Here is a 57,671-nt window from a genome sequence, read left to right as displayed (position 1 = left end):
CAGAAAGAGGGATTATCCGTGTTGGTCGTTGTTCTTCTCCATCTTTAAACGTTTGGAAAGCTTGATCATACGGTTGTTTTGTTTCTGCTCCTACTATTTTGGCCCATTTTTCTGGATTCTCTCTTTGCCATTTGTATGCTTGATTTACTCGGTCAAGCAAATCGACTATGGCGGCGTGTTTTCCTGGATCACTTATAGCCTCTGTTAAGGCATTGACTTGGAAATCTCCTGATAAAATATCTTTTGCACTATCAAGCGTAGTTGCTCCCTTTTGATGTGCAGATATAATGGCATTCCCATAACTTGCTAAAGCATCCACATTCCCCCCAAGAAGCGCAGCTAATCCATCAGAAGTAGTCAATTGAACAGGCTTAATATCATTCCAAGTTAAACCCGCATCCTCCAACATTTTGATTAGAAAATAATGAGCTGTTGTATTTTGTACATATGCTACCTTTTTTCCTTTTAAATCTGCTACACTTTTGATATGGGATCCTTTTGCAACTACTAATTCCTGTTGAAGAGTATTAGATTGTTGAATTGCAATAACTTTCGAATGCTCCCCATTTTGTGCCAAAGATGAAAAAAGAGGAGGAATTTCACTAGTAATCCCAAAATCAACATGACCAGCCGTCATTGCCTCTAAAATTAAATTACCGCCTTGAAACACACTGTATTCTACTTTATAAGGAGTGTCCTCAAGACCTGCTACCTTAAGGGCTTCCTGGATTGTTCCCCAACCCGTTTGGCCAACGCGCAAAGTAACTTTACTTAAATCTACTGATTCTTTTTTCGTTACTTCCTTAGCGCCTGTTTGTTCACTTTCTTTATTAAATGAACAGCCAGTTAACACGATAGATATTAAAAGTCCTAAGAGTACGAAAAACACACTCATCTTTTTCATTCCCATTACCTCACGCTTATTCAGATTAATAATTATTATCTTTTAATTTACCTGCTCTTTTAACGGTGCAAAAAACGATTCACCCGAAATTCGTTGTAAGAATCGACGAGTTCTTTCTTCCTTAGGTGCATGGAATATCTCCAATGGAGTTCCTTCCTCCACGATGACTCCCCCATCCATAAACAGAACACGATCAGACACTTCTTTAGCAAAACTCATTTCATGCGTAACAACCACCATCGTAATTCCTTCTTGTGCTATTTCTTTTATAACGGATAGAACTTCTCCAACTAATTCAGGATCTAATGCCGACGTTGGCTCATCAAAAAGAATAACCTCTGGATTTAATGCTAATGCCCTTGCAATTCCTACTCTCTGCTGCTGCCCGCCCGATAATTGAGAAGGATAGAAATGTAATTTATCACTAAGACCCACTTTTTCAAGCACTTTCTCACTAATTATTCTGGCATCCTTTTTCTTTACTTTTTTTGCAACCACCAAACCTTCCATTACGTTTTCCACCACTGTCTTATGAGCAAATAAATTATAGTGCTGAAAAACCATTGCCGATTGTTTTCTTACCGACAACATATCCTTTTTCGTAGCGTTCTTTGCATTAACCTGGATATTTCCGATTTGTACAATACCAGCCTCAGGTCTTTCTAAAAAATTTAGGCATCGTAGTAAAGTGGTTTTCCCTGAACCACTTGGCCCAAGTATGGTAACCACTTCACCACGGTTTATTTTTAGATTAATACCTCGTAACACCTGCGATTTGTTAAATGATTTCTTTATGTCTTTTAAAATAATCATGACATGCCTCCTCGACTATACGATGTTACTCGTTTTTCTAATAAAAAAGAAATTCCCTCAACAATAATCGTAAGTCCCCAATAAATTAGTCCAGCAGCAATAAAAGCCTCTAAAAATTTCAAGTTAGTTGAAGCGACAATATTAGCAGCACCCGTCAATTCTTTTTCAGATACGAGAAATGCTATAGACGATGTGTGTAAGAAACCAACGAAAATATTTGTAAAATTTGGAACAGACTGTGCTAATGCCTGTGGAAGAACAATCCGGAACATCGCTTGAAGCTTCGTCATCCCCACTGAATAAGCAGCTTCCAATTGACCCGTCGACACACTGATAATCCCTGAGCGGATAATTTCTGATAAATAGGCACCTGCTGCTAGTGACAACGCGGTTAAAACAAACAAAATAATGGGAATTTTGCTAGATTGGATATTTAAATTAAACTTTAACGATACTTGGTCCACTAATAAGGGGATTCCGTAATAAATGACCATAATATGCATGATAATGGGAGTTCCTCTAAAAAAGGAAACATACCCATTAGCTGCCTGGTATACAAATCTTGTTTTATAGATCCTTACGAGTGCAACAATTATTCCAATTAAGAATCCCACCAATAAGGGGACAATGGTTAAAATGAGAGTAGTGGGAAGAGATTTAATAATTTCTTTAAAAGCGATCCATATAAAAGGAAGATCGATTGTCATGTATACCCCTCCTTTTTAAGCAGCAACTGATATATCAGCACTCTGATAACGATTGAAATGTTTTTCTAATTTATTAAAAATCTTTTCAAACAATAGAACAACAGCATAATAGATGATAGAAAGGGATATATACACTTCCAATGCATGAGCGGTTGCTGAAATAAGCGTATCTCCTCTGCCTACCATATCCATCACGCCAATGCTGAAAGCAAGGGATGTATCCTTTAAAGATCCAACAACGGAGTTTGCCATATTTGGAAAAGCAATCCGTAAGGCCTGTGGTAAAACAATCCGAAAGAAGTTTTGTGTGCTTGTCATTCCAACTGAATAGGCTGCTTCCGTCTGCCCTTTATCAACAGCGCGTATGGCTCCGCGAAAAATTTCTGAAAAGCTTGCGCCATTACTAATTGCATAAGTAATAATCACAAAATAAATAGCCTCTAGCTTAGAAATATCAATATCGAAAATCATTAGAATTGCGGGTAGGCCATAAAATACTAGGAATAACTGGATTAAAATCGGTGTCCCGCGAATAAATGAAACATATAAAATGACCAGTTGATTTAAGAAAGGGATTTTAAACAACCTCGGTATAGCGGCTGCTACACCGAGGATTAGTCCTAGAAAAATAGATGCTGCTAAAATCTCAAGGGTTACCCCCAGATAATGCAGTAGTGTTGGTAAAAACTCAATAATTAATAAAGGATCAAACGCTTTGCCCATTTTTAAACAACCTCCAAACACTAACGAGCTACGATTTAAAAGTTGACGGTATAGTCAGCTCCTAACCATTTTTTACTTAATTCGCCAACGACTCCTTCTTTTTTCAACTCTACGAGTGCTTCGTCAATTCTCTTTTGTAGTGGTGTTTCATCTTTTCTTAGAAGGAAATAAACTTTTGAATTTAAGAGTGGTTCACCGACTACTTTTTCTTGAGCATCCACTTGCTTATTAAGGAAATCCACTGAAAACGGTGTGGTAATGGTGGCATCTGCTCTGCCTGTTTTTATTTGATTAATAGTAGAATCTGGTCCATTACCTGCATAAACAATTTGTATACCTGCGTTATGTTCCTTGTTATACTTTTCGATAAATACAGCTGAGTTACTGGTCGCACTTACGATTACCTTTTTCCCTTTTAAATCTTTAATGGAATTAATTTCATTGTTATCTTGTTTCACTGTTACATGAAGAGGAAAAATATTATACGGTTCGCTATTAAAAAGAAACTTCTTTTGTCGTTCTTCATTGACTTCCATCTGGTGGGCAATAAAATCGATCTTATTTGTTTCTAAGCTAATTAACAGGTTGGAAAACTCCATTGTTTTAAACTCAAATTTGTACTCTGGCAGTTTTTCATCTATTTTTCTAACTAGTTCCACATCATAACCGGTTAACTTTCCATTTTTATCGATAAAGCAAACATTCGGAAACTGTGTCCCAGTTCCCACTATTATTTTTTGTACTTTTGTTTCTCCTTTCGCTGTATTCGAACTTGCTTTGAAAGTTTTGCTAGTTTCTTGTGATGAGCATGCCCCCGCCACTATTGCGGTCAATAGCGTCAATGTTAATAGAAATGATTTTTTAAATTTCATAATGATCCACCCTTTATTCACATTTTTCCCCAACTCTTTATACAAAGTTACTAGCGTTGCTGTATTATGTAGTGCATACTAACACCTTCTTTAAACTAGTAAACATATGAATTTAGTCGGAATTATTTTAAAATACTACTCTTATTAATTTTCTCCAGTACTGCTTCAATATGTTCGATCCCTACTTTTGTCACACCCTCATATAAATCCCCTTGACCAATTTCAACGACAGGTACATGACGAACACCATACTTGATCTCCAAAATATCTCTGCGCTCATCATGATGAGTAACATCAACAGTTTTATATTTAATTCCTTTATCTTCTAAATATTGTTTTACTTCCCCGCAATAATGACATCCTTCTTTAGCCCAAACCACAACTGATAATTCTTTACTCATCTTAAATTCCTCCATTAATTTTTTATTTTAACAAAATAGGCTCCCCATTTAAGATTTATCATCTTAATATAGAGAGCCTCTAGTTGACTAGCCGGCATATAGACTGATTGTATTTACTATTCAATGGGTTACCACCTTATTTGTATAACGGTTTTCTGGATAAGGAATTCCTAGATTACCACGTAATGTGTCAGCCTCGTAATCTGTTCTAAAAATTCCTCGTTTTTGAAGAATCGGCACAACATAGTCTACAAAATCATTTAACCCATTGGGTACAGCAGAAACAATTATAAACCCATCAGCGCCACCTGCTTCAAACCATTCCTGAATGAGATCGGCTACTTTTTCCGGCGTTCCAAGAAAAGCAGGTTTTGGCGTTGTCTCTCGCAAGGCGACTTGGCGAAGCGTTAAATTCTCTTCTTTTGCTTGCCGTTTAATTCGATCTGTATGACTTCGGAAGCTATTCTTACCTAAATTACCAAGTTCAGGGAACGGTTCATCGAGAGGATATTGTGAAAAATCATGATGCTCGAAATAACGTCCCAGATAATCTAAGGCTTTATCGATGGAAACTAGATTGGCAATTTCTTGGTATTTCCTTTCAGCCTCTTCCTCTGTTACAGCAACAATTGGCGCGATCCCTGGCAGGATCACGAGCTCATCTGGATTCCGTCCGTAGGCTTTTGCACTCTCTTTGACATCCAGATAAAATGCTTGTGCGGCTTTTAATGTTGGATGTCCTGTAAAAATGGCGTCTGCTTCTTTTGCTGCAAGATTTTTGCCTGTCTCGGAAGATCCAGCTTGAAATATGACTGGTCTGCCTTGCTTCGATCTACCGATATTTAGCGGACCTTGTATAGAGAAAAATTCCCCTCTATGATTTAAATGATGCAATTTATCTGGATCAAAAAATACTCCTGTTTCTTTGTCGCGAACAAATGCATCATCTTCCCATGAATCCCAAAGTCCTTTCGCTACCTAGAGATATTCAGCTGCAATTCGATACCTTTTGGCATGATCAGGATGTTCCTCAATCGTTTTACTATAGTTTAGAGCCGTTTTTTCTAATGGTGATGTAACCACATTCCAGCCCGCACGGCCATGACTGATATGGTCAAGGGAAGCAAACTGCCTGGCAACATTAAACGGTTCACTATAAGACGTTGAAAGTGTTCCCACAAGACCAATTCTTGAGGTAACTGCAGCAAGGGCTGATAAAATCGTCAGTGGTTCAAACCTATTTAAAAAGTGTGGAATGGATTTCTCATTGATATGCAGACCATCAGCAATAAAAACCAAGTCAAATTTACCTTCTTCAGCCTTCTTAGCTTGACTGGTGTAAAAATCTAAACTGACACTGGCATCAGCTTGGATATTGGGATGCCTCCATCCAGCAATATTGCCGCCAACACCATGAATAATAGCCCCAAATTTCAACTTTCTTTTATTAGACATTTACGCTCCTCCTTTTTCGTTTTATCCCGAGTTATTTGATAGGAATACTTTTTTAATTCTTGTGCTTTATCCTATCACGTAAGGATCCGATTTTCTATACTTTATCTGATAGAAAAAATTATTGTTTATATTCAAAAAAACTATCAATTACCCTAAGTAAAATACTAAGCTTATGTAATTAAGGATGACGCCAGGAGGCCTGAAGATATCCAAGGTTATATAGAAATAAATTTAGATGCATAGTACGGATCTGATTGCTCATTGAATCCCCCTTTCCGCCAGTAATCATATAAGGCAAATAGTTTAGGAATCGACTGCTGATTTTTCTATTTCCCAAATAGTACTAGGGATCTCACGTCTGAGCACTGGAATAACCTCCATAGCGAATCTCTCTAGCTGCTCATATTGTTCTTCCTGACTTATCCCCCCCACACTTATACTTTGTACTTGGTGTCCGAATGCTTGATGGTATTTAAGTATCTTTTCTACAACATAATCAGGACTTCCTATTAAAGGTGAACCGTTTTGTACATGGTCCTCAAGACTCTTAAATGGAGATTGGTTATGTTTTGATGCATCTGTATTCATATAAGTGTCATAATATGGCCGGTACCGGTTAATGGCCTCTTCCTTTGTGTTGGCCAAATATAAACTGCCAGCTCCAGCACCGAGGACAGCGTTTTTTGAATCAAACCCATAGAATTCTAAACGTTCACGATAATGGTCAATCAATTCTTTGTATTTTGCCATGGGATGAAAAGCATTTGATGAAAAAATCGGTTCCCCATTTTTTGCTGCAAGCTCAGTAGAAAGTGGGCTAGATGCACTGCCATGCCAAATCCGTATCTTCCTCTGATAGGGTCTAGGTTCTGTTGTCACATTTTTTATTGGAGGACGATATGTCCCTTCCCATGAGACATTTTCTTCAGACCATAACCGTTTAAGAAGATCATACCGCTCAGCTAGTGCTATCCATTGCTCTTCCTCTTTGATTCCGAATAAGGGGTAGTGGCGCGGATCGTTACCTTTTCCAATCATCATCTCCAATCTTCCTCCAGATAGATGATCGAGTGTGGCATAATCCTCTGCTACTCGCACTGGGTCAAGGACGCTCAAAACTGATATGGTAGGCATCAAGCGTATTTTTGAGGTTCGTGCTGCAATGGCCGTTAACATTAGGGCTGGTGAAGAAGATAGAAATGGAGCACCATGCCTCTCACCTACTCCATATCCATCAAACCCAAGCGTTTCTGCGAAAACGGCTTGAGCAATGACTTGTTGAATTCGTTCTTGCTCCGTTAATATCTCTCCTGTCACACCATTTGGATGATTACTCATCAAATCAAACACAACAAATTTCATCCTTGTTTCCTCCTATTTAAATCCCTAGCCCTCTATGAAGGACACTTTTCGTTATGATTTATACAATTTCGTCCTTCACCCCGCCCATTTAAACTGGATGATGGCATGCAGCCCAATGACCTTTACTCACTTCACTAAATAAAGGCTGTTCTTCACGACAACGGGCAGTTGCTGCCGGGCAGCGGGTATGAAATCTACATCCAGATGGCGGGTTTGCTGGTGATGGAATTTCCCCACTAAGGGTTATCCGTTCCCTTAAGCACGTGGGATCGGCTACTGGGATTGATTCAATAAGACCTTTTGTATAATGATGGGCAGGATGTAAAAACAACTCTTCACTATTGGACAATTCCACCAATTGACCTAAATACATCACACCGATCCGATCGGAAATATGCCGAACAATATTTAAACCATGGCCGATGAATAAATAAGTTAAATTCCGTTCCCTCTGTACATCCTTCAATAAATTAATGATTTGGGCCTGAACGGAAACATCTAAAGCTGATACCGCTTCATCGGCTAAAATAAACTTGGAATTTAGCGCAATCGCTCTAGCAATCGCAATACGCTGACGCTGGCCGCCAGAAAATTCATGTGGATAACGATCATAACTGTTTTTATTTAACCCAACAATCTCTAATAATTCTTGAACTCTATCAATCTTGTCTTTCACACTAATTGTTTCATGAACTTGAAGAGGTTCTCCGATAATATCCCCAATCTTCCAGCGGGGATTAACAGAACCATAAGGGTCTTGATAGATTACTTGCATATCCCTTCTCATTTCACGTAATTCTCTTGCTGACAATTCTGACAACTCCTGGCCCTGAAAGAAGACCTCTCCACTGGTAGGTTTCTCTAATTGCAAGAGAACTCGGCCCAATGTCGATTTTCCACTGCCTGATTCTCCAACCAGACCAAATGTTTCACCTACATTGATATGGAAGGACACGTTATCAACAGCGCTAATATAGGATGGCTGTCGAGAGAATAGTTTCTTCCCTATTGGATAATATTTACTTAACTCTTGAACCTCAAACAATGGTTCACCAATAACCACGGGAATCGCTTGAGCCATTTCTTTTTGAGGCTGTACGTCAACTTTCGTCTCCAAATCTTTATTAAAGAGTTTTTCTGATACCTCTTCCGCATGCCAACAAGCCGTCTGACGATGATTAACCTCCATAAATGGAGGCGATTCGCTCTTACAGAGATCCGTTGCAAATGGGCATCGCGGATGAAAATGACATCCAGAAGGTAAATCATCTAAGCCTGGAATTGATCCTTTAATAGAGTATAGTTTTTTGCTCCTATCACCATCCACAGTCGTGATTGATTGTAATAATCCATATGTATATGGATGAAAAGGCCGTTCAAATAATTGTTTCACATCAGCTTGCTCAACGATCTTGCCGGCATACATCACTATAATTCGGTCCGCCATTTCTGCTGCAACGCCCATATCATGGGTTATTAAGAGAATGGACATGCCAAGTTCTTCTTTCAATTCCTGTAGAAGTTGCAATATCTGAGCTTGAATGGTCACATCAAGTGCGGTAGTCGGTTCATCTGCAATAAGTAAATCTGGATCACAAGCAAGCGCCATGGCGATCATCGCCCTTTGAAGCATACCTCCGGACATCTCATTTGGATACTGGTTCAAACGAATTTCAGCATCCGAGATACCTACTCGCCTTAGTAAATAAATGGCCCTCGCTTTAGCTTCTAACTTATTTGAATGCTTATGTTCAAGGATGGTCTCAATGATTTGTTTCCCAATGGTAAAGACAGGATCAAACGCGGCCATCGGTTCTTGAAAAATCATCGCTATTTTTTCCCCGCGAAGAGAACGGAGTTTTTTTTGTGAAAGTTTTGTAAGGTCGATTCCATCGATTACGATACTTCCCTCGGATATTTTTCCATTCTCGTAATCTATAAGCCTCATAATCGTTTTAGAAGTTACCGTTTTGCCGCTTCCTGACTCCCCAACGATACAGACCGTTTCTCCTTTTTTAATGTCTAATGTGACATTTTTAATCGCAGTTAACACATGATTGCTACTGGTAAAATCAACCTGTAAGTCCTTTATTTTAAGTAATTTCTCCATTTTTTCTCTCCCCTACCTCGTTTTTGGGTCAAAGGAATCGCGAAGCTTATCGCCAATAATATTGATTGAGAGGACGAAAAGAGTAATGGCTAATCCTGGAAAGGTGGAAATCCACCATGCCACTGTTAAATATCCTCTTCCTTGTGATAGTAAGGCTCCCCAATCAGGAATTTCCTTTATGGTCCCAAGACCCAGGAAACTTAACCCTGAACCAATTAAAATCGAAGTACCAAGTCCTATCGTCCCCAAAACAAGAAGCGGTGACCAGGAATTAGGTAAGATATGCCATAGGAATATCCTCCAACTAGGTGTTCCAATTGAACGTGATGCAGCGACGAACTTTCTTTTTTTAATACTCATCACTTGTCCTCTCATTACACGTGCATAGCCCGGAATTGCCGAAGCCGCTACAGCCAATACAATATTAAATAAACTAGGACCAAGAGCAGCAGCTATGGCTAAGGCAAGTAGTATTCCTGGGATAGTCATTAAAATTTCGATGACCCTCATTAAGATTACATCAACAAAACCGCCAATATATCCTGCCAATGCTCCAATACTCCCACCTATAATTCCACCTATAAGTACGGATGTTACACCAATAATAAGCGAATCTTGACTTCCATAAATGACGAGACTAAATACGTCCCGGCCAAAATAATCCGTCCCAAACCAATGATTGGCACTTGGCTTACTTAGGATATACTCTGCATTCATATAGGTTGGTGAAAAGGGCGCAATCCACTTAGGAAAAATGGCACAGGCAATAATAAAGAGTACAACAACTGTTGATGTGTATAAAAAAAGGTTGGATATGGAGAAGTTCGTTTTCCTTTTCTTTAAAGTCCATTTCGGAACTCGCAGTGTTGTTTCAACATTAACGATTTCTTTCATTTATACTGCCTCCTTTACCTTTGATCAGATCTCCGAACCCTGGGATCAATTAATGAATAGGATAGGTCAACTAGTAGATTGACAATCACATAAACGATCGCACTAAAAAACACAACCCCCTGAATTACAGGTAAATCTTTAGCCATGATAGCATCCGCAACAATTCTGCCAACCCCCTGCCTGGAAAAGACGGTTTCGATGACAACAGTACCAGCCATTAATTCACCAATATTAATACCAATAATTGTTATCGCAGGAATTAATGCGTTTCTAAGAGCATGTTGGTACATAATTACCCGTTCGGAAAGACCCTTCGCACGAAGCGTCACAATAAACTGCTCATTTACTACTTCGAGCATGCTCGTTTTTACCATCCGAATGATTAATCCTGCACCTACAAATCCTAGAGAAAGTGATGGAAGGACAAGTGTCTTCCAGCCATCTGATCCCATAGCAGGAAACCAGTTTAAAAAGACAGAAAAAATGAGAATTAATAAAATGCCTGACCAAAATGTTGGCATTGAAATTCCAAATAAACCTATTAACCTAGCAATAAAATCAATCCATTTATTCCTGTATATTGCCGAGAGCACTCCAAATAGTAGTCCAATTACTATAGAAAATATGGCACTCGTAAGTGTAAGAGCAAGTGTAGCCGGAAAATGTTCTAAGACTTTAGGCAAGACTGGTTCGCTATTGATAATAGATTGACCAAAATCCCCATGTAAAACGTTCAAAAAATAATCAGCAAATTGAATATAAATTGGTTGATCAAGCCCAAGTTCCTTGCGTAAATTGGCTATCGTTTCAGCTGTTGCCGTAGAAGGATCCAGCATGGACAGTACTGGATCACCTGGCAGCAAATAGATGATTAAAAATACAAGGATGAGGGAGCCAAAAATGGATACTATTGCAGAAGAGATTTTTAAAAGAATCTTATTGGCTAGTGCCACATTTCCCAGCTCCATTCCATTATTTCTTAATATTTGTATCATTAAATAGCGGATAACCTAATGAATCGAACTTAATCCCGTTAACAGTCTTAGATGCTGCTACGGTATAAGGAAATACATAAATAGGAAGAATCCATGCTTGATCAATGATTTTCTGTTGGACTTTTTTGTAGAGCTCTTCTCTTTTTGCTAAGTCAGTTTCTACTGTACCAGCTTCTAACCATTGATCTATTTCTGGATCGGAACCCCCACCCAGTCTCTTAACCGTTGCCTCTACTTCTGGGGTGGTTGAGTGATAAAAGGCTAGTAATGCGTTGGGGTCAGAATTGACTTGGCTATTTCCATATAGATCATAATCCGCTTTCTGTTGAACCACTGAAGCAATGTCCTTTGTAATATTGATTTCTACCTTGATTCCAATCTTTTTTAATTGCTGTTGGACCATCACGGCGATATCATTTCTCTTCTCACGGTTTGGAGTTCCATCGACATATGTTAATATCAGTTTCTTTCCATCCTTTTCACGAATACCATCCGCCCCTTTTACATAGCCAAGTTTATCAAGGAGCTGATTAGCTTTCTTTACATCAACCTTGCTGCTATTTTCAAGAGATTGATCATAACCAAAAATACCTGGTGAAAGTGGAGACCATGCTCGTGAATAGGTATTTAAGTAAAGGGTTTTTACAATTGCATCCACATCAACCGCCAGCTGAACTGCTTTACGTGCTTTCACATCATTCCACGGAGCCCTTCTTTGATTAAAAAAGAGGGTATATGGTAAACCAATTGTGTTTACTTGAAGCAATTGAGTGTTCGGATCATTTTTTAATGAAAGAATATTTTGCGGCGGTACTGTTTCTGCCGCAAGGACTTGCCCGCTTTGGACACTGCCAATACGAGTTGCCTCCTCTGGAATGATTTTAAAGGTTATTTTATCAAGATAAGGTGCATCTTTGTTTTCTACGATGGAAGGTCCCCAATGATAATCTTTATTTTTTTCAACCACAATGTCTGCATTATCCGTCCAACTGACAAACTTATATGGTCCAGTTCCTACGGGGTGTTTGCCAAACTGATCACCATACTTTTCTGCCGCAGTCGGGGAAACAATTCCCAGCATTGCCTGGCTTAGGTTACTTAAAAACGCCGTTGAAGGTGTTGCAAGATTGATTTTGATTGTGTAATCATCCATCACTTCTGACGATTGATAGGGTTTTAGAAGGGCAACCGCATTTTTTGCTTGGGTTTTTGGATCTAAAATCCGGTCAAAACTATATTTAACAGCCTCCGCATTAAAAGGGGTTCCATCCTGAAACTTGACATCCTTACGCAGCTTAAAAGTATAATCTTTTCCATCATCTGAAATTGTCCATTCTGTAGCAAGCCACGGTTTTATAGTATTATCTGGCGCCTGAACGACTAAGCTGTCAAAAATGGTTCTGAATGCACGAACAGCAACCGCTAAACCACTCCGTGCCGGATCAAGTGAATCAGGAGAGGTTGCAAGTGCATAGGTTAAATCACCCCCAGAGTCAGGCTGTGATTCAACCTTACCGTTTGTTCCTTGTGAACTACTATTTTTTGTACTAGTACTACTTGCACAGCCTGATAATAAGAGTAAAATTGCTAATGAAATAGGTAATAATTTTTTCCAATATACTCGTTTCACATGAACCACCCCTTAACCATTTTTCACTATATTTTTTAAATAACGGTTTTCTGGGTACGGGAGTCCTAGATTGCCTCGTAAGGTATCTGCTTCATACTCCGTTCGAAAAAGACCACGTTCTTGCAGAACTGGTACTACATGCTCAATAAAACTTGTTAAATTACTAGGAACATTAAAGTGAATAATGAATCCATCGGCTCCATATCCCTCAAACCATTCCTGCATGCAATCTGCTACTTTTTCTGGCGTACCAATAAACGGAGTTCTTGGAGTCGCAGCCCTTAAGGCAACCTGGCGAAGAGTTAAATTTTGTTCTCTCGCATCCTGTTTTATTCGATCTGTTCCACTTTTGAAGCTATTTGACCCCAAATCGCCGATTTCTGGAAAAGGTTCATCAAGTGGATACTGTGAAAAGTCATGATGTTCAAAAAAGCGGCCTAAATAGTTTAATGCTTGTTCAATGGATACTAAATTAGCAATCTCTTGATATTTCTGGTCAGCTTCCTTGTCTGTTTTCCCAACAATTGGCTCGATGCCTGGCAAGACGAGAATGTGATTAGGATTTCTGCCATATTCAGCAGTCCTGCGTTTAACATCTTGATAAAATTTTTGTGCCTCCTCCAATGTCGCATGACCAGTGAAAATAGCATCAGCATCTTTAGCTGCAAGGTTTTTCCCATCTTCAGATGATCCAGCTTGAAAGATAATCGGCCGCCCTTGCTTTGACCTGCCAATATTTAACGGACCTTGTACAGAGAAAAATTCTCCTTTGTGATTTAATGGATGTAATTTCTCAGGATCGAAGAATACTCCTGATTCTTTATTGCGGATAAATGCATCTTCTTCCCATGAATCCCATAATCCTTTGGCAACATCTAAATATTCAGAGGCAATTCGATATCTTTTTGGATGGTTAGGATGCTCCTCAATCGTTTTGCTAAAGTTTAATGCTGTTTTCTCTAAAGGGGAAGTAACGACATTCCATCCTGCCCGGCCATGACTAATATGATCCAATGAGGAAAATTGCCGTGCAACATTAAATGGTTCACTATAGGAAGTGGATACGGTTCCCGCAAGACCGATTCGTGAAGTGACAGCACAAAGTGCCGATAAAATCGTAAGCGGCTCAAACCGATTTAGAAAGTGGGGCAAAGATTTTTCATTAATATGCAGGCCATCTGCAATAAAAACAAAGTCAAATTTAGCCTTTTCAGATTTTTGCGCTTGCTCCTTATAAAAATCAAAATTAACACTGGCATCTGTTAATACCTCTGGATGCCTCCAAGCGGCAATATTTCCCCCCACGCCATGAATAATCGTCCCTAGTTTTAATTGTCTTTTATTTGACATCACAATTTCCGTCCCTTCACTCAATGGATTGTTTATAATCCTTACCCGAATAGTTGGTTTTAGCGTTAAAAAAATAATGAAACTCTTCATTCCGAATCTTATCTATTTAAAGGTTGAATAGTTAAATTTGCCGTTTTTAAAGGGCTTAACAATTGAAATGATTGATATCTTGCTGCTTCTTGTTCAAATGGTGTATGTATGATAAATTCATCTACCTGGTACGTTTTATGAAGTTGATTTAAAACTTCCGTTATATAGTCAGGTGTTCCGGCAATAATGTCTGCTTCTTGTTCAGTAATTTCATATGGTTCACCGGATTGCTTTCCAAAGAATTCCGCTTGCTCAGTTGATTGTACAGTTACGGAGCGGCCACTCTGAAGATGGACTTTGACTATTTTTCTGTTCCCTATTAATTGTTCTGCCTCTGTTTTAGTAGGTGCAGCAATAACAGCCAACGAAACAATGAATCGTCCATTTGGAAAATCCTCCCGATAAAGATTTGCCGCTTCTTCTAATACCGCTTCATCACTATTGATAAATTTAGCAAAAACAAATGAAATTCCTAGTTCTGCTGCAAGCCGAGCACTGTTTGCACTCGCACCTAGTAGAAAAATTTCTGGCTTTTCCTGGGGAATCGGGGTCGCTTGAATACCTGCAAGCGGATGTCTGCTATCGACTGAGTTTTCAATTAAGTCTAATAAAAAAGAGAGCCGTTCTGAAATGTCCTTACCGTCATTGACCGTTCCATACTGCAGGGCTTTTGTGGATAAAGGAAGACCACCTGGTGCTTTCCCAATCCCAAGGTCTACTCTTCCAGGTGCCAGATTTGATAAGACATGGAAGTTTTCAGCCACCTTATATGGACTGTAGTGTTGAAGCATGACTCCCCCGGACCCAATTTGAATGCTCTTGGTTTGAGCCAATAAATAGGAAATCAATACCTCCGGTGACGATCCTGCTAATTGCTCTGCATTATGATGTTCAGAAACCCAAAAACGCGAGTATCCCCATTCCTCTGCTTTTTTAGCGAGTAAAACCGTTTGTTTCAAAGCATGAGAAGCAGTTGTTCCTGGAAAAATTGGACTCTGATCTAAAATTCCCAACTTATAACTCATTGATATTTCCCTCCGCTTTTTCTGACTTAACCAATCAGAAAAGTATGTTTTTATTTATTGTTTTTTATCCTACACCGGCAATGAGGACAACGCAATACTTTCTCTGATAGGAAATTTGTTGTATTTGATTAAAAAAATCTATCGCTTTATTTATCCTTATTATTGATAAAATCATTCAATCTTTTAGTTAGACCTCCATGACCAAATCTAATAAATTTAGATGAATGAGGTTCATTCAAGTCCTCTTTAACAGTATCTAAAAAGGCTAAAAGCTGAATTCTGCGAGAATAAATATTAATAATCCCATATTCGTAAAACCATTGATCAATCGTATTATAGATTCCTCTATTTACTCTATATTGTTGATTGCACCAGATAAAAAACTGTAGATCTGGCATATTAAGATATTTAAGCGTTCCAAAAGAATTTAGTTTTTTCGTTTTAATAAAAGGTCTCACATCATTTACATTTTGTGCTTTCATCATGAACATCCTCCTTTTATACCCAAGAATACACACTTGAATAGTCGGATTTATTAGTGAAAAAGTGTATTTACCTGAGATTAATCCTATCACCGAGAAGTTAGAAATGACAATACGTTTAGTAATAGAATAATTTATTCTTTTCATTCGAAATTTTAATTAATCGTCAGGATGCTTTGATTGTTAAATTCCTTAACGGACAAAAGTATAGCATCCCAGACCGGCCTATGTGCAAAACCATTGATTAGATGGGTAGCATAAATATGCTGCTGAATTTGCAGGAGATGAGACACATCTATCTCAATAAGATCTCCCCGTTGAAGTTCATCTTTAATACTTAAGGATGGTAAGAACCCTATGCCATGTTGATTAAGAATAATAGATTTTGCTACCTCGAGGTGATCAACAAGAAAATCTATTTTTGGCTCAATATTGGCTACTTCAAATAAATGATAAACGCTATTCCAATCAAAAGCCCCGCATTCAAAAAATACCAAGGGTTCATTTGCTAATTGTTGAACAGTGATTTTCTTTTGAAATTGAAATAAGTGTTCAGGATAAACAACTAATTTCACAGCATTATTTAGAAGCCCATGCTTTTGCACTCCTCGATGATTAACATCCTTTAAGAAGGCGATATCAACCTGCCTTTGCAGCAGTTTCTCAAGCAATACTTCGTTTGAAGCTGAAATAAATTTAAATCGAAGCTCAGGATGCGCTTTTTTTAAGGAAGGAAGGGCAAATGGTATAAAATATTGTGATGTAATTAAATTCGCCCCAATCACGATTTCCTCTGGATGGTCTTCTTTTTTTAATAGTTTCTTCCCTTGTTGATAAGTACGAATAATTTGTTCTGCATACGGAATAAATGCTTTTCCCTCCTCAGATAGTGTCAAACCTCTCCCCTTTCGTAAAAAAAGTTCGATGCCAAGGTCCTGCTCTAATGTTTTAATTCTCGCTGTTACGGTTGGCTGAGATAAATAAAGTGCTTCTGCTGCTTTGTGGATACTTTCAAGGTGAACGACATACATAAAAGCATCAAGATGATCAATATTCATTCTAACACCCCTTTTTGACTTACTATGAAGCGTTAATTTAATTCTTCATTGGCTATTGTTTACTAAAAATAAAAAAGGCCCCTTTCCGCATCATGCGTTTAGGAGCCTTTGGTCGACCAATCAGCTTAGTTCTTTTTTGAATTATTTAAATTTTAACCCAATTAATCCTATAAGTAAAGTAAGAATAATAATTATTTTAATGAAAACCATTCATTTAAATAATTATTTGTCTTGATATTTTTTGATAATTTAATATAATAATTTTCACCTATATAAAAAGTGAGTGTTTAAAAACACTCACTTTTGGGTATACATGTTTTAGGCTAATGATTAATTAGAACGTTCAGCGAGCCAATCGCCAATGGTTGGGTAGGTAATTTTGGAAGCTTGGCTGCCAAATGTAATTGACGTATGACCGACTGGTAAATTTTTAAACTGTTTGTCTTTACTAGAAATAGCATCCATCAAGGCTTCTACCATATGTGGTTGGGCAATTAAGTCATTTTGGCCTGCTAAATTTAGTACATTAGCCGTGATATTCTTCAAATCAACTTTGCGGCCACGAACCACCAATTCCCCTTGAATCAGCTTATTTTTTTGATAAAAATCTCTGATCCACTGGCGATAAGATTCACCTGGGAATGGAATACCATCATTTAGCCATTTTTGTAAAAGTTTAAAACTTTTTACAAATTTTTCATTATCCGCACGATCTACTAGACTTATAAAGGGTCCATAGAAGTTAGCCATTGGCTTTGACAGTTTGTTTCCATAGTCAATCATTTCAGGTGGAATCACACCAAGGGTATCTACTACTTTATCAATATTAAAGTATTTTTCATTTAACATGGCACCATATGATCCAGAATCTTCAAAATCAAATGGGCTTGTCATAAAGATTAGATTGCGAATCGGTAATTCAGGGTAAAGAGCTGCAAAAATAGACGTCATCGTACCGCCCATGCAATAACCAAGAATCGACAATTCATCAACTTTTGATGTCTTTAAGACTTTTTTAACTGCCCGCGGGATATAGTCGATAATAAAATCATCTAGTTTCATATTTCGATCTTCGTATCCAGGTGTACCCCAATCAAGAAGATAGATGTCAAATCCATTATTAACTAGATATTCTATTAAACTTCCGCCCTTAGTTAAATCCAAAACGTATGGTTTATTGATTAATGCATAAATCAACAGTAATGGGGTTTTATGTTTTTTCGGCTGTTCAGAAACATAACGATATAGTTTTGTTTTATTCTTAGTCCAAATCACCTCTTTGGGAGTAGGACCTACTTCTGGCTTAGGATCAACAGTTAACACTTGAGTTGCCTTTATAACACGTTTCACTTGCTTTCCATACTCTTCAGGGAATGCTTCAAGAAACATGTCCCAATCTTTTTCCGCAAGTACGCTCATGAAAGTTCACTCCTTCCTTACCTTAATTATTATTTACTATATACATAGATATCTACCTTCATGACAATTACATGTAAAGTCCGCCATTAATATTAAGCTGCTGACCTGTAATATACGCTCCATCACTACATAGGAAAGCAACCCCGCGAGCTACTTCTTCCGGTTTTCCTAGACGTTTTTGCGGAACTTTTTCTACAATTCCAGCTAGAACTTTTTCAGGGATTGCTTGAACCATTTCAGTTCCGATAAATCCAGGGCAAATGGCATTAACGGTTACATTTGTTTTAGCTAATTCAAGAGCTAAAGATTTAGTGTATCCAATTAGTCCGGCTTTTGCTGCTGCATAGTTGGTTTGACCAAACCCGCCCGCTTGTCCGATAATGGATGAAATGTTGATAATACGGCCTGCATCTGATTCTAGAAGGTAAGGAAGTGCAGCTGATGTTGTGTTGTAAACACTGTTTAAATTAACATCAATTACTCTTCTCCAATCCTCTGAACTTAGCTTTTTAAATGTGCTATCTCTCGTAATACCTGCATTATTAACCAAAATATCTACTCTTCCGAAATGATCGATGGCTTCCTGTACAAGATGTGCTGCATCATCGATATTGGAAACGTCCGCACGAACTGCATAAGCTTCTCCACCAATTTCATTTATATCTGCTACCATCTTTTCAGCTAATTCTTCACGAGAAACAAAGTTAAGAACCACTTTTACACCCTGTCTTGCAAGTTCCATCGAAATAGCTGCACCAATACCTCTGCTGCCGCCTGTTACAATTGCTACTTTACCATTTAAATTTGTCATGTTTTTCATCCCCCATTAGTTGTAAGTATGTATGTTATTCTTTAGTCTTTAAAATGGATAGAATTTGATTCAGTTTTTTATCTAGATTCTTCATTTCGGACTTCAATTCCGATAATTCGCTTTTTAAAGACACCTGATTGTCAGCGCTCTCCAGTTTATCCTCTAGCAGCTCTTCTAAGCTATCAACCTTTGTATCGACATTAACAATTTGAGAAGATAAGTGAGCAAGATCCTTGCGTGATGGCAGATTGCTAAGTTCTAAATATTTTTCTGTTGTTTCGTCAAGAAATTTTTTAAATTGTAGATTCATGTCTAAAAGTTGCCCGACCCCCTGGGAAGGAAAAGCCTCCATGATTTTTTCATCATATAAATTACTAGTCTGGTTATATAGATCCTTCCAAGCTTCAAAAACATTAAAATTTGTTGTCAATTTAATTCCTCCTTAACCTTTTTATCGACATTTTAATCATACTAACATCTTTCAACAAATTAAAGCACAAACATTAAAAATAATCTAAAAATATTATTGCATATTACGACAAATTTCTAACCTTAATGTGAATTACATATATAGAATTTTTTTATAAACCCCTTAAACACAATAGTATCAGTAGTTTAAGCGCTTCCAATAACAGCGGATAAATTTTCCTTTGTTCTATTTTTGATATAAATTGAATAGTATTTTTAGCAAATCGCTATTGTTTTTTAAAGAATAGTCGGTGGTTAGCGACTAAAGATTAGTCGTTTTTTCAACAAGTATCGACAAATTTTTATTATTTACTGCTTTTTTGTTCACAATTTAGACAAAATTTCAGACTGAATGTTTCTCTTCATGAATTCTGGTGGCTGAATGAATTTAAAAAAAAGAGGTGGTAAGTTTGAAGTTTAATGAAAGCGTTGTTTTGATTACCGGTGGAGCACAAGGAATAGGAAAAGAAACAGCAATAAAATTTCTAAACGAAGGAGCGAATGTGGTTATATGTGATTATGATGAAGCAGCTGGAAGAAAAGCATTGGAAGAAATGAATAATGAAAAAGCAGAATTTTTTCAAGTGAATGTAACCGACAGCTCCCAAATCGAAGAAATGGTTCAAACTATTATCCAAAAACACGGTAAAATCGATATCTTGATAAACAATGCTGGTATAACCCTTGATGGATTTCTTACAAAAATGGAGGAATCAGATTGGGAAAAGGTTATTTCTGTTAACTTGTCGGGTGTCTTTAAATGCACGAAAGCGGTCGCTCCTATTATGTTAAAACAAGGTTCGGGTGTGATCCTGAATGCTTCGTCCGTTGTCGGACTTTATGGGAATATTGGGCAAACCAATTATGCAGCGACAAAGGCTGGGGTAATTGGATTAACTAAAAGCTGGGGTAAGGAATTTGGGCCCAAAGGAATTCGAGTCAATGCGGTTGCTCCCGGCTTCATAGAAACCGGCATGACTGCAGCTGTACCAGATAAGGTCCTCAATTATATGAAGGATAAAACCCCACTTAAAAGGCTTGGAAAACCTGAAGATATTGCAGCTGCCTACCTTTTCTTGGCCTCGGATGATGCAAAGTATATTAACGGAACAGTTTTAAGTGTTGATGGAGGTTTGGTGATTTAGAATTCGACGGGTAAGCTCTTTAAATATAAATAGGAAATATATAATTCAAGTAAAGCAAAATAAAAGGGAACGACATCCATTTGGATGTCTTCCCTTCTCATTTAATCATCAAAAAAAACAAAACAATATAACTATATTGACAAACTTTTTTACTAATTTACAAGTTCTTGTCAAGAAAAATGGAAAGTAGCCAACCTTTTTCAGAATACATTTCTACAAATTCCGCCAGATTTCTACATAATTCTCTCTGTCTATTTGGACAAACTTGCTTCGTCTTCTTTAGGTTTTGTTGTAAATTTAAAATTATGCTTCTATCCACTCTTAATAGGATTTTCCCTCCATAATTTCCTCCCCCCAAGAGAGTGAATTTAGCGTTAGCCATTTATTTAAATCATTAAATCAACCTCTAAATTTGTCGAAGGGTTACTGATAAAACTAGCATCTATATGTAGTATCATATGAGTGAAATTATACATAGGAGTATAATAAATTTGTTATGGGAGTGATTCGAATGACAGTAAACGAGGTTGTAATTGTCAGTGCTGTTAGAACACCAATTGGAAGTTTCCTAGGAAGTTTACAAAATGTTTCAGCTAAAACGCTAGGTGCCACAGTAATAAAAGCGGCAATTGAAAGAGCAGGTATTACTCCAGTTAGTGTTGATCAAGTTATTATGGGTAATGTGTTACAATCTGGCGCAGGTCAAAATCCAGCTAGACAAGCATCCCTTGCAGCTGGAGTTCCACAAGAAGCACCGGCATTGTCTATCAATATGGTTTGTGGTTCAGGCTTAAGAGCCGTGCACCTGGCAACACAAGCGATTCTTTCAGGCGAAGCTGAAGTGATCGTAGCAGGCGGAATGGAAAATATGAGTCAAGCTCCATATTTACTAAAAGGCGGCCGTAACGGTTTTAAAATGGGGGATCAGAAAATTTTAGACAGCATGATCCAAGACGGATTATGGTGTGCTGAAAATGACTATCACATGGGTGTTACTGCCGAAAATCTTGCTGAAAAATATGAAATTACCCGTGATGAGCAAGATGAATTTTCTGCATGGAGCCAACAAAAGGCACAAGCGGCGATTGAGTCAAATAGATTCGAAGATGAAATTGTTCCGGTTGAAGTACCTGGCCGTAAAGGTCAAGTAAGCGTCTTCAGCCAGGATGAGTTTCCTAAGTTTGGAACAACCGCGGCAAGCTTAGCAAAACTTCGTCCAGCCTTTAAAAAGGATGGAACTGTTACAGCTGGTAATGCTTCAGGTATTAACGATGGTGCTGCTGCTTTAGTTGTGATGAGCCGTAAAAAGGCTGAGGAACTGCAGCTTAAACCATTAGTAGTTATTAAAGCAAATGCTGTGGCTGGTGTTGACCCAAGTATTATGGGTATTGGACCAGTACCAGCTGTTAAAAAGGCTTTAAACAGTGCTTCTTTATCATTAGAAGATATTGATTTAATTGAGGCAAATGAAGCGTTTGCTGCCCAATCAATCGCTGTAGACCGCGAATTGCATTTTAATAAAGAAAAGTTAAATGTTAACGGCGGTGCGATTGCATTAGGTCACCCGATTGGTGCCAGCGGTGCAAGAATTTTGGTGTCATTAATTCATGAAATGAAGAAACGTGAGGATCGGTTTGGTTTAGCTACATTATGTGTAGGCGGAGGCCAAGGTGTAGCAACGATTATCGAAAACATTTAAACTGGCAAATGCAAATAAAATGACAGACTCAAAATAGAGAGAAAAAGCCCTATCTAACATTACTTGTAATAGTGGGTAATTGGAAAGTCAGCATTTTATTCAAGTTAATTAGACATCCCTTGATTATTCTCCTTTTAGAGAATACAAGGGATGTTCATTTATCTATCCTAATTTTACTTATTAAACATACGATTTCTTGAAAACAAATAGTTTCCCCTATAAAAAGCTGCTAGTGATTTATTTACAACTACCATCTCAATCAATTTTAAAAAGAAGTATTAGGAGGGATTAATTTGAAATCTAATGAATCTAAGATTAATAGTGACTTTAATAAAATGCCCAATACCGATCAAATTCACATAGAAGAAAATACTCCACAGGATCTCTTTAAAGAATATAAAAGATTTTACGAAACTGAAAGCTTTCTGGAAGCAATAGAGATGCTAACTCAAATCATTAATAAAGGATTTCCAGCTGCGGAGTTCGAAATGGGTAAACATCACTATTTTGGAAGTGAACAATTAGGTATTGCAAAAGACTACCTAAGGGCATTTGATTATTTTTCAAAAGCTGCCTTTCTTGGACATTCAGGTGCTCTTTATTACCAAGGGATTATGTATCTTAAAGGTTTAGGGGTTGCTTTGGATGTTAATCAAGCATTGCACAACCTAAATATGGCTGCAACTCAAGGTGAAATTGAAGCATTAGACGCATTAGGTAAAATTTATCAATTTGGTTACTCTGACATTCTACCTGATTATAAAAAAGCAGAAAGCTACTATAAGAATGCAATTAATTTAGGCAATCCCCCTTCTATGTTAAATCTTGCATTATTGCTTGAAAATCAACTTAGGTTTGAAGAAGCCTATGAATTAATTATCGAATCAGCAAAACATGGGTTTGTGGGAGCCATTCAATATGGCTTGAGTACATACAAATAATGTATTCAAACATACTAGTAAGGGTCATTGAGATTGAATCTCAATGACCTTATTTCAATTATTCATTGATTAAACACTGCTCCCAGAAATCGGTGCAGTTCAATTTAGTTATTTCATTTACGGTATCTTATACTTACTTGAAGAAATCATTTTAATCATTCCTTCAACAAGGAATGGAACCTCTTCAAAGGCATTTTTCATGTGTAGTCGCTCCGTCCGTTTATGGGCATCTTTGCCAAACGGCCCGACATTTAAGACAGGAGCCTGTAGTTTTGCCATTTCATCAAAAGGGATGGTATAGCTGTTCCCCCATACCGGTGTATTGTCTTTAAATGCAGTCCAGCCTTTTCCATCATCTTGATAATTTACATAGCTTAAGTCGCTGATTCCATTGAAATAATGAACTTGTTTGACTGGTAAAGCAAATTTCTCCAGTCCTTTTTCCCTCACATATTTAACACATTTGTTAACAAGATGATCGTCAGATGAATTAACTGCTGGATAATAGGGAGGTGCAAACATTAACACAATCGCCGGTGCGAGTTCTTGGCACTCAATCATCAGGCTGTCGGCAATTCGTAAGGATTTTTCACGATCATCCCAGTTGGAGTTAGCTTGAACCTCTGCTTTCACTTTCTCAACGAATTCACGGCCGAGTTTTCGAATTGCATGCGACTGTAGATCCTCAAAAAGCAAAACTCGGACTTCTCCGACGGGCTTGACGGATTTCTTAAGACAAACACCTTGATAGGATTGATTGCATGCCTTCGCAGCTTCTTGAGCGATTATTTCAAATTTCTCCATTATTTCTTCTGCCTTCTGTTTCATTAAAAAAACGTTATACAATGCTGCTGAGCGGTATGGAGTTTGAACGGAGTATTCCAATCGTAAATCCTTTTGCTGAAGTGTCACAGGAAGCGGTGTGGATTCTCCCATCATATTTTCCTGCAGGCTAAAATTCCATTCCATGCGCTGAGTCAAAGATGAAGCAATATATGGCGCAGTAATACCGCTAAGCGGCTCACCTACATGTGTTTCTTTCCCATAAAAGAGTGCGGACGGCATAATTTTTCCGATTGATCCAGAATAAATATAATAACTTCTGTCACCGGGTTCTTGTGTAAAGACTGGCTCCCCATTTAAGAAAAGTTTATAGTGGAGACAGTACTCTTCTTTTAGTTCTAATAGTTTTGGTATGGCTGCTCGCATACCCGAGGAGTTAACCTCCTCATCAGGGACGGTGAGCAACAGGAGATTAATCGGCCATTTTTCAACTGATGCTTTTTCCAGTAACCCCATGTGCATCGCAAGTCCCATTTTCATGTCCATTGTCCCGCGTCCAAATAAATATTGACCCGATAGAAGATCCACTTGTGCATCGCCGTGTAATTCATCAATTCTATCAAAAAGTAATTTTGTCAACTCTTCAGGTTGATAGGCAAATGGCTGAAGGTCCCCATATTCTTCAGTATTTACAGTATCAAAATGACTGATTAATACGATCGTGTCCTTAACTTCCTTATACGTATATAACGCCGTTAAAAAGCGACGATCCAAATCCGCTTCATTCAGTTCCAATTTGTTAGGATTGTCACGAAAGTATTGGAGTTCTTTCAGCTTCGCCTGAACTTTGCCGGGAAATTCACGCTCACCTTCCGTTAATGTCATACTATGCCAACTGACTAGTTCACACAACAATCTTCTTAATTTGTCCGGTGTTCCCCACCTAAGCTGCTCCATAATCCTTATACTCCTTTGAAATCAATTCTTAATAAAGTAGTATTTTAATATATTAAAAATTGTGCTTAATTTTTTTGTGAAAGATCACTGTCCACCTGTGATGGACCGTGTACATTTGGGGTGCCTGACACCCTATTTTTGAAATAGAAGGAAAAGTAGCAAATAACCAGGAATCCTAGTCCGATGAGGAGTCCTATTAATTGGGTTGGATCGAATGCTAAGAATATTAATATTGAAACACAAAATACAATGCAAATGAGAGGAATTAGTGGGTAGAAGGGAACTCTATACTGTAAATCCTCTAATTTCCCACCCTGCCGCAGGTATTTACGGCGAAACATAAATTGGGAAAGGGCAATTCCTATCCATGAGATGGTCACCGATATTCCGGCAATAGACATCAATAATACAAAAACTGTATCAGCAGCAATTACACTTGTTAACAAAGATAATAATGAAAAAATCATGGTAAAGACGAGGGCTGAAAACGGGACCTTCCGTTTGGATAATTTCCCAAACACTTTCGGTGCCATTCCTTCATGAGACATTGCCCACAATAGCCGGGTTGATGCATAGATACATGAGTTCCCTACTGATAATATGGCTGTCAGAATGACAAAGTTCATAATATCTGGTGCAAATGGAATTCCAGCCAGGTCCATTAAAGTCACGAATGGGCTTTCTAGTAATCCAAGCTCTTTCGTTGGAAAAATGGCTGATAAAATGATAATAGAGGCAAGATAAAAGACAATAATTCTTACTAACACGTTGCGAATAGCACGAGGTATGTTCTTTTGAGGTTCTTCGCTCTCACCCGCTGCAATGCCAATCAACTCTGAACCTTGATACGAAAAGATAACATTCATCATTGTGACAAAGAGAATGGCAATCCCAGCAGGGAATAAACTAGTGGGTGCTAAGTTGTGTATTAAAGGAGCAGGCCTATCCTCCAATGGAATAATTCCAACTATTGCCCCAACACCTATGATGATAAAAAAGATCACGGCTACAACTTTAATTCCAGAAAACCAATATTCGGCTTCAGCGAATCCTCTTGTCGTTAAGGCATTTAATAAAAATAACAGGAGAATAAATATCGCACACCAAACCCAAACAGATATATCTGGAAACCATCGCTTCATAAGGATTCCTGCTGCCGTGAATTCTACTCCTGCAGTAGTCGCAGAACCTATGAAATACATCCACCCCAGAGAAAAGCCGGCCGATGGACTAATAAATTTACTTGCATACGTTTGAAATGATCCAGTAACAGGCATATAGACAGCAAGCTCCCCTAAGCACACCATGACAAGGTACAAAATGATGCCGCCAAATATATACCCTATTAAGGCACCACCTGCTCCTGCCTGATTAATCGTATAACCAGCATTTAAAAATAAACCAGTTCCAATGACTCCCCCTAAAGAAAGCATAAATAAATGGCGCCGTTTCATAGACCGATTTAATTGTTCTTGTTGAACCCCTTGATTTCCCATCATCTCTCCCACCCCTCTTAATTTGCAGTCTACTAAAAGCGCAGTGACAGACAGCTTAATCCGCCATCCAACTTTCGAAACTCAGACATTTCAAGTTCAATGGTTTGATAGCCGGCTTCATTGATTTTTTGTTTCGTCACAGGGTTGCCTGCGGGAATTATGACAAAGTCATTTACGCGGACACAATTGGCCGCATATTCCTCTTCACGAGGAACAATAATTTTTTTATAAGAGTTGAAATCGGGATAGTCAATAAATTCTCCAGCAACAACAATGGTTTGGTCACCTAAATAGGCGATTCCTGTCTTTAGATGAAAAAATTTCTCTAAATGAATAATCGTTGCCTTATATCCCTCGGATTCAAAAATTTGTTTTAATTGTCTGGCACCCTCTAAGTTTGTCCTCGCAGAAACACCAATGTAAAAATGTTCCTCAATCTGTAAAATATCTCCCCCATCAAGAGTACCAGGAGCTTTAATATAATAAATAGTTTCGTAGAAAGACTTGATAACAGGTTCCATATCATGGATTTCTCCGTTCCGTGAAAGAGCCCCTGGGTTTGAAATAACAGCAAATTTAGAAGTCAGTACCGCTGTATCCTCCACAAATGTGGAATCTGGAAATTCGATATTATCTGGGAGAACCGTTACCTTCGTTCCACATTTTTCTAGAGCACGAATATAAGCTTTATGCTGTTCTAATGCTTTTGCTAATTCTGGTCTTCCCAGATTGGAAGTGGTTAGCCCATTTACATAAGTTTCACCTGGTATTTTTACAATCGTATTTTTATACATGATTCGTCCTCCTCTATTTTTACTCACGAACAACTGGACATGTAAGACACGTTGGTCCGCCTGTCCCTAAATAAGAGATTTCATTTCCGGTATATTCATAAACAACTGCGCCTGCATCAATTAATTGTTGCTTCGTATTTGGGTTTCCACTCACGATTATGCAAACTCTTGGCGCTAAGGCAAGTACATTACAGCCAAGCCGATCATATTCTTCATCCGGCACTTCTATTAATTTAAAGCCGCGCTTGATAAGTAACTGTCTTAGGAAGACAGGCATTAATCTGGAATAAACCACTGCTAGATTTTCATCTACGATACTAATGAAAGACATAAGATGAAGGCATTCCTCTTCTCCATGAGCATGTGGCAAGTGAACAATTATACATTCATCCACTAAATCCTTTGTGATTTCTTGAATCTGGCGGATAGCTTCATCATTGGTACGATACCCCCGGCCAATTAACAAGGTGCGATCGTCCAGCCAAACTAGGTCTCCTCCGTCAGCCACTGCATCACCGGTGAGTTCTCCTAAAATTGGAATGTTCTTTTCATGCAAAAAACTTTTATATGCTTCTGCCTCCGGCTGACGCAGCTTTTTCCCTGATTTTAAAATGATTGCCCCTTTTGTGGTGAATTTTACAGGGTCATGGGCATAAAGAGAATCTAATCCTACTGTTTCTGTTGCAGGTAAAAAATCAATTTCAGCTACATGTTTTTTCATAATAGCAAGAAACTGTTCAAATTCTTGATGTGCCTTTATGTAATCTGGTTCATGGATGTAATTGAATTTTTTCCATTCATTACTCAAATGTTCTTGATTGATAAAAGCATCCTTAGGATGTTTCATAATGACTTTATTAAGTTTCTTATACATTGACGAAACCAAGTCAACCTCTCCTTTCTTTTCCGTATAGTGGAAAACTATTTCTTAGAATGGAAATTTATAATATGATATTATAGTAAAGAAAATTACATGTCAATATATTTTGAATTTACAGATTTTTTATATAAGACATCTAAAGAGACATGATAGGAGTGGGATTCATGCAAACAATAGACCGAGCAATGCAAGTAATTAAAGTACTTAATGATAGCGATATAAAAAGGTGGTATTCTATAACAGATTTATCTAAGGAATGTAAACTGCCAGTCAGTACCATGCATCGTCTATTACAATCAATGATCAAACACGGACTAGTCCAACAGGATCCGGATTTAAAACTATATTCAATGGGTAATACATGGTTAGAATATGGCTTAAAGATGTATGATACCTTTGATTTTGTAGGGCTGATTCGTCCCGAAATGGAGAAGTTAATGCATGAAGTGGAAGAGAGTGTTTACTTTAGCAAACCTATAGGCTTAGAGGCTTTATTGATGGAGAGAATTGACTGCCCTCATAACCCCATCCGGATTTATGATCAACTGGGAATCAGAATCCCGATGAATATCGGTGCTGCCAATAAGGTTATGCTAGCAAATATGTCTAAGGATGAAGCCCTAAAAATTGTAAATAAATTAGTTACAGAAGAAGATTCAGAATCATTCTTACAGCTGCTAGAAACTATTCGTAAACAAGGCTATGGGGAAAGCCACGGGGAAAAAACAAAAGGCACCTCCTCGGTTGCAGCTCCTATCTTCAATCACTCGAACGAACTAATAGGAGCGCTCAGCATCGGTTATGTTAACTTCAATTTATCAGTGGAAAGGCAGCGTTTTCTCATCGAAAAAGTAATACAATATGGCTTACGTATTTCGGTGAAGCTTGGAAGTAAAAAATAAAATTCAAATTCGATTATGTGCATTTTCATATTTTATCTAAAAAAAGTACAAAAATAGTCTTTCAGTTTCCGAAAGATGAACATACTACTTAAAACGCAAAAAAAGGTAAATGCATTCTGCATTTACCTTTTTTAGGGGTATCATTCTTATTTATTTGATTGATTTCCTTTAGCATCACGTTCTACTTCCATTTTTGTTACAGGTAGATATCCTTGTTCTTTTAAAAGATTGTTTTGAATATCCTCTGACATCATAAAATCAAGGAATGCCTTAGCAAGATCTGTAGCCTCACCTTTTGTATATGAGTGCTCATAAGCCCAAACAGGGAATTTACCAGTTTGTACATTTTCAGCAGTTGGTTCTACACCATCAATGGAAAGAGGTGTTACAGATTTATCAGTAAAGTATGAAAATGCAAGGTAACCAATTGCACCATCTGTTTCGTTAATAATCTTTTTAACAGTGTTTGAAGAGTCTTCTGTGATTCCTTCAGCAGGAGTTGCACCATCAAGAGCAAACTTATTGAATACAGCACGTGTACCTGAAGAGTCAGGACGGTTTACTAGTACGATTTTTTGGTCTTTACCGCCAAGTTCTTTCCAGTTAGTGATTTTTCCAGTGAATACTTTGATTAAATCTTCTTTTTTAATATCTTTAATACCTACTTTAGGGTTAACTGCAGCAGTCATACCTACAACCGCTACTTTATGATCAACAAGCTGATCAGCTGGAATGCCTTCTTTTTCTTCGGCAAATACGTCTGAGTTACCAATTTGTACAGAACCTTCAGCAACTTGTGATAAACCTGTACCAGATCCACCGGCTTGTACTTGAATATCAACTTTTGGATTTTGAGCCATGAATTCTTCAGCGGCGGCTGCTACTAACGGCTGCATTGCAGACGAACCTGAAATGGATAATGAACCAGAAAGTTCCTTATTATCTTCAGTTTTCGTTGTGTTACCTTCCGTTTTTTCATTAGATGTCCCGCCTCCACATGCGGCCATGAAAACCATTACTGCTGCTAATAAAGTTAGAAGGCTTAAGTTTTTGATTCGTTTCATTTGCTTTATTTCCCCCTATTTGATTCATATTATTATATGAATCTATTTGTTTTCCTTACAGTTATAAATATAGACCATAAGTATTAATTCAATTTGAAGCGTATGTAAAGGTTTTGTAAAATCTGTCGTTTGGTTGATAATAATAGTTTTAACAATATTTCTAGCAAAAAAAAGGAACTCTACTTCACCGTTGGATATGTAGAGTCCCTTCCCTTCTTGGACTGAGTTTGATAGTGTGAATAAATTTTTATGCTGTTAGTCCTTGCTGCTGTTTTGAAGGTAATTTATTGGCTCTTCCACTTAGCCACTTATAGATGATTGGAACGATCAAAAGGCAGATAAGTGTGGAACTGATCATACCTCCCACAACGACAACACCCAATGTTTGGGAAATGATGGTGTCCCCTCTCCCTGATACAGCTAAAGGAAGTACTGTTAAAATAGTCGTTATAGCTGTCATTAAGACAGGTCTCATCCTTGTTGCTGTTCCACTAATAATTGCTAAATTGAGTTCTAATCCTTCAGTAAGATTTCTTTCAATCTTATCGACAAGGACAATCCCGTTTGTAACCACAATTCCCGTTAACATCAATAATCCAACTAATGCTGCAAGATTCCATTCGAGCCTAAAAATCATCATTGCAATGACGGATCCGATAAATGCTAACGGTATACAAACTAATACCGACAAAGGTGCTCTCCAGCCCCTGAAAACAGCACTAATAATTATTAGAACAAGCAAAATAGAAAAGAATAAGGCCAGTGCCATTTCATAAATCATCTGATATACCTGCTCAGGAGCACCTGCGAAGGAGAACTCGACACCCTCAGGTAAAGGCATTTTTTCTAAAGCACTTTTGACTTTTTTCGATACATGTCCTATATCACTTGAAATGATATTGGCTGTAATTGCTGCATAAGGATGTCCATCTTTTTCTTGAATTACCGCTGCTCCTGACGGCTCTAGGGCAGCTAGCTGATCCAGCCGGACTTTTTGTCCTTCCTTACTTACAAAGGTCTCCCCGCCTAGTAATGTAAAAATATCTTTTGTACTGCTATTTTGTCTATCTGAATGAATAACAACAGGAAATGTACTCTGGTTAATTGAGATAATGCCTTTTGTACCCTCAGTGGTATATTGCTGAATACGATTTAAAATATCATCTAGCCTAATTCCATAATGATCAATCGCCTTGCGGTTAAGCGTAATCTGATACTCAGTTATATGATCTTCATCTTCCGCAATCCCCTGTACGGATAATCCTGGAATCAACTTGAGCTGATTTCGGATAGTTTGCGCCAATGATTCCAATGTCTGATTGTCTGCTCCAGTAAGATTAATTTTTAACTGAGAATCATCGCCCGCTATACTCTGATTTGAAACAGTATAGACAGCCTTACTTGACAGTGTATTTAATTGTCTCTGTAAACTCTCAGTAAAGGCATTGACATCAGTCCCCTTCTTTACCATTAATGATAAATTGGCCATATTGGGCTTTTGAAGCCATCCTCCTCCAGCATCAAACACATCATCCGATTGAGGGGTAAATGATGAACCTAGTCCTGAAGAAAATGAGTCCACTTTTGAGTTTTTTGAAAGTAAGGATTCCAATCTTCTCACTTCTGCGTCAACTTCCATTAATGAAGTATTTTGTGGCAGTTCAACCTGTACTGCGATTTGTCCAGTATTATTACTAGTAGGTAAAAAATTGACAGGAAGGAAAACAGCTCCTGCAGACGTTAATAAAAATAAGGCAAGAAAGGCGAAAAACACTTTTTTCTTGCGTCCAAATACCCAAGTGAGTATTTTATGGGCAATAGGTTCAAATTTATCATTATTCGAGATTGGTTTTCCCTTCCAAAAAAGGTTGTAAAGTGCTGGAACAACCAGAATGGAAACAAATAGTGAGATAATTAACGCAATGACTACAGACCAAGCAAAACCTGAAAAAGCTGAACTGACCATTCCCCCTATTAGGGCAATTGGAACATAGACAGCCACAGTGGTGGCGGTTGATGAAACAATTGCAGGAATCATTTCACACACTGACTGTGTTAATAGGTGATCGCCTGTTTGCCCTTGTGCCATATTGACCTTACGATTCATATTATCAAGGATAACAATCGAGTCATCGACCACCCTGCCCATGGCAACGATAAGCCCTGAAACTGTCAGAATATTGAGACTGATTCCCATCATTTTTAATAAGCCGGTTGTAGCTAATAGACAAATTGGCAATGAAAGAGCAATTAATAAGGTAGAACGGACTTTACGGAAAAACAGAAAAACACATATCATTGAAAACAAACAGCCTAATAATCCTTCCTTTATAAGCCCTTTTAACGAGGATTTAACTTGCACACCTTGATCAAAAAGGATGGCAAGTTGAATATCCTTATTCTTAAATGAAGGAATATCATTGATTTTGTCTTTTAATCGATCGGATACATCTGTGATGTTGGAATCAGGTGTCTTTAAAACATCTAGTAAAACACTAGCATTCCCGTTTGTTCTTGAGATGGTCTCAAGGTTTACTATGGAGTTTGATATCTCCGCCACATTAGAAAGTGGTATGCTTTTACCACTTTCATTATGTAATGGCAGTTGCATCAAATCCTGCTGATTTAATTCCCAACCTGCAACCTTGACTGGAATAGAAACCTGATTGTTTGATACTTTTCCAATCATTCCAGTTGTATAGTCCTCAGCAAGTGACCGTTTCACATCATCTACTGTTAGCCCTGCTTTTCTTAAATCATTCATCCTCAGGTTAACGGAATATCCTGCAGAGCCCCCACCGGATACTCGGACATCCTTGACTCCTGGAACTGTTTGCAAACGATTGACGAAATCTTCTTGAATAGCCGTCCGAAGGGTATTTTCCGTAATGTCGGGAGAAGCACTCATCAGACTTACTCTCATAATCGGCATGGATTGGGTACTAAGGCGTGTTACTAACGGTTTTTCAATATCAGCAGGCAGTTTAATATCACCTATAGCTTTGTTCACCTGTTCCTCCGCTTTCTCCATATCATAGCTCATTGGAAAGTTTAAACTGATCAATGCCCCTCCATTAAAAGAGTTTGTTTCCACATCCTCAAGACCTCCTACTACCCGTACAGCCTGCTGGATCGGTTCCGTTATTATCGTTTTTACTTGATCAGCTTGGTAATTATCAGCACGAACAGTTATCGACAGAGTTGAATTATTAATTTCCGGAAAATAATCTCGCTGTATTTGCCATGCAGACATTCCACCCCAAATGAGTATCAGAACAATAAAAGTTACAATTAGAATCGAATGTTTCATCGTTTCTTTTATCAATAGTTTCATATTATTTCATCCGGGTAAGGAAAAAACCCGAACCCCTCCCCCTTACGTGAATTTTTATCAGTAAAAATATGCACTTAGTAAAACCTATTTTCTGGATGAGTTATGCCTTTACCCCAAAAAGCGTTCATCATAACAATAGCTACCCAAAAGGGGGGTAGCCATTGTTACCTACTATCTAGTTTCTTGAGAATCCCATCATGAAACTTTCAGGCATGTGCTATTAATCATTGTCAGCAGGAGACGGTGCAAAGCTTTCAGGCTGTTTCTCAACCTCTTCTGGGGTATGGGCTTTTTTATCGCCCGGATATGGTTTGTCAAAACCTTCTGTAGAATACCAAACTGCATGATTAAGCATGTTGGCGTTGACTTCATCAGGTGAAGCATGTTTACCAGTAAACTTGTCCTTATTCTTGTTAGACCATTCTGTCCATTTTTTAGAAAGTTCCTTTGCCTCAGATGTCACTTGTTCCGTGTTAGCAAGTGCTGCCGTATTAGCGTTCGGTGAACCATTTAGAGTGTCAATTGGGATTTGATTTGGTTCAAAGTTATACGGTGTAAAGTCCGGCTTGTTCGTAAAGAGCTCACTCATCGGCTCTGCCGCTGCATCATTTTGGTTCATGGCAGGAAGACCAAGAATTTGCTCAATACTGCGTACCATGTTGATGACAGTCCAGTAGTGGCTGTCAGTAATACCTTTCTTCACCCAAGGGCTAATGACATGTGCAGGCTCACGGTGGCCGTCCACGTGATCTAACCCATTCTGTGCATCATCTTGGGTAATAAAAATGACAGAGTCTTTCCAATATGGGCTGTGAGAAATCAGATCAACGATTTTACCAATCGCCAAATCATTGTCTGCAACCATTGCCTGCGGTGTTGGAGAACCGGTTGCATTTCCTGCTGTATGGTCATCCATCACCCACAAAGTGTTAAGAGCTGGTAAATCATTATTTTTGACGTGTTCTTCAAATCGCTGCTTGAAGATTTCGAATCGATATTGATCAGGAATATTCGTATCAAACGTCGGGAACGGCTTATACGTGATAGGTCCAAGAGATGGAATATCGTATGTTGCCGAGTAGTTTCCAATTGGAACATGAAGATCACCTTGCTTCTGTCCAGAAAGGATTAGGTAATCGTTATACCAATCAGTCCACGTTCCAAATGGTGCTGAACCTGTAAAGCCTGTTGTATCTTCCCCAAAGTTCTCGACTGATACATTATGTTTAGCGGCTTGATCCCATAAATGCCCTGTAGGTGCATATGCCATTGCATCCCCGGCACCGCCTGGATAGCTTTTCACATTAGCTGTATCTGTTTCTTTATCCTCATAGTCTGTGTTCGTACCTTGCATTACCCATTGGTGTCCGCTCGCTGATTGAATACCTGAGGTATACACATTATCCAGAAGCGGGAAGGTAGTAGCAAGTTTATGAATGTTAGGAGTTACAGCTTTAGGGAACTGTGTTAATGCTGGTTCTCCATTACCTTTGCCTAAATCACCTAGTACTTGGTCATAAGTTCGGTTCTCTTTGATAATATAGAAAACATGTTTAATAGTTGATGGCTCACCAACACGCTCAGGCATGGCAACAGGTTTCTTGTTGTTACGCGGCTTAGCATTCAGATCCTTTAATCCAAACCAGTTATTGTTAGCATAGACCTGCTTTGTTCCCTTAGCAAGATCCTCAGCTTGAGGGAATGGTATCAATGAAAGAGATCCCATTTGCGCATAAGAGGAGTGACCAGTAACCTTAATTCCTTGGATCGTTAAATCACGGGCTGGTCCTCGTGAACCAATTCCATCCGCATTCGCAACTACTAAATTTTTATTTTCAGTATCCACAGCAATATCCACTGGGAACCAAGCCGTTGGTAAGAGACCCTGCAATTCAGGAGTTTTATCAGGACCTTGCCAATCATATACCGCAATGGCATTATCACGACCAAGGCTGACCATTAATTTGTTATCAACTACCTTAACCGCGTTCGGCGCAGAACCTTTAGGCGCATTTGGATATGGTTTAATATCAATCGTTTGAGCAACAGTATTCGACTTTGTGTCAATGACAGAGACGCTGTCACTGTTGGTATTTGTTACAAATATGTACTGACCGGATTGTGTCATACGTTCAGGCTGCACGCCAACTTCAATTGTTTTTGTAACTTTGTTTGTTGTAAGATCAATAACTGAAACAGTTCCTGTTGACGTTGCACCTGTTTTAGGGTCCACGACAACTTGAGTTCCAGAAGAGTCAACGGTAGTGTCTCCAGCTTTCGCTTTCCTACCGCCTTGGTTGGTAACGTAAGCTGTGTTTCCATCTACTAAAACGCTTGTTGGCGCATTATCTACTGCAATTTTTGCTGAAACAGCTCCTGTTTGCGGATCAATCACTCCCAGACTGTTGTCACGGTTAAGAGCTACTAAAAGCTGGCCTTCTGGTCCAAATGTTAAATCAAGCGGGTTGATATTTCCGCCTACAGCTGCATTTGGAAGGGTATAAGTCTTTTGTATAGTAGGAGTTCCGTCTGTACCAACAGACATAATAACTACCTTACCCTTTCCGCCCTTCGATCCAGTTGCATAAAGTTGATTTCCATCCTTTGAATAAGATAGACCCCACATAGTAGAAAGACCCAAATCAATATCTTTTTGCATCAATTTTCCTGTTGCAAGATCGATGACATTGATTCCCTTACCGCCATAATTGTTTCGGCCAACGATGGTTACAGCGGTTTTTCCCTGCGGATTTACCGCAACAGTTATCGGGTTTCCGCCAAATTCAATTTGCTTTCCTGCCGGAGTAATCAATTGGTTTACAGGAGTTTGCACTGACCCATCTGCTTGTTCCCCCACTAAATTACTTCCAAAACCAGTTTCTTGTGCAGCGTAAGCCCCTGCTGAACCCAATAGCATGGTACTTAAAGTTAGTCCAGCAAGCAGCTTTTTCTTTTTTCTAAGCTTTTTTAACATTCCTCTCATCCCCTTTTCTTAATACAGTAATAGAATACTATTCTTTTATTAAGCTATAATTTAGCCATTGTAAAAGTTAAACGAAGCAATGTAAAAGTTAAATGAACAAAATTCTGACTATTTATCCATAACTTTAAGACTAATCAATTTCCCTAAATCTACCATTTTAGTAATTAAGTCATATTTACAAAGTTATTAGATCGTTAATAATTCTTTAACATCTGCTTCATCTTCCCTTAAAATTCTTTTCGTATAATTTGATTATGTTATGGGTTACTAAAAAGGAGGAAATTAAATGTTCTTACAAAAACTAGCTCAGGGTGGACTGATTACGATTGAGTACTATAGAAATGGAATTTTACGGACCCTGAAAGGACGGGTATATCAACTAAATCTCAAAAAACAAGTCATTTCATTAATCGATGAAAAACAAGTGCTACATTCTATTCGTTTATCTGGTATTAAACAAATTCATTAAAAGTAAAAAACTAACCTTCTTAAATTAAGGTTATTTTTTTGTCAAAAAACTCTAGTTAAAGAACTCAAGGAACAGAAAAAAAACCTGAATTTATCTCTCAGGTTCTTTTCAATACAATATGAAATTATTAGCTAGGATCCCCGGAGGTTGGACCGAGGCAGCTTTCAGTTTAGCACCTAAGATAAAAAACGCTAGCGCCCCAAGACAGCAAAAGATCGAAAAAAACATAATGATAGATCGTATCTTCATGTAAACACTCCTTGATGATAGTAAAATATTGAAAGTCCAGGGCCAATTAATCAAAAACTCCGGTAACCATTGATTACCGGAGTTTTTGCTTTTAGATCTATTAATTATTTATTTAAATCGCTTTTTACATCTCGATTTGTATTTTGTAAATCTTCTAGAGAAGGTAACCCAGAGATATAACCTACTCCACCAGTACGGTCAATTCCGATTTCTTTCTCCATCGCTTGTTCTAATTGGGTTTTATCGACTGCCGTAATCTTCTTACCTTCTAATTCATCCCCTGGATGCTGGAAATTACTCATAATGTAAGAGAATCCGTTACGGTTATCCGCAGCAAACAAACCAGTTGATTCAGCTCCAGCTGGAACAGATAAAATTCTTGTTAATTCTTTTGAATCCACATTATATGCCCATACAAAGTTATTGGTATGCATTCCGCTATCCTCGCCAATAAATAAGGTTCTTAATGCTTCCGAATAGCTTAAATTATCAGTATTAGCTACTGAATTCACGTCTGCTGTATTTCCATAAGCATCTGCAGATGGCATATCTTTACCCGCGATTAAACCAGACATACTAGCTGCCACATATTTACTATTAATCTTTTGGCCTGAGCTGTCTTTTTGACCATCTGTTAAATTTAATTCATATGTTACACCTGATTTAATTTTTGGAAGTTTCATATCATCGACTGGATCAGCTGCGTTTTCGACCATACCATTACTCTGATCGGAAATCGCAATGTACACTTTTTTATCCTTTTCGTTAAGAGTTACACCTTCCATTTTGTTAAATTCAGAGGTGGCCCCAAGTAATGCTGCATAACGGCGGGATTCTAAAAACGCGGCTGCCTTTTCCATACCAGGCTTTAGTTTTAAATATTCTGTTTTTCCATATGAATATTGCTTGATAGCTTTGAAGCCCTCTTTTGGAACATCAGAAGTTTCAAAAATATCGCTGAACTTAATGCCGCTGTCGATAATCCTTTTAACTTCCTTATCAGTTGAATGACCAAGTTTGATCCATTCTAAATTACCAGCTCCGCCATTTTCGGTACCGCTTTGGTGGAATTTCGCTGCATATAGTGTGCCCTTTGTAAGATCCTTTGCTTTATCCGCTACATACATAAACATAGTGGTATAGGAACCGTCATCTCCAAAGAATGCTGTACGCTGATCAGGCATCATCTTCATCAATTCATGAGAAAAACGGCCAATACTATAATGTTTTGCAACAGAAGCCTCTCCATCTTTATCTACTTTAATTTCAGGAATGAATCCATAAAAATATGGATTTGCCTTTGACTTATCCCCAAAGTAAAGCTTAGCAAAACTTTCTACCCCAGTTCTTGCAGAAGAATTTGGATCAAGCTCAAAACTCCGTGCATCTGGCTCATACTCCTCAGATCCTAAGTGTGTATTCCATGGTGAAAGGGAACCATTACATGGGATCCACAATCCATTTACACTTGAAAAATCAATTTTTTTAACCTCTTTAGGGGTCAATTCCCCTGTTTTCTTATTTTGTTCCAATGTAGATAATGACATGGACGCAGGAACAATTCCATATGCTGATTTACCAGCCGCATCAATTGTTTGGTATTCATAATGGGTCACCATATATTGTTGTCCATGGATTGGGTTCAATAAACTATTAGAATCCGGCGCATCTGATACATAATATGTAGGTTTTCCTTCCACACTCATATCCATAATTGGGTCACCATTCACGTCGATTGGTGTGCCTGCAGGAATCAATTTTCCTTTGTTCATAGCTACTTTATCTTCAGATTTAAATAGCCTTTTATAAGAAAGTGGGAAATTCTTTACTTCACCATTACTATACTTTACATCCATTGATGCAGCCGTATAGGTTTGAACCATCTTATCAATCGTTTTCGGTGCTTCCATTCCATTAAACCTTACGGAATCAATGGTAACATGACCATTCCCTGCAGCTGCAGCCGGTGTTAAGGCAGGAATGGTTAGTGCTAGTCCTAGTGCAATAGTAGTTGCTTTTTTGCTAAAAAATTGTTTTCCCATTGTTCTCCCCCTGGTATCTAGAAACTTTTTGTTCACATATCTATTAAATAAAAAAAATATTAACCTAGAGTTTCCGGATTGTTAAGGGTTAGTAAAGTTAGGTTAAATCCTTGTAAAGTTTCTTCATATTAAATTGTAAAAAACAGTAACTGAAATTATCATTTATTTAGAACTCACATTTTAACTACGAAATTTATTACTATATTACTTGAACCATGGGGGATATCATGAAAAATAAAATACTAGTGATTGATGATGAACCATCAATAGTTACTTTACTTCAATATAATTTAAGCCAGGCTGGTTTTGAGGTGTTAATAGCCATGGATGGTGAAGAGGGTAAAAGGCTTGCTGAAACGGAGTCTCCAGATTTTATTCTATTAGATTTAATGCTGCCAAAGTTAGATGGAATGGAAGTGTGTAAGCAACTTCGACAACAAAAGATCATGACTCCTATTTTAATACTCACAGCTAAAGATGACGCACTTGATAAAATATTAGGACTAGAGTTAGGTGCGGACGATTATATGGTTAAACCTTTTAGTACGAGAGAGGTCATTGCGAGAATTAAAGCAATTCTAAGAAGAACCCAGGTTCAGACTGAAGCGGCTGACATAAAAATAGATGAAAAAGAATTTGTAATTGGTGAATTAATAATCTATCCCATGAAATTTGAAGCTTATTTCAAAGGAAACCTCATAGAATTAACTTTAAAGGAATTTGAATTGCTCGTTTATCTGGCAAAAAATAAGGGACGAGTTCAAAGTCGTGATGAACTGCTCAACGCTGTGTGGAAAAATGACTTTTCTAGCGATACCAGAATTGTGGATGTCCATATATCCCGTTTAAGAGAAAAAATAAAAGAAGAAACCAAGAAACCAGTTTACATAAAAACTTTTCGAGGGGTTGGCTATAAATTGGAAGAGCCAAAATGTTAAATACTTATGTAAAAGGCTTCCTTCCCTCTTTATAAGTCTAACAGCCTTTTTTCATCCTAAAAGTAGAATATTCCTATGTGTAGACAAGTATATTTTTACAATTTTCGCATATAAATAACTTAAAATAGGAATCTATTAATAAAGGATGAGATTCAATCTTTATGAAACTAGGCTGTTTGGCATCAAAACTTAATGAGTTGACGTATTCCTTATTATTAGCAGGTTATAAAACTTGTCCATCAAATTGGGCTAAAAAAGGAAAAAAAACTCTTTATCATTCTCTTTGGTTTGTTACAAAAGGAACGGGTGAAATTGTGATAAACGGTAAAAAGAATACACTATCCCCAGGAAAACTGGTCTTCTTTGCACCGGGGATGATCTGCGATAAAAAAACTTCCTCAATAGACCCTCTTGAATTTTACTTTATACGTTTTACGCATGCCGGGGTATTTGAGAAGCAGGAACAATGGCATTTTAAACTTCCGCAGGATTTGCCCTTTCCATTACATGGAGTGTATACCATAAAAAACAGTGCAGGTGTTGTCCTTCTATTAGAAGAAATTAATCATTTAACGAAACGAAGAGGTGCAACAATCGCTTTTAAACAAAAGATTCTTTTTCAAGAACTGCTCCTAACTTTTATACAAGACTTTCACTCTCAAACCATTACAGGGGATACAGGTCAAGGAATTGAAAAAACCATTGATTTCATAAGTAATCATTATAATCAGATTATAACCTTAACAGACTTGGCAAAGATGGCGGGCTTAAGTAAAAGTCATTATTCAAGACTCTTTAAAAAAAATATCGGATACAGCCCTATTGAATATTTAACCCATCTTCGGATTGACCGCGCAAAGGAGCTTCTCGCCCATTCAGATATCCGAATCAAAGAAGTTAGTCAAAATGTCGGATATGAGGATGAACTCTATTTCAGTCGAATTTTCAAAAAGATAGTAGGAGTCTCCCCTACTCAGTTCAGTGATGAGCAAAAATTATTCCCTTCTCCATTAAAAAGTTAAAAAAGGATGGCATACTCAGAAGAGGTACCATCCTTTTTCGCGTTTATTATACTTTTTCCTTAACCCGTGTTCCTTTGTTCTGATTAACACATAATTGATAGTAAACTGATTGATTTCTTAACAGCTGTTGATGGTTCCCCATTTCTATGATTCTTCCTTTATCTAAGACTATTATTTTATCTGCATGTTGAATGGTTGAGAGGCGATGAGCAATAATAATCGTTGTTCGGTTCTTGGACATCTCTTTTAAAGTATCTTGAACGGCTATTTCTGTTTCTGTATCAATATTGGCTGTAGCTTCATCAAGTATTAGTACATCATTATCAGCAATCATGGCTCTTAAAAATGCGAGCAGCTGTTTTTGACCGGCCGACAAGACGGTCCCTTCCTCTCCAAGTATGGTTTCATATCCTTGAGGAAGCATTCTAAAAAATGAATCAATGTTTACAGATTTGGCTGCCTTTATAATGTCTTCATTACTTACATGCCGATGATTTAAGCGGATATTTTCATATATACTGCCTGAAAAAACAAATGGATCCTGTTGAATAATGCCAATATGTTTTCTAAGATCATTTAAATGAACATCCTTTATATTGATGCCATCAAGGGTGATGATCCCCTTTTGATTATCATAAAACCGGTTAACCAGTTGAATAATCGAGCTCTTGCCTGCACCTGTGGCTCCAACAATTCCCACTGTTTCTCCTTTTTTTATAGTGAAATGGATATCCTTTAATACCCAATCTTTGTTTTCGTAAGCAAACCAAACGTTTTGAAAAACGATGTTTCCTTGGACCTTCTCAGGAAGTTTCTTAGTATGAACGGGATTTAGAATAGTCGGTTTGGTTTCCAGCGTTTCAAATATTCGTTCAGCTGATGCCAGCGCCGCTTGTATTTGGTTAAATCTGTCTGCAAGTCCTCTTAGCGGTTCAAAAAACTGCCTTACATAATGTGTAAACGCATATACGGTCCCAAAAGTAATACCTCCATCTAAAACACTTCTTCCCCCATACCAAACTAATAGCGACAGTGAAATATTCCCGAAAAGTCCGATCGAGGGGTTAAAGATTGAATTAATAATGGTTTGACGCATTCCGGCCCGATAATGCATCTCATTTAATTCATTAAACATCTCCAATTGTTTTTCTTCACGTGCAAAAAGCTGAATCACACTCATACCCGAGAGGTTCTCGGCAAGAAAGGAGAGGAGCCTTGAAAGAATTGTACGCAGATTCCTTTGGGTTGTACGTAACACCTTTTTAAAATAAAAAGTCACGATTCCAATTACAGGGATGACTAAGAAGCAGATAAGTGTTAGTTTAACACTCATATAAAGCATCAGGATAAGAATTCCAACTAGAATAAGTACCTCTTTTACTAAATTAACAATGACTTGTGAGTAGAGCTGGTTAAGGGATTCGACATCATGGGTAACCCTTGTTACTAACCTTCCAATCGGATTTTGTCTATAAAATGACATCTCCAATCGGGAAAAATGCCGGAACAATGCTTTTCGAAAATCGTAAATGACATATTGCCCAGTAAATTGAAGGGAGTTATTCTGAAAATAGGTACATAAAGAAGAACCAATAATCAATAATAAATACAGGATTCCTAAATAGATTAAGCCTTGATAATCATTTGTTCTAAATACATTTACCTCTTTAGAATGTAAGAGCGTAATTGGATATGAATGACCGCTGATCTTAATTTCATTGTTTCTTGAATTGACTTGATAATCCTTAATCTGATTGAATCCTTTATTCCAACCATGAACAAGATAATAGGAATTTTTTATTGGTACGATAGCTACTTTCTGAGTTCCTGAAATCGGTTGAACTGGTGAATCAGAGGGATTCAATCGAAAATAAACGTTATGGTCCAAGATAGCTATTTCCTTATATGAGATGTCATCTTTTTTCAATAGTTCTTTCACTATGTGGGCTTTTGACTGCTGCGTAGAAATCATCGGGTCATATAATCCATTTATGTGGGAGTCAATCGCGATTTTCAGTATAAAGGGCTGCGCTAAGCTGGCTATAACAATACAGCCAGTTAACAGAATCGAAAATAAAATCAGTTTCCAATATGGTTTGGCGAACGATAGCATTCCCTTTGCAAGTTGACGGTCAGCCATTTTTATATGGTTTCTATCTTTTTTATTTCGAATCATTAGCCCCTCCTTCTCTTAATAAGAATTTTTCTCTCATGAATGGAAGGGAACTTGGACTGAACAAGTGTCAGTTCTGTTGTCTGCTGGTCATACATTTTTTTATAGATTCCATTTTCTCTTAAAAGTGTCAGGTGTGTCCCCCTTTCCACAATTTCACCATTATCCATAACAATAATTTGGTCAGCATCTTGAATGGTAGAAATTCGGTGGCTAATAATGATGGAAGTTCGACCCTTCATTTCGGTCCGAAGAGTCCTTAAAATATTAGCTTCTGTTTTAGAATCTACAGCTGACAGACTGTGATCAAAAATCATTATAGGTGATGGTTTAATTAATGCTCTTGCAATACTAACACGCTGCCGTTGGCCGCCGGATAATGACAGTCCTCTTTCACCTAATTCTGTACTAAACTGTTCTGGACAATCCATTATGTCGTTATAAATGTGAGCTTGCCTTGCTGCATGAAAAATTTGCTCATCATGATAAGATTTTGGGTCAAAAGCAATATTATCTTTTATGGTCTCGGAAAATAAAAAATTGTCTTGCGGGACATATGCAATGGAAGAACGAAGTGTTTTTAATGGGACATCGCGAATATCATGTTGATCGATATAGATTGTGTTTTTAGGAGGATTGTATAAACGTAGAAGTAAGTTGACTAAGGTTGATTTTCCACTGCCTACTTTCCCAACAATGGCTAAACTGGTTCCTTTAGGGATTGAAACGTTGATATTGCGCAAAGCATACTCCGTGTTTAGTTGATACTTAAAAGATAAATTTTTTATTTTTATATTCCCTTTTATAAAAGTTAAAGGGAGCACCTGTTCTTCATCTTTAATTTCAGTTTCAGTGGATAATACTTGACGAATTCGGTAATCCGCGGCTTTTCCTTGTTGGAGGAGATTAATGACCTTACCAATGTTTTCAATTGGGCCTATCAACATGGATAAATACGTATTAAAAGCGACAAAATCCCCAAGTGTGATGGTGCTTTTCATGACCAGAATGGACCCCACTACGATAGATAGTAAATAACTAAGTCCAATAATCCCTTGACTTAGTGAGGTAAAGAGGGAGTTCGCGCGAATTAAGTGCTTATTTACCTCAACGTTTGATTTATTTTCTTTTGCAAACTTCAATGTTTCTTCTTCTTCTTGAACATATGTTTTAATTACACTGATTCCGGAACAAAATTCTTGGACACGGCTTGTTAATGTGCCTATCGCTTCTTGTACTTTTAGGGAATGTATTTGAATCTTAGTCCGAAACCGATAGGCAATATACGTTAATCCAGGTAAAGGTAATAAGACAAGAAGAGTTAAATAAAGATTAATTGTTCCAGCCATCATAATTAAAGCAATCGTAATTAATACAGCCGCTTCTACCATCTGAAAAAACCCTTGCATCCCAACTTGCCTTAGGATATTTACATCGTTTACGGCATGAGCCATCAAATTCCCAATTCGCTGGTTCTGGTAGTATTCAGCTTGCATTTTCTCCCAATGGGAAAACAATTGAGTCCGCAGGTCCCGCTCCAAGATTCTTGACATTCGGAATATATAGATTCGTCCACTTGACCGAAACAAAAAAGTGCCGATTCCTAGAATTGTAAACCATAAGGCTAATTCCCACAGTTCCGAAACTTTAATGGATTCATTTTGCAGTCCATCTGTAAACTCCTTTAGTAACATGGGAACCCATAACTGTAGTATGAGTGAAATTGATAAAAGGATGGATCCAAGTAAATAATTCCACTTATGTAATAAAAAATGTTCTCTAAAGATGGAAGCATTTCTCATCGTCACCGCTCCTTCAAAAAGGATATGCTTAGGATATCCTAACTTACATACAATCACAATGGATTTCCCCATCATCTTTCATGGATTATTATGCTTTATACATAAAAAATAACCTCTTTCTTTAAATTTGCGAAAGAGGTTGAACATATATACAGAGTACTGAAACTACAGATCTATAAATTACCTACTTGTCCATTACGGGCTCGCCTTAATTACATACACTAAATAGAATTCATCAATTAGGAGTGAAGAATATGTCTTCTAACATGTTGACAAATGTCAGATTTGCCTTGGCTTATACAGTACAAGCCATTCGATATACAGAAAGTGCGTTAATCTTTTTTCGGGAACTGACTGCTTTTCCTTTTCCTCCGAATCCGATTAAAGAACAATTCTACCAAGATGCGATCGATAGTCTTACAGAGTCTTATCTGGCCATTAAATCTCTACCCTTTGATACTTATCTCCCAAGTGACCCCCTTTTTCCAAATATACCTGTAGCTCCTGAAATCCAAGATAATGAATTACTGATTAATCTTTCTGATAATCGAATTTCACTGGCCTTAAATAAGAATAACGAATCGATTAATAATATTAACCAAGCGATATTGTTAAGTAGTAAGAATGATAAACTTAATGGACAGCTTCTATTCATTAGACTTGAGTTAGAACTTGCAAGAGAATCATTGGTTGCAGGTTTAAATGCTTCTGATTTTATGATGGGTTAAGAGACTGGTACTGTTCCTTTTTAGGACAGTTCTTTTTTTGAGAATAAAAACTTTATAAAACCTTATAGAACTTTAATAAAACTTTATCTGGTAATCTAGTGGCGTAACATATAAAAGGGTGATTAATCAACCATTTATATCTTTCATCATATACTTCAAAAATGGGGACTGTTCGAAAGTAATATCATTCAGGGTCTATGAAATTGCCTGCTTTTACCGCCTATGCATATTCTGCCGGAACAGTACGTATTCCATTATTTTCAATATAAATGGAAGCACCGTCCTCTAATTGAATGGCATATCTTGCGGAAAGTTCACATTTTCCATCCGGACGAATAATTTGACTATCAATTCCTCCAGGCATTACTTTTCCTTTAAAGCCGTTTCCAATTACTTCACCCGATAAAATAGGTATGAGCTGCCGCCTGCCAACCACGTCATCTTGCCCCACTACAATCGGTTTATCTACTTCTATAAAAATACTGAATACTTCCTCAAACCCTTCATGTTTACCTACCTAAACCTGGGACATTAGCTTTCAAACGTTGTTCCTCCCTTTTCCCTACATATTTTTTTCAAGGATATATTTAATTTTTTCTAAGTCTTTTTTGTTAGCCTTTTTCATCATCGAGCCTATGAATGGAGTAAACAGTTTTGAAAATCCAGTTGGATTCCCACTGTTTCTCAGTGTCATTCTAGTTCCATTGTTATCAATCGATTCCCAAATGTAGGTGGTCTCCATCGGAAACGGTCCGTCAGCTGTTCTCATCACGAGCTTATGGTTTGGAACAAATTCAACAACTTCGTAAATATAGGCTAGCTCTTTTCCTAAAAAATGGGCTTTGAAAGCAATTTGCGAACCGATTGCTAACGGTTTTGGTGATTGCCATTCTACTGATTTGATGTTTTCATACCATTTTGGGGCATTGTCAGGATTAGCTGCATACTCCGTAACTTGTTTAAGAGGAGAGCGGATATTTATTTCTGTTAATACATCTACCATAACTTCATTCACTTCCCAATACCAACTAAGATGTTTTTTATTGATTTTGTTCTACATAATTTTTCAACAAGGTGCCTAAAAGATATTTCCACCCTTCTGAGTGTTCTTGTTCCCAGTTTTCGCGAATGATGCCAGATGCATGATGGGAAAGTTGCAGCAATGTCGATCCTTCCTTCTCAATAAGACGATAAGTATAGGAACTGTTTACGGCTCCTTGCATTCCTAAATGACCATGGAGGCGGATTTCTTCTGGTACGTTCACATAGTAAACATTGCCCCATACAGCTCCCTGATTTTCACCCCATTTTTCGATGAATTGTCCCCCTGGTACTGGGCTAAATGTGAATTGCGACGATTCCCCTTTTGGTGCTAAACGGAACTCCCACCAATCACCAGCCTGTTCTGTTAATGCTTTGAATACTTGTTCACGCGGAGCATTAATTAATACCTCTTGTTCAATTTTAAAAACTCGGCTTGTGTTTTGTTCTGTTGCTTTCATTCTAAAATCTCCTCCTTTGTTTTCAACGACTGCTTGCAAATTTAGCAGTGAATTGGCAGCTGATTCCATATATTTTCCGATCCATCGGTTATGCATCTTTTGGAGTGGAACTGCGTTGAGAAAATTGCGTCGGTATTTTCCTTCACGCCTCACTATGACTAAGTTCCCTTCCTCAAGTAATGATAAATGCTTCATGATTGCATACCTTGTAACTTCCGGAAAATAATCGTCAAGCTCGCCTGTTGTTTTAGGCGAATCCTTCAGAATATCAAGAATTCGCCTGCGAATGGGATGTCCTAATGCTTTAAAAAGTGTGGAAAGTTCGTCTTCCATACAAAATATCCCTTCTATAGATATACCTGAATCTTATGTGAACATATAGTCACATGTTTCATGTGACCTTATAGTAACATGTACTAGAACAATAATCAATCTACCAATTTACTCCAACAAAAGAAACTCAAATTGGAATTGTTGATATTATAGTTTTTAGTGATAAAATGCAAAAAATACTTACGGACAGTTTACAATTCTAAATTAAAAGAAAGCTTCCCTGGTTTTACCCCCCATTTTCAGACAACAAAATAACGCTAAAAGGCAACTCTTGTTCAATTTGAACGGATGTCGCCTTTTATTTTTGTTTTCTAACGGAGCATTATCTTATTTTTTTTCGGTACAATGATGGTGACATCTTTGTAAATTCCTTAAATGTACGATTGAAATAACTCACATCATCAAACCCAACTTTATTAGCAATGGAGAGAATTGTGTCGTTTGAATGAAGTAAAAACTCCATGGCTGCTTTTATACGGATATCATTTCGGTATTCAACAAATGTTTTACCGACGATCTGTTTAAATTTTGCAGTAAAATTCGATTTACTCATACCGGACAATTTGCATACTTGCTCAAGGGATAAAGGTACATTGTAGTGAGTATTAATAAATTTACAAATCAGGTTTACAGCCTTTGTGTGGTCATTTTGGCGAAAAAAAAGAGGATTTAAACGCTTTTGATTCCAACGGCTTAAAAAGATAAATAATTCTATCATACGGGTTTTGACTAATAATTGGTAACCAAATTCCTTGTTGTTATATTCATGAGCGATACTTTGAAGCTGCAATTTCATTTCAGTTTGCTCGGATGGTTCCAATACTAAGTGATTATTAAACTGAGCAAATTCCCTTAGAAATGGTTCAACGTAAAAAATAGATAAGAAGGAATCCTCACCCACTAGTGATTGCAATTCCTTTTTCAATAATTCCAGTTGGAATAGTACATTAAACACTTTTAGATTAGTATCTTTTCCCACTTGAAATCCGTGTATTTTTCCAGGTTCAATAATAAATGCATCGCCCTCTTTTATGGGATACACAAATCCCTCATACCAATGTTCACCCTCTCCCTCAAAAACATAGACTAACTCAAAGAATTCATGGGTATGAGGTTCAATATTCTCATTACGCTTTATTGTATAAGTTGATATAAAAAAATGAAATTTTTCATTTTCAAAAAAATACTCGGCCTTTAAACGTTTCATTTAAAACTCCTTCCCTTTTCTTTTTTATAGTATATCAGCCAATTATTATGGCAGATTTTCCAAGACGATCATCCCATTAATCCATTAAACTTACTCGTAGGAACTTAATTTTAGGAGGGATTGTGAATGGAAGAAAATCTTCTTACAAAAGAAAAAATTGAGTTTTATCGTGAGAATGGCTTTGTACAAGTTGACGATGTCATAACCCAAGAAGAGCTTCTTGAACTTAGAACTCATTTAGAAGAAGTAATGGCCGCTAGCAATGGTTTATCTATTCAAACCGATACGAAAGGAGGAGCTTACTATCGGGTACTTAACCAACGAGTCAATACGTGGCGAGACCATGGAGGAATGGCAAAATTTGTTTTCAACCCACGATTCTCAAATTTAGCCCTCCAATTAACTGGGTCAAATGGGATAAGATTATTTCATGATCAAGCATTATTAAAAATGCCAGGAGATTCGAAACCAACTCCATGGCATCAGGATTTCCCTTATTGGCCAATGAATAAAGATGTGGCAGAAAAAACAATCTCTATTTGGATTGCACTATGATGTGGACGAACACAATGGTTGTATGATGTTCCTGCCTAAATCTCAAAAAGCTGGACAGCTTAAACCAATTAATTTAGCCGACCCCGAGGATCTTCTCGAATATGCAAAAGACACTGGTTTAGAGAATAAAAAACCTGTTATTGTTAAAATGAAGGCTGGAAGCTGTACTTTTCATAATGGTTTAACATTCCACTATGCTTTTGCAAATAATACAAATAAACCACGTAGAGCATTTGTTATGATTTTTATGCCCGATGGTACGACCTATAACAATAAACCCCATCCCATAACTTCTGACTTGGGATTAGATAAAGATGCACCGCTCAAGGGCGGCATATTTCCACTATTATCCAAAGAGGGCTAATTCAATATTACTTTTTAATAAACATAAAAAAACTTATAATTTCAAATAGAATAAAGAAATAAGAAAACGGATAATATCTGTTTTCTTATTTCTTTTCATTTCTATTAATATGGTTACGGATAAAAAGCTTCTAAAACAATTGATATGTTACTTTATTGAACCGGCTGTCATACCTGCTACAATCTTTTTGTTGAAAATGATAAACAAGATTAATGGTGGAATCGAAATCAACAATATATTGGTAAATAATAAGTTCCACTGAGTGTTAAACATACTAGAAAAATTATAAAGTGTAAGCTGTAAAGTTGCATTTTCAGAACCTGGGTAAAAATAAAGCGGATTAACAAAATCATTGTATATTCCAACGGCGGTCAACACGATGACAGTTGCTGATACAGGCTTTAATAGTGGAAAGATAATCTTAAAAAACAACTTAAACTTCCCACATCCATCGATTAATGCTGCTTCATCAAGCTGTTTTGGAATGGTTGCCATAAAGCCTTTATAAAGTAAAATAGTAAACGGAAGGTGTAGAGCAACTTCGACCAAGACAATCCCTGGCATTGTTTTAAACAATCCAATTCCATTCAACACCCAAATCGTGGGTACAATGGCTGGAGGAATGATTAATCCTGTTAAGATTAAAAAATCGAAGAATGGTGTTAACTTTGTTACTTTCCGATGTAATACATATCCCGCCATCGAACCTGCCAAAATCAAAATTACGATGGAAAATCCAGTGATCAAAATACTGTTTACAAATGCGTGCTGCATCATGTTATTCTGAGCTGCCAGGACCTCTTTCATATTTTCTACTAAGTGGAAAGAAGAAGGCCAACTCATATTTAACAGGGAGGATTCCTGTGTATTTTTTACTGCATTGATCATAACGAAGTAGAAAGGTATTCCAAAAATGATTAGTGTTAGAAGGACTGCAATAGTTTCAGTAATAATTTTTTTTATGCTTTTACTACTAAACTTTCTATTTTCAATAAAGGCAACTGGTGACGCAGCAGTTTGTTCGGCTATTTTACTCATTTATAAATCCACCTCTTTTTTATTTAAGAAGGCATATAGAGGGAACGCTAAAGCAGAAACAACTACAAATAAAATAACATTTCCGGCTGTGGATAAACCATAAAAGCCGCCTTGGTATTGCTTATATATAATAGAAGCTATCAAATCCGTGCTGAAACCTGGACCACCTTTTGTCATTGCCCAAATCAAATCAAATGAACGCAATCCGCCAATAAAAGCTAAAATAATGACTGAATTCATAGCCGGCCGGCTTAACGGTAAAATAATGTTCCAAAATTTATGAAAACCATTCCCACCATCAATCATTAAAGCCTCATAATATTCTTCCGGAATAGACATTATACCGGCAATAAATATGACCGTTGCTATTCCTACTCCCTTCCAAACATCGACAAGCGCCACCGATAAAAGAGCAATATTCGTGTCACCTAACCAATCTGGCCCAGCAATTCCAATAGTTTTTAGTGCCAAGTTAATGAAACCTTGAGAAGGATGCATTAACACGGTAAAGGCCATCCCTACAGCAATAGTACTTAAAAGCGTCGGAAAAAACACCATCGATCGAATGAAACCTACAGTCCGGATTTTAGTACATAAAAATACCCCAAGCAATAGCCCAATAACAACCTTCAAGCTACAAGTTACCACTGCGTAAATAATCGTGTTTTTAAATCCTATATTTAAGGAAGATTCTGTGAAAAAAGTTTTAAAGTTTTCTAAACCTATAAATTTCCAATCTGTTAATGACCACCATGTCATACTGAAAAATAATGACATAATCGTTGGCAGCAAGAAAAAGACAAAATAGATAATACCTGCAGGCACTAAAAATAAGTAGGTATAAGTTTGACTTAAGCTCCTATTCATTTCTCTATCTCCTCCCATATTATTAGAAAGATTGGCCCTGCAAAAATATAACAGAGCCAATTTTCCTCACTTTTTATTTACCAGCCTTTAAGACCTAGCTGTTTGGCTTGCTTTTCTACATCTTTATCATATTGTTCCGCACCTTTTTTCGCCGAGGAAATTCCACTGCCTACTTCCGTTGTGATTTGTGGTAAGCTTGGTCCTTTTATGGGGCTAAGAAATTCTAGTGCAAGATTTGTTTTTCCAGATTCAAAGAACGGCAGCATATCCTTAACAGCAGGCATAATATTGTCTGGCATCTTTGCATCTTTAATAACAAGTGGACCTTCTGGGTTCATGTTTTCAAGGTACGTCTTCACGCCCTCTGGGGAGACAAAATAGGATACCCATTTTTTTGCGGCCTCTACATTTTTACCTTCTTTGTAAATATACACGGCTCCTGGCATCCAAACTGTAATTCCATTTTGTTCTGTATTATCACTAGGCTGCGGGAAAAAGCCGATGTCATTCAGTTTATCAGGATAATTTTTTGCAATGGCAATGAGAGCTGATGAGAGCATAGGATAGTGTGCACCAGTACCCTCCGCAAGCATTTTCACCCCTTGCTCATAGGTAGTAGCTTTAAAATCTTTGTTCAAAAAGCCCCTCTTGTACACTTCCGCCAATTTTTCAAAACTTCTAAACGCAGCTGGGGTATCGGCAATTTTAGCCTTGTTAGCTGTATATTTTTCAGCAAAATCCGGTTCTTGCGCTAGGACATTATAGTTATCAGCAAGGTAGATAAGCTGAGTTGTCCAGTCTGTTTTATACGTACCAATAACGGCCGTTTTACCCGCAGCTTTTATTTTCTCATTATTAGCCATTAATTCGTCCCAGGTTTTTGGAACTGAAAGACCTAGTTCAGCATATACCTTTTTGTTATACAACCAGCCGCCAGCCGAGGTATTCCCTGATGGAACACCGAACACTTTACCATTGACTGTAACCGTTTTCTTAAACAGATCCATAACATTATCCATAAATGGTTCATTGGTCAAGTCAACAAAGTTTTTCTCAGGATTAATCGCTTGCAAAAGAGAGCCTGAATTATAAACAAGCAAATCACTCATATCACCAGTAGCCAAACGTGTTTTGACAAGATTGTCCCCTTCCCCACCTGTCGGGGTAGTTTCAATCTCGGTTTTGATATGGTATTTTTTTTCAATATCTGCAGAAACGGCTTTAATTCCATCCAAGACGGCTGTATTTCCAATGGAAAGTTTTAATGTTACTTCTTTTGAACTTGAATCGCCGTTTCCATCTGTTTTACTGCTGCAGCCAGCTAAAATTCCTGCAACGAGTGCAGCACTTGATAATACGGCCAAAATCTTTTTTCTTTTTAACATTTCTTTTCCCCCTTCATCCTATTAATCTATTTAAAAAATTATCTAAACCAAATTTATAGATTTCTTACTTAAACCGATCTTTGGTGTATGTAAAATAGACTTTTGTTTTGAGGATCATGAAAGGTTCTAAAAGGTTTGAACTGAATCCTAATTTAATCAGAAATTTCTGTTAATTAACCTTGAAGTTCCCCCCCTGTATCTCAAATTTATTACTACCATGAGTAACAGGAAAGTCAATTCGTTCGCGTCTTGGATTGGCTAACCACTCTTCCCAGGTTAATCCATACTCAGATAAAATTTTAATAATCCGTCTTTTGAATGGCAGGCCTTCTTCTCTTAGAACAACCTCCATAGGATCAGCACGATTATTTAATTTGGATTTTATCCAGTTATTTAACATTATTTCATATTTCTCTGTTATTTCAGGCAGCTTGTCGGCTAAGTTGATCTCCTCATTTGGATCCTTATACAAATCATAGAGCTCGTATGGCGGGCGGGTAAATAGACCTGAGTCGTATGTTTTTATAAATTTATATTTATTTGTACGAACTCCTCTACTTGCCTGCCAAGCACATTCACTTAGGTAGATTTCCGAGTGAAGGTGCTCCTCTGTTCCATTTATTAATCCCCATAAGCTTTTGCCGTCTAGGTCATTGGGCAAATCTGTCCCTATTGCTTCTAATATGGTCGGCATTAAATCAGCATGTTGAACTAAACCTTTTACCCGCACCCCGTTATGAATTTGCCCGGGCCACCTTATAATGAGAGGGACATGAACAGTTGATTCATACAAACCGCAATGATCCCAATAGATATCATGCTCTGTTAAGCTTTCACCATGATCTCCAAACAGGATTAACATCGTATCATCCTTAATACCTAGTTCAAACAAATAGTGATCTAAATCTTTGAGGATATCATCTAGGTATCGAATCTCTGCATCATATAATGCATCTACATATTTGGTATCTGTAACGTTCCCAAGTAAATCAAAATGATGAAATTTAAAGAAAGGATAAGCGAGATGATTATAAGCTCGCTCCATACTCCTACTCGTTGGGTCGTAAGGATCTTTTGATGAATCATAGAAGGGTGGGATGTATTTCTTTGGTGGTAAATATGGTGTGTGTGCATCCCAATAATGGAGGAATAAGAAAAAGTTCTCATCTTTATGCTCTTTAATCCATGGTTTTGCTAAACGATTAACGGTATGTCCATCGATCCACCTAGTTTTTCCGATTGTGTTGATATAATATTGATACCCTCTTGCAAACCATTCTTTTAAATGATATAAGTTGTCCACTGCACCAGTTGTAAAGCCAGCTTTTCTGAGCATATTGGGCAGCCATTCATAATCTTTTGGTAGGAAGGAGGAAGGAGAACCATGGGAAACGACCCCGGTCGTTAAACCAACCTTACCAGTGAAAATACTAGTGTGGGCAACCTCAGTAGGAATATCGGACGCGTAAGCGTTTTCAAATAATACCCCATCTCTCGCAATTTCATCCATATAGGGGCTAGTAGGAAGATGGTAGCCATAACAGCCTAGCCTATTTGCACGAAGTGTATCTAAGGAAATAAATATGATTTTCAATTTTCACCTCTCCTTATAAAGGAATTCCTCTAGTTAAAATGGTCTACTTTCCCTCATTTTACTGTTTATTATAGTAAAAATCATAGTCTATTTGGACATTTTACTGGTCTATTAGGACATCTATATTGTTGTAAGTAAAAAACAGTTGTCTCTAGCAATGGCTTTGTTCCGATACACTATAATACAACTCGCCGCTGAAAAGATTCATCTGCCGATTGAGCTTTATATTTTCCAGGCGAACACCCAACAACCCGGCGAAATAACTTACTAAAAAAGGCAGGGTCATCATATCCGACACGCATCGCAATATTAATCACTTTTTCATCTGAAGCTAGAAGTAAATACTTCGCTTTTTCGATCCTAATCCTTTGAATCATCTCAACTACCGTTTCATTCGTCTCTTGCTTAAATAAGCGGTTAAGATGTCGAGCACTAATATTAAATAACTGGCAAAGGTCAGGAATAGAAATTTTCTGATCATAGTGTCTTTCTAGATAACCGCAAATCCGCTGAATAAGGATCTTTCTTTCATGGTCTACATTGTAAGCAATGCCGGGGATCGTCCTTTTTTCGTTATAAATTTGGGACAATAGTATTAAAAGCTCTACTAACTGTAAACGGATTAAGACGGAAGATATACTACTGCCTTTTTCAAATTCTTGAATCATTTTTTCAAGCTGTGCAAGAAACCGGATGGAGTAATTCCCTTTTAAATTTAGGCCATGATGAAACCTCTCATTTTTATTTAAAAATGGATGAATATAAAAATAGTCCATAGATTGCGATACACCCAATTCTTTTAACCATGACCCCTGAATTAGGTTAGGTAAAAATAAGCAATTAATGATTTCAATTGTTTTTCCTTCCTCAACACTAAAAGTATGAACTTCACCAGGATTAATTATAAATACATCATTTGAATAAATTTTATATGATTGTCCTTCAAAAATATGCTCGGCCTCACCTTGAACAACATAGATTAGTTCAATAAATTCATGTGAATGAACCGGTGGAGTATTAAAATGGTCATGGATGTATCTTCTTATACAAAAAGGGAATTCTTTAACCTCCATAAATTCACTGCATCGTAATTTCATTCAGACATTTTCCCTCCTAATCAATCATTTTCTAACAACAATACCATTCTAATATTTTTCTCACTCAAAATCAGTCGAATATTCTGAAAATATTATATATTAGATAATAAATTTGACAAAGTTACTATAGGTATTTAAAAAATTCTACAGTTTACGACCGCCTAAAAGTTGTAATTTCATCCATTGATTGTCGACTAATCCGTCTTGGTCATGGTGTAACTGCCAGTAAAGTGTTTCTCTCAATTGTTTTACTATATTAGAATTTGATTGATCATAGATTCGATTGTTAAGTTCCGAGGGATCTTCTTTTAGGTCATATAACTCATCAATATCGGTTGTATTCCAAATATACTTCCAATGGTGATTTCGGATCATTCTTTGTGTGTATAGACCAAATTGCTGTCCGTTATAGGTTGAAACCAAATGGTTTCGCCAATCCTTAACTCGCTTCCCATGTAATAATTTAACAAGTGACCTTCCTTGAAAAAAATTAGGGATATCCACTTTCAGCCACTCAAGGATGGTTGGAGGTAAATCCAGGAAATTGTAGACAAACTCATCGCAAATACGATTTTTTGGTATTCCTTTTTTCCACTTGATAATAAGTGGGACTTTAATTACTTCTTCATATAGCACATAATGTTTGTCCATCATTCGATGCGCCCCGCATAAATCCCCATGATCACTTGTATAAATGACAATGGTATTTTCTGAAGCAGCTAATTGATCTAAGGTCGACAGTATTTTTCCAATAGCGTCATCTAATTGACTAATAATCCCATAGTATCTTGCAACAATGGGAGCCCAATTATCCCAAGTATAATTTTCAACTCCCCAACTATATAATTGTTGTTTTTGAATATATGGTTTGTTCTCGAATGAATCATAAAAATTGTTCCACATCGGAATATCATCTAAAGAGTACATTTCCGAAAACGGCTTTGATGGCCGACAGGGTAAATGCGGCTCTGAAAAATTCACACGAATATGCCACGGTTTTCCTGACTTTGATAATTTTTCAATCATATCCGTTGCTTTTTTCGCTGTCCAATGGGTCTTTGAATCTTCAACAGGGATAGGGTTAGATTCGCCGAAATAAGTGTTCACAAATCGAACATTAGGGTAGCGCTCTTTCTGAAATAGTTCATATTCTCTCTCATCAACATAATGCTCATATCCATACTGGGTTGGAGCGTTAACAGGGTGTACTCCCCATTTTCCTATATAAGCAGTTTGATAATTTAGTTTAATCAATTCCCTAGACCAGGCATATTCCGATGGCTCCAACGCGGGAATTTTTAACCCATTATTAAAATTCCATAGGCATCCAATTGCTTCCGGACGTCTGCCATTCATAAATGACTGCCTTGCAGGTCCACAGGCAGGCAAGTGCGCATAGGCATTTGAAAACCAGATACCTTCTGAGGCAAACTGGTCGAGATTAGGGGTCTTAACCGGATAAGCCTTACTGAAGCCAATACAATCATAACGCTGCTGATCCACGGTTATCATCAAGATATTGGGCCGTTGTTCCATATTCATCACCTTTTAATAAATGAATTGTTCCTTTATTTTGGGAACATCGATGACGGCACCGTTCTCCATTTGGGAACGAATGGCCGCTTCGATGACCTCCTGAGCAGCTAAAGCATCTAAACCGGAACCCATAATTTCACTTGGATGGATATTATTTTTTATCTCACTGACAAACTTGTTAATCCGCTCTTTAAAGGTCTCGTTAAAACCATTCATTCCAGTC

The 57,671-nt window shown here is 37.5% G+C and carries 46 protein-coding genes and 3 pseudogenes (2 of these 49 running past the window's edge); 9 read left to right on the top strand and 40 right to left on the bottom strand.

Annotated elements, in window-relative coordinates; genetic code table 11:
• The 19 genes and pseudogenes from M3226_RS03740 to M3226_RS03650 form a co-directional block, all read right to left on the bottom strand.
• On the bottom strand, window positions 1-904 hold the 5' portion of the coding sequence (locus M3226_RS03740; RefSeq protein ID WP_251562720.1) for an ABC transporter substrate-binding protein. Its footprint begins 134 nt before the window's first position; only the first 904 of its 1,038 coding nucleotides appear in the window; it begins with the start codon at window positions 902-904; the stop codon falls past the left edge of the window.
• 42 nt (window positions 905-946) lie between these two features.
• Complete coding sequence (locus M3226_RS03735; protein WP_251562718.1) at window positions 947-1,717, bottom strand: amino acid ABC transporter ATP-binding protein; 771 nt, start codon at window positions 1,715-1,717, stop codon at window positions 947-949.
• On the bottom strand, window positions 1,714-2,424 hold the full coding sequence (locus M3226_RS03730; protein ID WP_251562716.1) for an amino acid ABC transporter permease: 711 nt from the start codon (window positions 2,422-2,424) through the stop codon (window positions 1,714-1,716). The genes M3226_RS03735 and M3226_RS03730 overlap by 4 nt, the downstream gene beginning before the upstream one ends.
• Window positions 2,425-2,439: 15 nt before the next feature.
• A complete protein-coding gene (locus M3226_RS03725; protein WP_251562714.1) occupies window positions 2,440-3,147 on the bottom strand; it encodes an amino acid ABC transporter permease in 708 nt (235 codons plus the stop codon).
• Between the two features lie 35 nt (window positions 3,148-3,182).
• The gene (locus tag M3226_RS03720; protein ID WP_251562712.1) at window positions 3,183-4,019 is read right to left on the bottom strand and encodes a transporter substrate-binding domain-containing protein; all 837 of its coding nucleotides are present in this window, start codon (window positions 4,017-4,019) and stop codon (window positions 3,183-3,185) included.
• A 122-nt stretch (window positions 4,020-4,141) separates the two neighbouring features.
• Entirely contained in the window at window positions 4,142-4,420 is a 279-nt protein-coding gene (locus M3226_RS03715; RefSeq protein WP_098530706.1) for a glutaredoxin family protein, read from the bottom strand.
• 120 nt (window positions 4,421-4,540) lie between these two features.
• Window positions 4,541-5,875, bottom strand: a pseudogene (locus M3226_RS03710) (LLM class flavin-dependent oxidoreductase).
• Between the two features lie 303 nt (window positions 5,876-6,178).
• Window positions 6,179-7,237 (bottom strand): LLM class flavin-dependent oxidoreductase, encoded by a 1,059-nt coding sequence (locus M3226_RS03705; protein ID WP_251562709.1) that lies wholly within the window; start codon window positions 7,235-7,237, stop codon window positions 6,179-6,181.
• Window positions 7,238-7,325: 88 nt separating this feature from the next.
• On the bottom strand, window positions 7,326-9,347 hold the full coding sequence (locus tag M3226_RS03700; protein WP_251562707.1) for an ABC transporter ATP-binding protein: 2,022 nt from the start codon (window positions 9,345-9,347) through the stop codon (window positions 7,326-7,328).
• 12 nt (window positions 9,348-9,359) lie between these two features.
• Window positions 9,360-10,241 (bottom strand): ABC transporter permease, encoded by an 882-nt coding sequence (locus M3226_RS03695; protein ID WP_251562705.1) that lies wholly within the window; start codon window positions 10,239-10,241, stop codon window positions 9,360-9,362.
• Window positions 10,242-10,255: 14 nt separating this feature from the next.
• Window positions 10,256-11,209, bottom strand: a complete 954-nt coding sequence (locus M3226_RS03690) for an ABC transporter permease (RefSeq protein ID WP_251562703.1) — start codon at window positions 11,207-11,209, stop codon at window positions 10,256-10,258.
• A 4-nt stretch (window positions 11,210-11,213) separates the two neighbouring features.
• Window positions 11,214-12,866 carry an ABC transporter substrate-binding protein gene (locus tag M3226_RS03685; protein ID WP_251562701.1) on the bottom strand — a complete coding sequence of 551 codons (1,653 nt, stop codon included), beginning with the start codon at window positions 12,864-12,866 and terminating at the stop codon, window positions 11,214-11,216.
• Window positions 12,867-12,878: 12 nt separating this feature from the next.
• Complete coding sequence (locus tag M3226_RS03680) at window positions 12,879-14,216, bottom strand: LLM class flavin-dependent oxidoreductase (protein WP_251562699.1); 1,338 nt, start codon at window positions 14,214-14,216, stop codon at window positions 12,879-12,881.
• 98 nt (window positions 14,217-14,314) lie between these two features.
• The gene (locus tag M3226_RS03675) at window positions 14,315-15,331 is read right to left on the bottom strand and encodes an LLM class flavin-dependent oxidoreductase (protein WP_251562697.1); all 1,017 of its coding nucleotides are present in this window, start codon (window positions 15,329-15,331) and stop codon (window positions 14,315-14,317) included.
• Between the two features lie 146 nt (window positions 15,332-15,477).
• On the bottom strand, window positions 15,478-15,816 hold the full coding sequence (locus tag M3226_RS03670; protein WP_251562695.1) for a hypothetical protein: 339 nt from the start codon (window positions 15,814-15,816) through the stop codon (window positions 15,478-15,480).
• Between the two features lie 152 nt (window positions 15,817-15,968).
• Entirely contained in the window at window positions 15,969-16,871 is a 903-nt protein-coding gene (locus tag M3226_RS03665; RefSeq protein WP_251562693.1) for a LysR family transcriptional regulator, read from the bottom strand.
• Window positions 16,872-17,201: 330 nt separating this feature from the next.
• Window positions 17,202-18,290, bottom strand: a complete 1,089-nt coding sequence (phaC, locus tag M3226_RS03660) for a class III poly(R)-hydroxyalkanoic acid synthase subunit PhaC (protein ID WP_251562691.1) — start codon at window positions 18,288-18,290, stop codon at window positions 17,202-17,204.
• A 67-nt stretch (window positions 18,291-18,357) separates the two neighbouring features.
• Window positions 18,358-19,101: an acetoacetyl-CoA reductase gene (phbB, locus tag M3226_RS03655; RefSeq protein WP_251562689.1), complete on the bottom strand. Its 744-nt coding sequence runs from the start codon at window positions 19,099-19,101 to the stop codon at window positions 18,358-18,360.
• 34 nt (window positions 19,102-19,135) lie between these two features.
• Window positions 19,136-19,531: a polyhydroxyalkanoic acid synthase subunit PhaR gene (locus M3226_RS03650; protein ID WP_251562687.1), complete on the bottom strand. Its 396-nt coding sequence runs from the start codon at window positions 19,529-19,531 to the stop codon at window positions 19,136-19,138.
• A 448-nt stretch (window positions 19,532-19,979) separates the two neighbouring features.
• On the opposite strand from M3226_RS03650, the gene fabG reads away from it, so the two are divergent.
• The 3 genes from fabG (at window position 19,980) to M3226_RS03635 (ending at window position 23,354) form a co-directional block, all read left to right on the top strand.
• A complete protein-coding gene (gene fabG, locus M3226_RS03645) occupies window positions 19,980-20,714 on the top strand; it encodes a 3-oxoacyl-[acyl-carrier-protein] reductase (RefSeq protein WP_251562685.1) in 735 nt (244 codons plus the stop codon).
• A gap of 511 nt (window positions 20,715-21,225) precedes the next feature.
• The gene (locus M3226_RS03640; protein ID WP_251562683.1) at window positions 21,226-22,413 is read left to right on the top strand and encodes an acetyl-CoA C-acetyltransferase; all 1,188 of its coding nucleotides are present in this window, start codon (window positions 21,226-21,228) and stop codon (window positions 22,411-22,413) included.
• Between the two features lie 293 nt (window positions 22,414-22,706).
• Window positions 22,707-23,354, top strand: coding sequence for a tetratricopeptide repeat protein (locus tag M3226_RS03635; protein WP_251562681.1), 648 nt, complete (start codon window positions 22,707-22,709; stop codon window positions 23,352-23,354).
• Window positions 23,355-23,471: 117 nt separating this feature from the next.
• Here the strand turns inward: M3226_RS03635 and M3226_RS03630 are convergent, their stop codons facing one another.
• From M3226_RS03630 to M3226_RS03615, 4 genes are all read right to left on the bottom strand, one after another.
• The gene (locus M3226_RS03630; protein ID WP_251562679.1) at window positions 23,472-25,094 is read right to left on the bottom strand and encodes a M20/M25/M40 family metallo-hydrolase; all 1,623 of its coding nucleotides are present in this window, start codon (window positions 25,092-25,094) and stop codon (window positions 23,472-23,474) included.
• A 65-nt stretch (window positions 25,095-25,159) separates the two neighbouring features.
• The gene (locus M3226_RS03625; protein WP_251563213.1) at window positions 25,160-26,590 is read right to left on the bottom strand and encodes an amino acid permease; all 1,431 of its coding nucleotides are present in this window, start codon (window positions 26,588-26,590) and stop codon (window positions 25,160-25,162) included.
• Between the two features lie 32 nt (window positions 26,591-26,622).
• Entirely contained in the window at window positions 26,623-27,384 is a 762-nt protein-coding gene (locus tag M3226_RS03620; RefSeq protein ID WP_251562677.1) for a dimethylarginine dimethylaminohydrolase family protein, read from the bottom strand.
• A gap of 19 nt (window positions 27,385-27,403) precedes the next feature.
• Entirely contained in the window at window positions 27,404-28,258 is an 855-nt protein-coding gene (locus M3226_RS03615) for a dimethylarginine dimethylaminohydrolase family protein (protein ID WP_251563211.1), read from the bottom strand.
• A 170-nt stretch (window positions 28,259-28,428) separates the two neighbouring features.
• Between M3226_RS03615 and M3226_RS03610 the strand changes: the two genes are divergently transcribed.
• A complete protein-coding gene (locus tag M3226_RS03610) occupies window positions 28,429-29,166 on the top strand; it encodes an IclR family transcriptional regulator (RefSeq protein ID WP_251562675.1) in 738 nt (245 codons plus the stop codon).
• Window positions 29,167-29,312: 146 nt separating this feature from the next.
• On the opposite strand, the gene M3226_RS03605 is transcribed toward M3226_RS03610, so the two are convergent.
• From M3226_RS03605 to M3226_RS03595, 3 genes are all read right to left on the bottom strand, one after another.
• Window positions 29,313-30,230 (bottom strand): phosphate ABC transporter substrate-binding protein, encoded by a 918-nt coding sequence (locus M3226_RS03605; RefSeq protein WP_251562673.1) that lies wholly within the window; start codon window positions 30,228-30,230, stop codon window positions 29,313-29,315.
• Window positions 30,231-30,477: 247 nt separating this feature from the next.
• A complete protein-coding gene (locus M3226_RS03600) occupies window positions 30,478-33,564 on the bottom strand; it encodes an efflux RND transporter permease subunit (RefSeq protein ID WP_251562672.1) in 3,087 nt (1,028 codons plus the stop codon).
• Between the two features lie 220 nt (window positions 33,565-33,784).
• Entirely contained in the window at window positions 33,785-36,538 is a 2,754-nt protein-coding gene (locus M3226_RS03595) for a bifunctional YncE family protein/alkaline phosphatase family protein (RefSeq protein WP_251562670.1), read from the bottom strand.
• A gap of 295 nt (window positions 36,539-36,833) precedes the next feature.
• Here M3226_RS03595 and M3226_RS03590 point away from each other — a divergent pair, with 295 nt between their 5' ends.
• Entirely contained in the window at window positions 36,834-37,016 is a 183-nt protein-coding gene (locus M3226_RS03590) for a YolD-like family protein (RefSeq protein WP_251562668.1), read from the top strand.
• A 353-nt stretch (window positions 37,017-37,369) separates the two neighbouring features.
• Here the strand turns inward: M3226_RS03590 and M3226_RS03585 are convergent, their stop codons facing one another.
• Window positions 37,370-39,307 carry a PhoX family protein gene (locus M3226_RS03585; RefSeq protein ID WP_251562666.1) on the bottom strand — a complete coding sequence of 646 codons (1,938 nt, stop codon included), beginning with the start codon at window positions 39,305-39,307 and terminating at the stop codon, window positions 37,370-37,372.
• Between the two features lie 227 nt (window positions 39,308-39,534).
• Here M3226_RS03585 and M3226_RS03580 point away from each other — a divergent pair, with 227 nt between their 5' ends.
• Together M3226_RS03580 and M3226_RS03575 are read left to right on the top strand one after the other, a co-directional pair.
• Window positions 39,535-40,245 carry a response regulator transcription factor gene (locus M3226_RS03580; protein ID WP_251562664.1) on the top strand — a complete coding sequence of 237 codons (711 nt, stop codon included), beginning with the start codon at window positions 39,535-39,537 and terminating at the stop codon, window positions 40,243-40,245.
• 161 nt (window positions 40,246-40,406) lie between these two features.
• Complete coding sequence (locus M3226_RS03575) at window positions 40,407-41,267, top strand: AraC family transcriptional regulator (RefSeq protein WP_251562661.1); 861 nt, start codon at window positions 40,407-40,409, stop codon at window positions 41,265-41,267.
• 46 nt (window positions 41,268-41,313) lie between these two features.
• Here the strand turns inward: M3226_RS03575 and M3226_RS03570 are convergent, their stop codons facing one another.
• Window positions 41,314-43,443: an ABC transporter ATP-binding protein gene (locus M3226_RS03570; RefSeq protein WP_251562659.1), complete on the bottom strand. Its 2,130-nt coding sequence runs from the start codon at window positions 43,441-43,443 to the stop codon at window positions 41,314-41,316.
• Window positions 43,443-45,299, bottom strand: a complete 1,857-nt coding sequence (locus M3226_RS03565; RefSeq protein ID WP_251562657.1) for an ABC transporter ATP-binding protein — start codon at window positions 45,297-45,299, stop codon at window positions 43,443-43,445. The genes M3226_RS03570 and M3226_RS03565 overlap by 1 nt, the downstream gene beginning before the upstream one ends.
• 197 nt (window positions 45,300-45,496) lie before the next feature.
• Here M3226_RS03565 and M3226_RS03560 point away from each other — a divergent pair, with 197 nt between their 5' ends.
• Window positions 45,497-45,970 carry a hypothetical protein gene (locus tag M3226_RS03560; protein ID WP_251562655.1) on the top strand — a complete coding sequence of 158 codons (474 nt, stop codon included), beginning with the start codon at window positions 45,497-45,499 and terminating at the stop codon, window positions 45,968-45,970.
• 52 nt (window positions 45,971-46,022) lie between these two features.
• On the opposite strand, the pseudogene M3226_RS03555 reads toward M3226_RS03560, so the two are convergent.
• The 4 genes and pseudogenes from M3226_RS03555 to M3226_RS03540 form a co-directional block, all read right to left on the bottom strand.
• Window positions 46,023-46,454: pseudogene (locus tag M3226_RS03555) on the bottom strand (DUF3237 domain-containing protein); the annotation flags it as partial.
• A gap of 78 nt (window positions 46,455-46,532) precedes the next feature.
• Window positions 46,533-46,985 carry an SRPBCC family protein gene (locus M3226_RS03550; protein ID WP_251562653.1) on the bottom strand — a complete coding sequence of 151 codons (453 nt, stop codon included), beginning with the start codon at window positions 46,983-46,985 and terminating at the stop codon, window positions 46,533-46,535.
• Between the two features lie 25 nt (window positions 46,986-47,010).
• The gene (locus tag M3226_RS03545; protein WP_251562651.1) at window positions 47,011-47,805 is read right to left on the bottom strand and encodes an SRPBCC domain-containing protein; all 795 of its coding nucleotides are present in this window, start codon (window positions 47,803-47,805) and stop codon (window positions 47,011-47,013) included.
• Window positions 47,806-48,127: 322 nt separating this feature from the next.
• Window positions 48,128-49,012, bottom strand: a complete 885-nt coding sequence (locus M3226_RS03540) for an AraC family transcriptional regulator (RefSeq protein ID WP_251562649.1) — start codon at window positions 49,010-49,012, stop codon at window positions 48,128-48,130.
• A gap of 126 nt (window positions 49,013-49,138) precedes the next feature.
• Between M3226_RS03540 and M3226_RS03535 the strand changes: the two are divergent.
• Window positions 49,139-49,931: pseudogene (locus M3226_RS03535) on the top strand (phytanoyl-CoA dioxygenase family protein).
• A gap of 147 nt (window positions 49,932-50,078) precedes the next feature.
• Here M3226_RS03535 and M3226_RS03530 read toward each other — a convergent pair.
• From M3226_RS03530 to M3226_RS03500, 7 genes are all read right to left on the bottom strand, one after another.
• Window positions 50,079-50,969: a carbohydrate ABC transporter permease gene (locus M3226_RS03530; RefSeq protein ID WP_251562647.1), complete on the bottom strand. Its 891-nt coding sequence runs from the start codon at window positions 50,967-50,969 to the stop codon at window positions 50,079-50,081.
• Entirely contained in the window at window positions 50,970-51,836 is an 867-nt protein-coding gene (locus tag M3226_RS03525) for a carbohydrate ABC transporter permease (protein WP_251562645.1), read from the bottom strand.
• Between the two features lie 77 nt (window positions 51,837-51,913).
• Window positions 51,914-53,221: an ABC transporter substrate-binding protein gene (locus M3226_RS03520; RefSeq protein ID WP_251562643.1), complete on the bottom strand. Its 1,308-nt coding sequence runs from the start codon at window positions 53,219-53,221 to the stop codon at window positions 51,914-51,916.
• Window positions 53,222-53,390: 169 nt separating this feature from the next.
• Entirely contained in the window at window positions 53,391-54,815 is a 1,425-nt protein-coding gene (locus M3226_RS03515) for a sulfatase (RefSeq protein ID WP_251562642.1), read from the bottom strand.
• 176 nt (window positions 54,816-54,991) lie between these two features.
• The gene (locus M3226_RS03510; protein WP_251562639.1) at window positions 54,992-55,912 is read right to left on the bottom strand and encodes an AraC family transcriptional regulator; all 921 of its coding nucleotides are present in this window, start codon (window positions 55,910-55,912) and stop codon (window positions 54,992-54,994) included.
• 144 nt (window positions 55,913-56,056) lie between these two features.
• Complete coding sequence (locus tag M3226_RS03505) at window positions 56,057-57,448, bottom strand: sulfatase-like hydrolase/transferase (protein WP_251562637.1); 1,392 nt, start codon at window positions 57,446-57,448, stop codon at window positions 56,057-56,059.
• 12 nt (window positions 57,449-57,460) lie between these two features.
• Window positions 57,461-57,671, bottom strand: the final stretch of a protein-coding gene (locus M3226_RS03500) for a Gfo/Idh/MocA family protein (RefSeq protein WP_251562635.1). The gene runs 809 nt beyond the window's last position; only the last 211 of its 1,020 coding nucleotides appear in the window; the start codon falls outside the window, past its right edge — the gene reads right to left on this strand; its stop codon occupies window positions 57,461-57,463.

This window comes from Neobacillus cucumis, from assembly GCF_023715505.1.
The sequence above is the reverse complement of the archived record's forward strand: the minus strand, read 5'-3'. Positions and strand labels throughout refer to the sequence as shown.

Coding starts and splice junctions, on each gene's coding strand:
- M3226_RS03735 (WP_251562718.1), bottom strand. CDS start 1,717: ATGATTATTTTAAAAGACATAAAGAAATCATTTAACAAATCGCAGGTG.
- M3226_RS03730 (WP_251562716.1), bottom strand. CDS start 2,424: ATGACAATCGATCTTCCTTTTATATGGATCGCTTTTAAAGAAATTATT.
- M3226_RS03725 (WP_251562714.1), bottom strand. CDS start 3,147: ATGGGCAAAGCGTTTGATCCTTTATTAATTATTGAGTTTTTACCAACA.
- M3226_RS03720 (WP_251562712.1), bottom strand. CDS start 4,019: ATGAAATTTAAAAAATCATTTCTATTAACATTGACGCTATTGACCGCA.
- M3226_RS03715 (WP_098530706.1), bottom strand. CDS start 4,420: ATGAGTAAAGAATTATCAGTTGTGGTTTGGGCTAAAGAAGGATGTCAT.
- M3226_RS03705 (WP_251562709.1), bottom strand. CDS start 7,237: ATGAAATTTGTTGTGTTTGATTTGATGAGTAATCATCCAAATGGTGTG.
- M3226_RS03700 (WP_251562707.1), bottom strand. CDS start 9,347: ATGGAGAAATTACTTAAAATAAAGGACTTACAGGTTGATTTTACCAGT.
- M3226_RS03695 (WP_251562705.1), bottom strand. CDS start 10,241: ATGAAAGAAATCGTTAATGTTGAAACAACACTGCGAGTTCCGAAATGG.
- M3226_RS03690 (WP_251562703.1), bottom strand. CDS start 11,209: ATGGAGCTGGGAAATGTGGCACTAGCCAATAAGATTCTTTTAAAAATC.
- M3226_RS03680 (WP_251562699.1), bottom strand. CDS start 14,216: ATGTCAAATAAAAGACAATTAAAACTAGGGACGATTATTCATGGCGTG.
- M3226_RS03675 (WP_251562697.1), bottom strand. CDS start 15,331: ATGAGTTATAAGTTGGGAATTTTAGATCAGAGTCCAATTTTTCCAGGA.
- M3226_RS03670 (WP_251562695.1), bottom strand. CDS start 15,816: ATGATGAAAGCACAAAATGTAAATGATGTGAGACCTTTTATTAAAACG.
- M3226_RS03665 (WP_251562693.1), bottom strand. CDS start 16,871: ATGAATATTGATCATCTTGATGCTTTTATGTATGTCGTTCACCTTGAA.
- phaC (WP_251562691.1), bottom strand. CDS start 18,290: ATGAGCGTACTTGCGGAAAAAGATTGGGACATGTTTCTTGAAGCATTC.
- phbB (WP_251562689.1), bottom strand. CDS start 19,101: ATGACAAATTTAAATGGTAAAGTAGCAATTGTAACAGGCGGCAGCAGA.
- M3226_RS03640 (WP_251562683.1), top strand. CDS start 21,226: ATGACAGTAAACGAGGTTGTAATTGTCAGTGCTGTTAGAACACCAATT.
- M3226_RS03630 (WP_251562679.1), bottom strand. CDS start 25,094: ATGGAGCAGCTTAGGTGGGGAACACCGGACAAATTAAGAAGATTGTTG.
- M3226_RS03625 (WP_251563213.1), bottom strand. CDS start 26,590: ATGGGAAATCAAGGGGTTCAACAAGAACAATTAAATCGGTCTATGAAA.
- M3226_RS03620 (WP_251562677.1), bottom strand. CDS start 27,384: ATGTATAAAAATACGATTGTAAAAATACCAGGTGAAACTTATGTAAAT.
- M3226_RS03615 (WP_251563211.1), bottom strand. CDS start 28,258: ATGTATAAGAAACTTAATAAAGTCATTATGAAACATCCTAAGGATGCT.
- M3226_RS03610 (WP_251562675.1), top strand. CDS start 28,429: ATGCAAACAATAGACCGAGCAATGCAAGTAATTAAAGTACTTAATGAT.
- M3226_RS03605 (WP_251562673.1), bottom strand. CDS start 30,230: ATGAAACGAATCAAAAACTTAAGCCTTCTAACTTTATTAGCAGCAGTA.
- M3226_RS03600 (WP_251562672.1), bottom strand. CDS start 33,564: ATGAAACTATTGATAAAAGAAACGATGAAACATTCGATTCTAATTGTA.
- M3226_RS03595 (WP_251562670.1), bottom strand. CDS start 36,538: ATGTTAAAAAAGCTTAGAAAAAAGAAAAAGCTGCTTGCTGGACTAACT.
- M3226_RS03590 (WP_251562668.1), top strand. CDS start 36,834: ATGTTCTTACAAAAACTAGCTCAGGGTGGACTGATTACGATTGAGTAC.
- M3226_RS03585 (WP_251562666.1), bottom strand. CDS start 39,307: ATGGGAAAACAATTTTTTAGCAAAAAAGCAACTACTATTGCACTAGGA.
- M3226_RS03580 (WP_251562664.1), top strand. CDS start 39,535: ATGAAAAATAAAATACTAGTGATTGATGATGAACCATCAATAGTTACT.
- M3226_RS03575 (WP_251562661.1), top strand. CDS start 40,407: ATGAAACTAGGCTGTTTGGCATCAAAACTTAATGAGTTGACGTATTCC.
- M3226_RS03570 (WP_251562659.1), bottom strand. CDS start 43,443: ATGATTCGAAATAAAAAAGATAGAAACCATATAAAAATGGCTGACCGT.
- M3226_RS03560 (WP_251562655.1), top strand. CDS start 45,497: ATGTCTTCTAACATGTTGACAAATGTCAGATTTGCCTTGGCTTATACA.
- M3226_RS03545 (WP_251562651.1), bottom strand. CDS start 47,805: ATGGAAGACGAACTTTCCACACTTTTTAAAGCATTAGGACATCCCATT.
- M3226_RS03540 (WP_251562649.1), bottom strand. CDS start 49,012: ATGAAACGTTTAAAGGCCGAGTATTTTTTTGAAAATGAAAAATTTCAT.
- M3226_RS03530 (WP_251562647.1), bottom strand. CDS start 50,969: ATGAGTAAAATAGCCGAACAAACTGCTGCGTCACCAGTTGCCTTTATT.
- M3226_RS03525 (WP_251562645.1), bottom strand. CDS start 51,836: ATGAATAGGAGCTTAAGTCAAACTTATACCTACTTATTTTTAGTGCCT.
- M3226_RS03520 (WP_251562643.1), bottom strand. CDS start 53,221: ATGTTAAAAAGAAAAAAGATTTTGGCCGTATTATCAAGTGCTGCACTC.
- M3226_RS03510 (WP_251562639.1), bottom strand. CDS start 55,912: ATGAAATTACGATGCAGTGAATTTATGGAGGTTAAAGAATTCCCTTTT.
- M3226_RS03505 (WP_251562637.1), bottom strand. CDS start 57,448: ATGGAACAACGGCCCAATATCTTGATGATAACCGTGGATCAGCAGCGT.